The 56,850-nt window shown below is 65.6% G+C and carries 51 protein-coding genes and 1 tRNA gene (1 of these 52 running past the window's edge); 28 read left to right on the top strand and 24 right to left on the bottom strand.

Going from position 1 to position 56,850, the window contains the following annotated elements; all coding sequences use genetic code 11:
* Positions 1–239 precede the first annotated feature (239 nt).
* From pxpB to WI560_RS15240, 3 genes are read left to right on the top strand one after another with little or no spacing between them, the layout of a single operon-like run.
* Positions 240–971 (top strand): 5-oxoprolinase subunit PxpB, encoded by a 732-nt coding sequence (gene pxpB, locus WI560_RS15250; RefSeq protein WP_375308643.1) that lies wholly within the window; start codon positions 240–242, stop codon positions 969–971.
* On the top strand, positions 968–2,005 hold the full coding sequence (locus WI560_RS15245; protein ID WP_375308642.1) for a biotin-dependent carboxyltransferase family protein: 1,038 nt from the start codon (positions 968–970) through the stop codon (positions 2,003–2,005). The genes pxpB and WI560_RS15245 overlap by 4 nt, the downstream gene beginning before the upstream one ends.
* A 34-nt stretch (positions 2,006–2,039) precedes the next feature.
* Positions 2,040–2,807 carry a LamB/YcsF family protein gene (locus WI560_RS15240; protein WP_257194769.1) on the top strand — a complete coding sequence of 256 codons (768 nt, stop codon included), beginning with the start codon at positions 2,040–2,042 and terminating at the stop codon, positions 2,805–2,807.
* A 114-nt stretch (positions 2,808–2,921) separates the two neighbouring features.
* Here WI560_RS15240 and WI560_RS15235 read toward each other — a convergent pair whose 3' ends face one another.
* The 6 genes from WI560_RS15235 to WI560_RS15210 all read right to left on the bottom strand — a co-directional run bounded on the left by WI560_RS15235 (position 2,922) and on the right by WI560_RS15210 (position 9,625).
* The gene (locus WI560_RS15235) at positions 2,922–3,074 is read right to left on the bottom strand and encodes a hypothetical protein (protein ID WP_063831425.1); all 153 of its coding nucleotides are present in this window, start codon (positions 3,072–3,074) and stop codon (positions 2,922–2,924) included.
* Positions 3,075–3,276: 202 nt separating this feature from the next.
* The gene (locus WI560_RS15230; RefSeq protein ID WP_375308641.1) at positions 3,277–4,887 is read right to left on the bottom strand and encodes a sulfite reductase subunit alpha; all 1,611 of its coding nucleotides are present in this window, start codon (positions 4,885–4,887) and stop codon (positions 3,277–3,279) included.
* A complete protein-coding gene (locus WI560_RS15225; RefSeq protein ID WP_375308640.1) occupies positions 4,884–6,668 on the bottom strand; it encodes a NirA family protein in 1,785 nt (594 codons plus the stop codon). The genes WI560_RS15230 and WI560_RS15225 overlap by 4 nt, the downstream gene beginning before the upstream one ends.
* Positions 6,669–7,003: 335 nt before the next feature.
* On the bottom strand, positions 7,004–8,167 hold the full coding sequence (locus WI560_RS15220) for a CmpA/NrtA family ABC transporter substrate-binding protein (RefSeq protein ID WP_375308639.1): 1,164 nt from the start codon (positions 8,165–8,167) through the stop codon (positions 7,004–7,006).
* Positions 8,164–8,754: an ANTAR domain-containing response regulator gene (locus WI560_RS15215; protein WP_135167097.1), complete on the bottom strand. Its 591-nt coding sequence runs from the start codon at positions 8,752–8,754 to the stop codon at positions 8,164–8,166. Before WI560_RS15215 ends, WI560_RS15220 begins: the two co-directional genes overlap by 4 nt.
* Before the next feature lie 205 nt (positions 8,755–8,959).
* Complete coding sequence (locus WI560_RS15210; protein WP_375308638.1) at positions 8,960–9,625, bottom strand: DUF4304 domain-containing protein; 666 nt, start codon at positions 9,623–9,625, stop codon at positions 8,960–8,962.
* Positions 9,626–9,831: 206 nt separating this feature from the next.
* Between WI560_RS15210 and rimO the strand changes: the two genes are divergently transcribed.
* Both rimO and WI560_RS15200 read left to right on the top strand, forming a co-directional pair.
* Complete coding sequence (gene rimO, locus WI560_RS15205; RefSeq protein WP_375308637.1) at positions 9,832–11,151, top strand: 30S ribosomal protein S12 methylthiotransferase RimO; 1,320 nt, start codon at positions 9,832–9,834, stop codon at positions 11,149–11,151.
* Between the two features lie 73 nt (positions 11,152–11,224).
* Positions 11,225–11,380: a hypothetical protein gene (locus WI560_RS15200; RefSeq protein ID WP_375308636.1), complete on the top strand. Its 156-nt coding sequence runs from the start codon at positions 11,225–11,227 to the stop codon at positions 11,378–11,380.
* A gap of 51 nt (positions 11,381–11,431) precedes the next feature.
* Here WI560_RS15200 and WI560_RS15195 read toward each other — a convergent pair whose 3' ends face one another.
* Positions 11,432–12,373 (bottom strand): hypothetical protein, encoded by a 942-nt coding sequence (locus WI560_RS15195; protein WP_375308635.1) that lies wholly within the window; start codon positions 12,371–12,373, stop codon positions 11,432–11,434.
* Between the two features lie 337 nt (positions 12,374–12,710).
* On the opposite strand from WI560_RS15195, the gene WI560_RS15190 reads away from it, so the two are divergent.
* Both WI560_RS15190 and WI560_RS15185 read left to right on the top strand, forming a co-directional pair.
* A complete protein-coding gene (locus WI560_RS15190; RefSeq protein ID WP_375308634.1) occupies positions 12,711–13,349 on the top strand; it encodes a hypothetical protein in 639 nt (212 codons plus the stop codon).
* Positions 13,350–13,616: 267 nt separating this feature from the next.
* Positions 13,617–14,807 (top strand): acetylornithine transaminase, encoded by a 1,191-nt coding sequence (locus WI560_RS15185; RefSeq protein WP_375308633.1) that lies wholly within the window; start codon positions 13,617–13,619, stop codon positions 14,805–14,807.
* A 134-nt stretch (positions 14,808–14,941) separates the two neighbouring features.
* On the opposite strand, the gene WI560_RS15180 is transcribed toward WI560_RS15185, so the two are convergent.
* From WI560_RS15180 to pcsA, 3 genes are all read right to left on the bottom strand, one after another.
* Positions 14,942–15,916 (bottom strand): quinone oxidoreductase, encoded by a 975-nt coding sequence (locus WI560_RS15180; protein ID WP_375308632.1) that lies wholly within the window; start codon positions 15,914–15,916, stop codon positions 14,942–14,944.
* A 76-nt stretch (positions 15,917–15,992) separates the two neighbouring features.
* The gene (locus WI560_RS15175) at positions 15,993–16,727 is read right to left on the bottom strand and encodes a TerC family protein (protein WP_375308631.1); all 735 of its coding nucleotides are present in this window, start codon (positions 16,725–16,727) and stop codon (positions 15,993–15,995) included.
* Entirely contained in the window at positions 16,724–17,491 is a 768-nt protein-coding gene (gene pcsA / locus WI560_RS15170; protein WP_375308630.1) for a phosphatidylcholine synthase, read from the bottom strand. The genes WI560_RS15175 and pcsA overlap by 4 nt, the downstream gene beginning before the upstream one ends.
* An 86-nt stretch (positions 17,492–17,577) precedes the next feature.
* Here pcsA and WI560_RS15165 point away from each other — a divergent pair, with 86 nt between their 5' ends.
* Complete coding sequence (locus WI560_RS15165) at positions 17,578–18,762, top strand: UbiH/UbiF family hydroxylase (protein WP_375308629.1); 1,185 nt, start codon at positions 17,578–17,580, stop codon at positions 18,760–18,762.
* 22 nt (positions 18,763–18,784) lie between these two features.
* Here the strand turns inward: WI560_RS15165 and WI560_RS15160 are convergent, their stop codons facing one another.
* Positions 18,785–19,738, bottom strand: a complete 954-nt coding sequence (locus WI560_RS15160; protein ID WP_375308628.1) for an AEC family transporter — start codon at positions 19,736–19,738, stop codon at positions 18,785–18,787.
* Positions 19,739–19,844: 106 nt separating this feature from the next.
* Between WI560_RS15160 and hspQ the strand changes: the two genes are divergently transcribed.
* Positions 19,845–20,177 carry a heat shock protein HspQ gene (gene hspQ / locus WI560_RS15155; protein WP_028136346.1) on the top strand — a complete coding sequence of 111 codons (333 nt, stop codon included), beginning with the start codon at positions 19,845–19,847 and terminating at the stop codon, positions 20,175–20,177.
* 75 nt (positions 20,178–20,252) lie between these two features.
* Here the strand turns inward: hspQ and WI560_RS15150 are convergent, their stop codons facing one another.
* Positions 20,253–21,059: an invasion associated locus B family protein gene (locus tag WI560_RS15150; protein ID WP_028136345.1), complete on the bottom strand. Its 807-nt coding sequence runs from the start codon at positions 21,057–21,059 to the stop codon at positions 20,253–20,255.
* A gap of 260 nt (positions 21,060–21,319) precedes the next feature.
* Here WI560_RS15150 and WI560_RS15145 point away from each other — a divergent pair, with 260 nt between their 5' ends.
* The 3 genes from WI560_RS15145 (at position 21,320) to WI560_RS15135 (ending at position 25,999) form a co-directional block, all read left to right on the top strand.
* Positions 21,320–23,182, top strand: coding sequence for an extracellular solute-binding protein (locus tag WI560_RS15145; protein ID WP_375308627.1), 1,863 nt, complete (start codon positions 21,320–21,322; stop codon positions 23,180–23,182).
* Positions 23,183–23,186: 4 nt separating this feature from the next.
* Positions 23,187–24,689, top strand: a complete 1,503-nt coding sequence (locus WI560_RS15140) for an AMP-binding protein (RefSeq protein WP_375308626.1) — start codon at positions 23,187–23,189, stop codon at positions 24,687–24,689.
* Between the two features lie 86 nt (positions 24,690–24,775).
* Complete coding sequence (locus tag WI560_RS15135; RefSeq protein ID WP_375308625.1) at positions 24,776–25,999, top strand: GGDEF domain-containing protein; 1,224 nt, start codon at positions 24,776–24,778, stop codon at positions 25,997–25,999.
* Positions 26,000–26,121: 122 nt separating this feature from the next.
* On the opposite strand, the gene mfd is transcribed toward WI560_RS15135, so the two are convergent.
* Positions 26,122–29,640: a transcription-repair coupling factor gene (mfd, locus tag WI560_RS15130; protein WP_375308624.1), complete on the bottom strand. Its 3,519-nt coding sequence runs from the start codon at positions 29,638–29,640 to the stop codon at positions 26,122–26,124.
* On the bottom strand, positions 29,637–29,927 hold the full coding sequence (locus WI560_RS15125; RefSeq protein ID WP_375308623.1) for a succinate dehydrogenase assembly factor 2: 291 nt from the start codon (positions 29,925–29,927) through the stop codon (positions 29,637–29,639). Before WI560_RS15125 ends, mfd begins: the two co-directional genes overlap by 4 nt.
* Before the next feature lie 184 nt (positions 29,928–30,111).
* On the opposite strand from WI560_RS15125, the gene recG reads away from it, so the two are divergent.
* Positions 30,112–32,220 (top strand): ATP-dependent DNA helicase RecG, encoded by a 2,109-nt coding sequence (gene recG / locus WI560_RS15120; protein ID WP_375308622.1) that lies wholly within the window; start codon positions 30,112–30,114, stop codon positions 32,218–32,220.
* Here the strand turns inward: recG and panE are convergent.
* The 4 genes from panE to glmS all read right to left on the bottom strand — a co-directional run bounded on the left by panE (position 32,217) and on the right by glmS (position 36,950).
* Positions 32,217–33,146: a 2-dehydropantoate 2-reductase gene (panE, locus tag WI560_RS15115; RefSeq protein WP_375308621.1), complete on the bottom strand. Its 930-nt coding sequence runs from the start codon at positions 33,144–33,146 to the stop codon at positions 32,217–32,219. The genes recG and panE overlap by 4 nt on opposite strands.
* A 159-nt stretch (positions 33,147–33,305) precedes the next feature.
* Positions 33,306–34,163: a DUF1932 domain-containing protein gene (locus WI560_RS15110; RefSeq protein WP_375308620.1), complete on the bottom strand. Its 858-nt coding sequence runs from the start codon at positions 34,161–34,163 to the stop codon at positions 33,306–33,308.
* 105 nt (positions 34,164–34,268) lie between these two features.
* On the bottom strand, positions 34,269–35,039 hold the full coding sequence (locus WI560_RS15105) for a DUF502 domain-containing protein (RefSeq protein WP_375308619.1): 771 nt from the start codon (positions 35,037–35,039) through the stop codon (positions 34,269–34,271).
* A gap of 84 nt (positions 35,040–35,123) precedes the next feature.
* On the bottom strand, positions 35,124–36,950 hold the full coding sequence (gene glmS / locus WI560_RS15100; protein ID WP_375308618.1) for a glutamine--fructose-6-phosphate transaminase (isomerizing): 1,827 nt from the start codon (positions 36,948–36,950) through the stop codon (positions 35,124–35,126).
* A gap of 222 nt (positions 36,951–37,172) precedes the next feature.
* Between glmS and WI560_RS15095 the strand changes: the two genes are divergently transcribed.
* Positions 37,173–37,391, top strand: a complete 219-nt coding sequence (locus WI560_RS15095; RefSeq protein WP_375308617.1) for a hypothetical protein — start codon at positions 37,173–37,175, stop codon at positions 37,389–37,391.
* Between the two features lie 8 nt (positions 37,392–37,399).
* On the opposite strand, the gene glmU is transcribed toward WI560_RS15095, so the two are convergent.
* Positions 37,400–38,755, bottom strand: coding sequence for a bifunctional UDP-N-acetylglucosamine diphosphorylase/glucosamine-1-phosphate N-acetyltransferase GlmU (gene glmU / locus WI560_RS15090; RefSeq protein ID WP_375308616.1), 1,356 nt, complete (start codon positions 38,753–38,755; stop codon positions 37,400–37,402).
* A 168-nt stretch (positions 38,756–38,923) separates the two neighbouring features.
* Here glmU and WI560_RS15085 point away from each other — a divergent pair, with 168 nt between their 5' ends.
* The 3 genes from WI560_RS15085 (at position 38,924) to WI560_RS15075 (ending at position 41,612) form a co-directional block, all read left to right on the top strand.
* A complete protein-coding gene (locus WI560_RS15085; RefSeq protein ID WP_375308615.1) occupies positions 38,924–40,330 on the top strand; it encodes a hypothetical protein in 1,407 nt (468 codons plus the stop codon).
* Between the two features lie 127 nt (positions 40,331–40,457).
* Positions 40,458–40,898 (top strand): MgtC/SapB family protein, encoded by a 441-nt coding sequence (locus tag WI560_RS15080; protein ID WP_375308614.1) that lies wholly within the window; start codon positions 40,458–40,460, stop codon positions 40,896–40,898.
* 333 nt (positions 40,899–41,231) lie between these two features.
* The gene (locus WI560_RS15075; protein WP_375308613.1) at positions 41,232–41,612 is read left to right on the top strand and encodes a hypothetical protein; all 381 of its coding nucleotides are present in this window, start codon (positions 41,232–41,234) and stop codon (positions 41,610–41,612) included.
* On the opposite strand, the gene WI560_RS15070 is transcribed toward WI560_RS15075, so the two are convergent.
* Positions 41,572–43,131 carry a beta-(1-6) glucans synthase gene (locus tag WI560_RS15070; protein WP_375308612.1) on the bottom strand — a complete coding sequence of 520 codons (1,560 nt, stop codon included), beginning with the start codon at positions 43,129–43,131 and terminating at the stop codon, positions 41,572–41,574. The genes WI560_RS15075 and WI560_RS15070 overlap by 41 nt on opposite strands.
* A gap of 341 nt (positions 43,132–43,472) precedes the next feature.
* Here WI560_RS15070 and WI560_RS15065 point away from each other — a divergent pair, with 341 nt between their 5' ends.
* From WI560_RS15065 to WI560_RS15030, 8 genes are all read left to right on the top strand, one after another.
* Positions 43,473–44,060, top strand: coding sequence for a beta-1-3, beta-1-6-glucan biosynthesis protein (locus tag WI560_RS15065; protein ID WP_375308611.1), 588 nt, complete (start codon positions 43,473–43,475; stop codon positions 44,058–44,060).
* A gap of 212 nt (positions 44,061–44,272) precedes the next feature.
* Positions 44,273–46,933, top strand: coding sequence for a glycosyltransferase (locus WI560_RS15060; protein ID WP_375308610.1), 2,661 nt, complete (start codon positions 44,273–44,275; stop codon positions 46,931–46,933).
* A 371-nt stretch (positions 46,934–47,304) separates the two neighbouring features.
* Positions 47,305–47,380, top strand: a tRNA-Lys gene (locus WI560_RS15055).
* 92 nt (positions 47,381–47,472) lie between these two features.
* Positions 47,473–48,078, top strand: coding sequence for a restriction endonuclease (locus WI560_RS15050; RefSeq protein ID WP_375308609.1), 606 nt, complete (start codon positions 47,473–47,475; stop codon positions 48,076–48,078).
* Positions 48,079–48,657: 579 nt separating this feature from the next.
* A complete protein-coding gene (locus WI560_RS15045; RefSeq protein ID WP_375308608.1) occupies positions 48,658–49,035 on the top strand; it encodes a response regulator in 378 nt (125 codons plus the stop codon).
* A 155-nt stretch (positions 49,036–49,190) separates the two neighbouring features.
* On the top strand, positions 49,191–49,553 hold the full coding sequence (locus tag WI560_RS15040) for a hypothetical protein (RefSeq protein WP_375308607.1): 363 nt from the start codon (positions 49,191–49,193) through the stop codon (positions 49,551–49,553).
* Positions 49,554–49,706: 153 nt separating this feature from the next.
* Positions 49,707–49,877: a hypothetical protein gene (locus WI560_RS15035; protein WP_375308606.1), complete on the top strand. Its 171-nt coding sequence runs from the start codon at positions 49,707–49,709 to the stop codon at positions 49,875–49,877.
* A 222-nt stretch (positions 49,878–50,099) separates the two neighbouring features.
* A complete protein-coding gene (locus WI560_RS15030; protein WP_375308605.1) occupies positions 50,100–50,342 on the top strand; it encodes a hypothetical protein in 243 nt (80 codons plus the stop codon).
* A 64-nt stretch (positions 50,343–50,406) separates the two neighbouring features.
* Here the strand turns inward: WI560_RS15030 and WI560_RS15025 are convergent, their stop codons facing one another.
* Together WI560_RS15025 and WI560_RS15020 are read right to left on the bottom strand one after the other, a co-directional pair.
* A complete protein-coding gene (locus WI560_RS15025) occupies positions 50,407–51,087 on the bottom strand; it encodes a hypothetical protein (protein ID WP_375308604.1) in 681 nt (226 codons plus the stop codon).
* A gap of 465 nt (positions 51,088–51,552) precedes the next feature.
* The gene (locus tag WI560_RS15020) at positions 51,553–54,657 is read right to left on the bottom strand and encodes a DEAD/DEAH box helicase (RefSeq protein ID WP_375308845.1); all 3,105 of its coding nucleotides are present in this window, start codon (positions 54,655–54,657) and stop codon (positions 51,553–51,555) included.
* Here WI560_RS15020 and WI560_RS15015 point away from each other — a divergent pair.
* The 3 genes from WI560_RS15015 (at position 54,554) to WI560_RS15005 (ending at position 56,112) form a co-directional block, all read left to right on the top strand.
* Positions 54,554–54,817: a hypothetical protein gene (locus tag WI560_RS15015; RefSeq protein ID WP_375308981.1), complete on the top strand. Its 264-nt coding sequence runs from the start codon at positions 54,554–54,556 to the stop codon at positions 54,815–54,817. The genes WI560_RS15020 and WI560_RS15015 overlap by 104 nt on opposite strands.
* Positions 54,818–55,473: 656 nt before the next feature.
* Complete coding sequence (locus tag WI560_RS15010; RefSeq protein ID WP_375308603.1) at positions 55,474–55,713, top strand: hypothetical protein; 240 nt, start codon at positions 55,474–55,476, stop codon at positions 55,711–55,713.
* A gap of 153 nt (positions 55,714–55,866) precedes the next feature.
* Positions 55,867–56,112, top strand: a complete 246-nt coding sequence (locus WI560_RS15005) for a hypothetical protein (RefSeq protein WP_375308602.1) — start codon at positions 55,867–55,869, stop codon at positions 56,110–56,112.
* A 1-nt stretch (position 56,113) separates the two neighbouring features.
* Here the strand turns inward: WI560_RS15005 and WI560_RS15000 are convergent, their stop codons facing one another.
* Positions 56,114–56,506, bottom strand: coding sequence for an NUDIX hydrolase (locus WI560_RS15000; protein WP_028136301.1), 393 nt, complete (start codon positions 56,504–56,506; stop codon positions 56,114–56,116).
* Positions 56,507–56,637: 131 nt separating this feature from the next.
* A protein-coding gene (locus tag WI560_RS14995) for an AI-2E family transporter (RefSeq protein WP_375308601.1) crosses the window boundary here: on the bottom strand, positions 56,638–56,850 show its 3' portion. It continues 873 nt past the right edge of the window; only the last 213 of its 1,086 coding nucleotides appear in the window; its start codon lies beyond the right edge, outside the window; the stop codon is at positions 56,638–56,640.

The following is a 56,850-nucleotide window of genomic DNA, read 5'->3' as shown; positions in this document are numbered from 1 at the left end:
GGGTGCGGGAAACAACGCGCGCATCTTGCGAGCCGCAGCCCTTGCGTCAAGGGCCAAGAGGCGCGCAATAACGCAGGGCCGGTGGGCCTTTATGCGACGCGATAACAAGGCTTTATCGCCTCCCCCTGCATTAATTTATTGGACTTGCGGGCGCATATACGCGAAGCAGGGGTGACGCGGAACTCAAGCTCGAGCCCGCGCTTTGCAAAGCCCGATTCCGACAGCTCTTCGACAGCTCAATGGCCGCGACGCTTCCCCCGCCCCGCCTCCTGCCCAGTGGCGACAGCGCCGTCACGGTCGAGTTCAGCCGCACCATCGACGAGGAGGCCAACCAGCGCGTGCTGGCGCTCGACAAGGCGCTCGCGGCAAGCCCCATCGAGGGCGTCACCGAGACCGTGCCGACCTATCGCTCGCTGCTGGTGCACTACGACCCCTGCAAGATCGGTTTCGACGCGCTCGGCGACAAGCTGCTTCCGCTCGCGATCCAGCCGCCGCCGCCCGTGACCAAGGCGCGCCGCTGGCGCGTTCCCGTCGCCTATGGCGGCGAGCACGGCATCGACCTCGAGGATGTCGCCAAGGCCCTCAACACCACGCCGGACGACATCGTCGCCCGGCATGCGGGCGGCGACTACAAGGTCGCCATGATCGGCTTCACGCCGGGCTGGTCCTATCTCAGCGGCCTCGACAAATCGCTGCACATGTCGCGGCGGCAGAATCCGCGGCTGCTGACGCCGGCCGGCACGATCTCGATCGGCGGCGTCCAGGCCGGGATCCAGTGCCTGGCGGCGCCGAGCGGCTGGCACCTGCTCGGCCGCACGCCGGTGCGAACCTATCAGCTCCACCGCGATCCAACCTTCCTCACCGAACCCGGCGATCGCGTGACGTTTTTCGCCATCGACCACAAGACCTTCGACGAGCTGGACCGCGCGGCCGAAGCCGGCGAGATCGTCGCCGAGCAGGTGGACGCATGAGCCGGCTTGTTGTCGCCAGCATCGGCCCGGCAAGCTCCGTCCAGGATGGCGGCCGCTTCGGCGCGCAGCGCTACGGCCTGACGGTGAGCGGTGCGATGGATCGGCTGTCGCTGGCTGCGGCGAACACGCTGGTCGGCAACGCGCCGTTCGCCGCCGCCGTCGAGATCGGTCCGTTCGGTGCCGCCTTCACCGCCCGTGACGGCGCCGTGCGCTTAGCAATCTCGGGGGCGCCGCGCAACGCGGACGTCGCCGGAAACCCGGTCGCCATGGACACGTCAGTGACGCTGAAGGACGGCGAGACGCTGACGCTGGGCTTTGCCCGCGGCGGCGCCTTCACCTATCTCGCGATCGAAGGCGCCATCACCGGCGAACGCGTGTTCGGCAGCCTCGCGGTCAATGCCCGTGCCGGCCTCGGCAGCCCCTACCCGCGCCCGCTCCAGGCCGGCGACGAATTCAGCGTCGATGCCGCGAGCGGCGCAAGCGAGTTGCGCATCGAATTGCCGAAGCCCGCGAGCGGGCCGATCCGGGTTCTGCTGGGACCGCAGGACGACGAGTTCGACGACGCCAACAAGGCGTTGTTCCTGGGCAGCGAATGGAAGATCTCGGCGACCTCCGACCGGATGGGCTACCGGCTCGAAGGCCCCGCGATCAAGCATCTGCACGGCCACAACATCGTCTCCGACGGCACCGTCAACGGCAGCATCCAGGTGCCTGGCAACGGTGCGCCGATCGCGCTGATGATGGACCGCGGCACCTCCGGCGGCTATCCGAAGATCGCAACCGTGATCACCGCCGACATCGGCCGCCTCGCGCAGACCTCGGCGGGAACGGCGTTCCGCTTCAAGGCCGTCAGCATCGCCGAGGCACAGGACGAGGCGCGAAAATTCGCGCAAACGATCCGGAGCCTGCCCGATCGCCTGCGCGCGGCCGACAGCGTTGCGCTCAACATCGAGGCCCTCAGCGATGCCAACGTGGCAGGCCATGCGGTGAACGCGGTCGATGCCGGCACCTGGCAGGTCACCGCGGAGCCCTAGACGCAACAACAAGACCCGAAGGCGGAGAGCACCCATGAAGACGATCGATCTCAATTGCGACCTCGGCGAAGGTTTCGGCGCGTGGGAGATGGGCAACGACGCCGCCATGATCGAGCTCGCAAGCTCGGTCAACGTCGCCTGCGGCTTCCATGCCGGCGACCCCGACATCATGCGCCGGACGGTGGAGCTGGCGAAGGCGCGCGGCGTCTCGGTCGGCGCCCACCCTGGGTATCGGGACCTGCACGGGTTCGGCCGCCATCCGATCGCGGGCCTCAAGGCTTCCGAGATCGAGAACCTCGTCGCCTATCAGATCGGCGCATTGCAGGCGATCGCGACCGCGGCCGGCCACAAGGTCACGCACGTGAAGGCGCATGGCGCGCTCTCCAATGTCGCCTGCGAGGACGACATGACGGCCAAGGCGATCGCCGCCGGCATCAAGGCGGTCGACCCCAGCCTGATCTTCGTCGTGCTCGCCAATTCGAAGCTGGTGAAGGCCGGCGAAGACGCCAACCTGCCGATGGTGCACGAAGTGTTCGCCGACCGTGCCTATGAGGACGACGGCAATCTCGTCTCGCGCAAGAAACCCGGCGCGGTGCTGCACGATGCCAAGGCCATTGCCGAGCGCGTGGTGCGCATGGTGCAGGACGGCGCGGTGGTCTCGGTGACCGGCAAGGTGATCAAGATGCGCACGGACACGGTGTGCATCCATGGCGACACCCACGGTGCCGTCGAGATCGCGCGGACCTTGCGAGCGGCGTTGAAGGATGCCGGGATCGAGGTCGCGCCGTTCAAGCGCGGGTGAGGCACGACAGGTGCCGTAGGGTGGGCAAAGCGAAGCGTGCCCACCAAACCGAAGCCGTATATTGAGAGATGGTGGGCACGGCGCGAGTGCGCCTTTGCCCACCCTACGAGAGCTCTAAAACGGATGCACCGAGAGCGTGCCGAACACGATCGCGGCGATGACCGCAAACGCGCTGTAAAGCGCCAGATGATGGGCGCTCGCCCGGGTCTGCCGCGAGAGCGAGCGCGCGTAGAAGTGCAGTCTGGCTTCCGCCGATAGTTCGCGCATGGTCGATCTCCAACGCCCCATTTGCCGGAGTATGAAGGATCAACCAGGGCGGGAGGCAAGACGGCGGCGCAAATAGCGATGCGCCTGCTCCGAGGCGGCCGTCTCGCAGACGTAAATTCTCCGGAGCTCTGGGTTCCGAGAATCTTATTCGTTCAAATCCGAGCCAGTTGGAACCGGCTCGGAGATCGGTGAGCGGCAGCCGTCAGTACACATCCGCCTGGAAGCGCCCGGTCTTCTTCAGCTCGGCGACGAAACTGACGGCTTCGTCGGTCGAACGCGCGCCGAACTGGGCGACGATGTCGACCAGCGCGCGCTCGACGTCCTTGGCCATGCGCTTGGCATCGCCGCAGATGTAGAAATGCGCGCCTTCGGCCAGCCACGTCCACAGCTCGCGGCCGACCTCGCGCATGCGGTCCTGCACGTAGAACTTCTTCTCGCCGTCGCGCGACCAGGCCAGCGACATCCGCGTGAGCAAACCCGAGGTCTTCATCGCATTGAGCTCCTCCTGGTAGAAGAAGTCGCAATCGCTGCGCTGATGGCCGAAGAACAGCCAGTTCTTGCCGGGCGCGCCGGTCGCCTTGCGGTCGAGCAGGAAGGCGCGGAACGGCGCGATGCCGGTGCCGGGACCGACCATGATGATCGGCGTCTTCGGATCCTTCGGCAGGCCGAAGCCGTGCGCCTTCTGCACATAGACCTTGAGCTTGTCGCCCTCGTTGATGCGCTCGCCGAGGAAGGTCGAGGCGACGCCGAGGCGCTTGCGCTTGCCGATGACGTAGCGCACGGAATCGACGGTCAGCGACAGCTTTCCGGGCGTCGCATTGTGCGACGACGAGATCGAGTAGAGCCGCGGCTGCAGCGGCTCCAGCGCCTCGACGAAGGCCTCGGGGTGCGGCCGCGTGCCGGAAAACTTCTGCAGCCCCGCCATGACGTCGAGGGTTGCGGCATCGCCATCGGGGTCCTCGCCCTGCGCCAGCGCCCTCGCCTTTTCCCGCGCCGCGCCGCCGGTGATGAAGGAGATCAGCTCGAACAGGGTGTCGGGCGCCGGCGACAGCGAGACGTCGTCGATCAGCACCTCGCGCAGCGTCTTGCCGTTGACCTTCGTGGTGTGGGAGGCGCCGAGCAGCGCGATGATCTGGTCGACGAGGCCGACATCGTTGCGTGCGAACACGCCGAAGCTGTCGCCAACGACGTAGTCGAGCTTGCTCTCGGAGAGATCGAACTCGACGTGATAGGTTTCCTTCTCCGACTTGCCCTTGTTGAGCAGGCGGCGCGACAGGAAGGTCGCAGGCACGGGGTTGTCGCGTGAGCGGCCCGGCTCTGCGATCGTCACCGTCACGGCCGGGGCCGGAGCGTCCGGCTTGTCCGACGCTTTGGCCGCCGGGGCCTTGTCCAGCTCCTCGTAGAGCGACTTCAGCATCCGCGCGGTTTCCTTGCCGCCGGGAACGCAGAGGTTGAGACGCGCTTCGCTGCGGCTGGCAATCGCCTCCGAATAATCGTGGCAATTGTAGCCGCACTGGCCGCAATCCTGCTGCGCCATCGCCGCCATCATCTTGCGGCGCACCGGGCGTCCCTCGGCGAGCTTCATGCGATCGGCAATCGGCATGGTCTGGTCGTGCCATGGCGCTTCGCCGTCGTCACCGTCGCCGGCCGCGCCTTGCATGACGGCGGCGCCCTGCTCCGCCGACAGCGGCGCGGCGACATCAGGCGACAGCAGCCCGGCGAAGAAACCGTTCAGCCAGGAGCGCTGCGCATCGGAGAACGGTGCGCTGGCGGGAATGATGTCGAGCCTGGGCGGAGGGGTGATCTGGTTCATGCGGACACCTGTGCATCGGCAAGCTTGCGCAGCGTTTCGCCATCATGGCGGCGCGCGAAGGAGAGAAAGGTTTCGTCGGGCGACGAGCGGTGGGCGATATAGGCCTTGAGCAGCGCCTCGACCGTCTTCGGCGCGTCCTCGGCCTTGAGGTCGTGGTAGACCTCCTGCCCGACATCCGCGTCCGGGCCGAACCCGCCGCCGGTGAAGAGGTGATAACCCTCGACCGTGTCGTCCTCGCCAACGGGCACGCGCGCGCCGATCAGGCCGATGTCGCTGATGTAATGCTGCGCGCAGGAATGATGGCAGCCGGTGACGTGGATGTTGACCGGCTTGTCCATCGCCACCCGCGGCTCGCACCAGTCTCCGATCTCGGCGGCGTGGCGTTTGGTGTTCGCCGCGGCGAAGCGGCAGCCGGCATTGCCGGTGCAGGCGATCAGGCCGGCGCGGATGTGCGAGGCCTCGACCGCAAGCCCGATCTGCTTGATCGCCGCAATGGCAAGCTCGACGTTCTCGTCGCGGACGCCCGATATCAGCAGATTCTGCCAGACCGTCAGCCGGATCTCACCGTCGCCGAGGTCGTGCGAAACCTTGGCGAGCCCCCGCATCTGGTCGCTCGTCAGCTTGCCGAGCGTCAGCGACACGCCGATCCAGTTGAGTCCGTCCTGCTTCTGCTTGTGCACGCCGACATGCGCCATGCGGTCGGCGGCCGGCCGCGGCGCGAACGCCTCCTCCGGCACGCGCGCGAACGGCGTCTTCAGCCGCTCCTCGACCAGCCCAAGGAAACCGTCATGGCCCATGGCGTCGAGCACGTATTTCAGCCGCGCCTTGTTGCGGTTGGTGCGGTCGCCATGCTCGATGAAGACGCGCACGATGGCGTCGGCAACGGCTGTCGCCTGCTCCGGCTTGACGATGATGCCGGAATATTTCGCAAAGTCCTTGTGGCCGGTGATGCCCCCGAGGCCAAGGCGGAACCAGACTCCGGGCTCGACGCCGAAACCGTCCTTCACCTCATAGGCCGTGAACGCGATGTCGTTGGTCTCCTCCAGCACGGCGATCCTGCCGGCACCGTCGAAGGCGACGTTGAACTTGCGCGGCAGGCCGTAGAGCGAGCGATCGTTGAGGATGTGGTAGTGCCATTCGCGCGCATAGGGGCGCGTGTCGATGATCTCCTGCGGATCGATGCCGGCCGTCGGCGTCCCCGTCACGTTGCGGATGTTGTCGGCGCCGGAGCCGCGCGAGCACAGGCCAAGCTCCTGGATGCCCTCGAGCAGCCTGATCGCGTGCTTCGGCGGGATCTCGCGGAGCTGGAGATTGGCGCGCGTCGTGACGTGGCTGTAGGGCCCGCAGAGCTCGTCGGCGAGATCGGCGAGGCCCGACAGCTGCCAGTGCTTCATGATGCCGTTCGGGATCCGCAGGCGGCTCATGTAGGAGTCCTGCGTCGGCGCGACGTAGAAGATGCCGTAATAGCGCCAGCGGAAATTGTCGGCCGGGCTCGGCGGCGCATTGTCGAGCGCCTGCTGGCGCAGCCGTGGATAGGCATCGAAGGGATGCTCGTCGCGCTTGAACTTCTCCTGGTCGGCGAGCTTCTTGCCCGCCGCGATCACCTTGTCCTGCGCCTTGAGGTGCACGGCGTCGGGACCGACAGGCTCAGCGTTCGCCTTGCCGGCACTGCCGCCGCCCAGACCGCGCCCGACCCGGCTGATCTGCAGACCGGTGGTGAAGCCTTCGAGATAGCGTTTCTGCTCGTCGGTAAAGTCGACTGCGAGCGTATCGATTTTCATGGTCGGTAACGAAGCTCCTGCGGCCACCTGGGTGGCATCGACGGACATTGCGCGACCCGCGAGGACCGAGGCTGGCTCCAAGAGCCGGCTTCGCTACCCCAGCGGTCCGATCAGCTTCGTTGCTGCGGGACTCGGCTCAGCAGGCACCTGTGACAAGCTGGCCGCACTGCAACATTCAAGTTGCGTGCCAGCTTGGAAGAAATGGAAAGTTTTATGTTTACAATCGGTTATGTGAAGACCCGGAAGATCCCGGGCCGTGCGCTTTCACGAAATTCGTGCACTCCGATCAACATTTGGGCAGCGAATCTCCGCGCCCAAAAATGATGCAGACCGAATCAGGTCTGCCACCGGCCCACCGCGAAGGCCTCGAGGTGCCCCCGGATGTTGGCGGGATCGAAGACCGGGCCGGCGAAGGCGCCGAACGCCGCGGCAGGCTGCTCGGGCGGCTGCCTGCCGAGGGCCGCATCGTACAGATCGGGCCTGAACACGGCCATCGCCGTCTTGACGCCCTCCGGCGCGAGCGCCGTCTGCCCCCAACGCACCATCTGCGCATAGAGCCAGGCGGCCTGCACCGGATCCGGGCGCCCTGCCCCCTCCCGCCCCACCAGGAGATAGCGGCCGCTTTCGCGGAACGTGCCGTCAGGAGAAATCTTCAGGCGCCCGGTCAGGGTGCGCTGGATGACTTCGGCATCGACGCCGATCCGCTCGGGCTGCGCCAGGATCTGCGCCGCCTCGGTCTGGTTCGCAGGGTTCTCGATGAACTCGGCCGCCTTCACCGCCGCGCGCACCAGGCTGGCGACCACGTCCGGATTCTTGTCGGCCCAGACCTGGCGAACCGCCAGCACCTTCTCGGCGGCGCGGTCGAGGATGTCGGAGACGAAATGCAGGATGTGACCGATGCCGAGATCGACCGCGATCGAATTCCAGGGCGCACCGACGCAGAACGCGTCGACATGGCCATTGGCGAGGCTGTCGACCATATAGGGCGGCGGCAGCACCACGAGGCGCACGTCCTCGTCGGGATCGACGCCGGCCGCGGCCATCCAGAACCGCAGTTGATAATTGTGGGTCGAGAACGGGAAGGTCATGCCGAAGGTCAGCGCCTCCGCCCCCTCTTTGCGCCTGATCGCAACGACCTTCGCCAGCGCCTTCGCCGTCACCATCGGATCGAAACGGTCGCCGTCGATCTGCTCCATCAGGGCGGCATGGAGCGCCGGCGACACCGTGATGGCATTGCCGTTGATGCCGAGATTGAAGGGCGCGGCGATCGGCACTTTGACATGGCCGAGCCCGAGCGAGGACGCGATCGCCACGGGCGCCAGCAGATGCGCGGCGTCGAACAGGCCGATATTGAGCTTGTCGCGGACATTGGACCAGGAGACCTCGCGCACCAGCTCGACGTCAAGGCCTTCGGCGGCGGCAAATCCCTTGTCGACGGCGACGATCAGCGCGGCGGCATCGACCAGCGGAATGAACCCGATGCGAAGGGGGGCGGTCATTTCAGCATCTCCGAGGCGGTGATGATCGACTGCGCGATCTCACCGATTTTCTTCTTCTCGCGCATCGCGGTGGAGCGCAGCAGCACATAGGCCTCGTCCTCGGTCAGGCCCTTCACCTTCATCAGGATGCCCTTGGCACGTTCGATGATCTTGCGGTCCTCGAGCTGCGACTTGGTGCGCTCGAGCTCCTCCTGGAGCTTGGCGAAGGCGTTGAAGCGGGACACGCAGAGGTCGAGGATCGGCTTGATGCGCTCCTTCTTCAGCCCGTCGACGATGTAGGCGGACACCCCCGCCTCGACCGAGGCCTGGATCGAGGCGGAATCGCTCTGGTCGACGAACATCGCGATCGGCCGTTTCACGGCGCGGCTGACCTGGAACATCGCCTCCAGCACGTCGCGGCTGGGGTTCTCCAGATCGATCAGGATGATGTCGGGATCGACCGCATAAATACGGGCCAGCAGGCTCTGCATCTCGCTGATATGGACGACCTGCGTGAATCCGGCCTCCCGCAATCCCTCCTGCAGGATCGCGGCCCTGACAGGGCTTTCGTCGACGATCACGATTTTGGGCGACTGTTCGGCGCTCATGGCTCACTCGCGGCAGGCAATTCATCCATAGCACGCCGGAACGCCCTGCAAAGGGTTGTATTTGTGGGCAATTGGGACTAGCTCAGGCCGGTCAATCAGGCAGATTTGGATATGGATCAGGCGGCTGCGCCCAAGGTCAGCTTCGTGTTGCTCGGGTGCTTCTGAGACAACGAATGTAGACTTTCGCTCTCAGAAGGTTCGTAGCTCAGGGGCCGAGATCACCTACACCAAGCTTCTCGGCAAGGCGTCTAACGTAGGCAGGATGCCCTGGGTTCAAGGTCTCTTTTGCCTGGGCAGCCAAGAGAGCGCGCGCATCTTCGTTTCGACCGCGTTGCGCTAGGATAATAGCGCAAACGATCCGGGGAGGCGCGAAAGCATATGGCGCTTTTGACGTCCCCAGCCATTCGCTCAGAATAGCATCGCGCGTTTCAAACTTTTTGAGAAAGGGAATCGCATCTCGTCCAAAGCGCCGCAAGAGGTCCTCAGCAAGAGGCTCGTCGGCCCGGATGTCCCACCAAACGTCTCTGCGTTCCGGGCCAAGAAGCCCGAGCCGAGCACGAACGCAACAATGATATTCTTGAATGAACGATTTTGGTGGCGCTCCTCCAACTTGCTTCGCAACCTCCGGAACGAAAACGCCTAGGTTCACCGTGAACTTGCCGTAGAGGTTTTCGCGTAACCCCGGAACGTAGGTAGTGCCGGGAGGATCGAAGCTACCCATCTGGATCTTTACGACTTCCGTCAATCCATCCGAGGTCGTCCGATTGATTGTTCGGCCAGACGCACGGAAGCCCCAATCCTTTAAGACCGGACGCAGTTTCGCCTGGACCCAGTCTAAACTCTTCGCAAGGTCAGATTTTCCGCTAGTCATATCAGGTGCCCGCGCCGTCGGTGCAGAAGGTCGAGAGTCCCGTTGGCGCCCCCGAAAGACCACTCCACCTCAATCCGACAGGTTTCGCCATACACGATGTCGCATTGGGGGTAAAATCTGCGTCGCAAGTCATTGAATTTTACCATCTGATCAATTACTTGGATCGCAAACTCCGCACAATTCAGATGCAGACTCCAGGCGATTACATGGATAGAGCGCCGCGTATTTCTTTTACTAGCCTCGGGTGTCCCAAGGCATTGGTGGATTCCGAGCGCATCATCACGCGCCTGCGCGCGGAGGGCTACGAGCTCGCCCGCAAGCATGACGGGGCCGACATCGTCATCGTCAACACCTGCGGCTTTCTCGACAGCGCCAAGCAGGAATCGCTCTCGGCGATCGGCGAGGCCATGGCCGAGAACGGCAAGGTGATCGTGACCGGCTGCATGGGCGCGGAACCGGAAGCGATCGAGCAGGCCTATCCCGGCGTGCTCTCCATCACCGGCCCGCAGCAATATGAGAGCGTGCTCGATGCCGTGCACCGCGCGCTGCCGCCGGCGCACAATCCGCATCTCGACCTGGTGCCGCCGCAGGGCATCAAGCTGACCCCGCGACACTACGCGTACCTGAAGATCTCCGAAGGCTGCAACAATCGCTGCACCTTCTGCATCATCCCGAAGCTGCGCGGCGACCTGGTCTCGCGCCCCGCCAATGACGTGCTGCGCGAGGCCGAGCGCCTGGTCGGCGCCGGCGTCAAGGAACTGCTGGTGATCTCGCAGGATACCTCCGCCTACGGCGTCGACCTGAAATACGCCGAGAGCCCGTGGAAGGATCGCCAGGTCCGCGCCAAATTCCTCGACCTCGCGCGCGAGCTCGGCGAGTTGGGCGCATGGGTGCGGCTGCAATATGTTTACCCCTACCCGCATGTCGACGAGGTCATCGCGCTGATGAACGAGGGCAAGGTGCTGCCCTATCTCGACATCCCGTTCCAGCATGCGAGCCCCGAGGTCTTGAAGGCGATGAAGCGTCCGGCGGCGCAGGACAAGACGCTCGCTCGGATCAAGCGCTGGCGCGAGGAATGTCCTGATCTTGCCCTGCGCTCGACCTTCATCGTCGGCTTTCCCGGCGAGACCGATGCCGACTTTGCCTATCTGCTCGACTGGCTTGACGAGGCCGAGATCGACCGCCTCGGCTGCTTCAAATACGAGCCCGTGGCCGGCGCCACCTCGAACGCGATCGAGAATCCCGTGCCCGAAGAGGTCAAGCAGGAGCGCTACAACGCGCTGATGGCCCGCCAGCAGAAGATCTCTGCACGCAGGCTCAAGCGCAAGGTCGGCACGCGCCAGCAGATCATCATCGACGAGGTCGGCCCGACCGTCGCCAAGGGTCGCTCCAAGGCCGACGCGCCGGAGATCGACGGCGCGGTCTACCTGACGAGCCGCCGCCCCTTGCGCGTCGGCGAGGTCGTCACCGCCAGGATCGAGCGCGCGGATCAATATGACCTGCACGGCAGCGTCGCGGGGTTCTAGCCGCTCACCCGACTCCGGATTGCGAAGAAATCGCGCTAGGGTAAGCCTTCAGCTTTCCGGCAGGAGATATTTCATGCGCAAGCTTGCTTTGGCTATTGTCCTTGGTGCGGCGGTCAGCAGCCCATCGTTCGCTCAAAAGACGTCGCAGCCAAAGGCCAAGGGCAAGACATGCACCTACGACCAATGTGTCTCTGTCAACAAGGCGCGAGGGTGGATAGTGCTGCGGTGAGTCGCTGGTGCAGCGCCAACCCTGGCAAGTGCGACAACTAGCAACGACGCGTCAGGCCAGCCATTTCGGCACCCAGCGCTCCGGGCGCGGGGCACGGGCGAGATCGGCCCTGGCTTCGGACAGCAGCGCCGGCTCGCCGTCGATGGTCGGGCGGACATCATATGCGAAGTTCGGCATGACGCGGCCGTCCGCATGGAGGCCGAAATTCATCGCGTACCACAGCCCGAGCTCGGGCTGCGCGCGGCGCATCTCCTCGCGCAGATCGCGCAACAGGGATTCGATTGAAGCCGCTTCCTCGAACGGCTGCGGTCCGCGCGCGAGCACGCGCGCCTCGTACTGCTTGCCGACGATCGCGACCGCGAAGCGGGTCTGGTCCCAGGGCTTCCTGCCCTTGGGCAGATGCGCCGCCAGCCGCCAGCCGAGCTCGGCCATCAGCCGGTGATTGGCCCAATAATCCTCGCGCTCCCGGCTCCACTTCTCCATGAAGCCGCGGAAGTCGGGCAGCTCCGCCGAAGTCTCCTCCACCGCCGTCGGCTCGCCATGCGGCCGTCCGGCGAGCCATTGCGCGAGCTCGACCGTCTGAGCCTCGACCTCGTCATGCGGCTTCAGATCGCTCCAGGTGTCGTCGAATTGCTGCGACGTCAGTTTGGCGAGCAGCCCGTCGAGGCTCGGCGCCAGCAATTCGTAGGCGCCCTCAGATCCCAGCCCAACGATCGGCGGATTGTCGCGGTCGAGACCGGCGCCGTACCAGCCGCCGACGGCCGAACCATCCGGCAGCCGCATGAACAGCGAGAACCTGTCCCGCAAGGGACTGCCGTCGACGATCGGCGCGTGATCTGCGAACTGGCCCTGCAGCGCAAAGCAGCCGACGCTGCCCCAAGGCCGCCCCTCCAGCCAGCCGGCAAAGTCGACCAGCAGCGGAGGCGCTTCGATACCCGGCGGAAATGCGCCGCGAATGCTGTCGAGGTCGATCGGATAAGACGTGTCGGACAAGGCTGAAACTGTCTCGTTGGTCCCGCCCCTCTTGGTCTGAGCCGAGTTGCGTCCGGTTCGAACCAATTCGCGTATCTCGATCACAAACGCGCCAGCGAGGCGATGGTTTCTGGGAGCCAGACAATGAAATGGCGGGAATCCAGCGGAATCCGGGAGCGGACGATGCACGCCCCGATGACCGCATCGGCCTTGCTCGCACGCTTCTTCCTCTCGATTGCCGCGGCGCGACGCGCGCGGCTACCAGCGGAGCGTATTGTGACACTATAGTGCATTCACGCAGAGGTCACCGACTCGGCCTAACTCTGCCCGCGCTTCTCAACGCGAGCGAGGAACGAGGATGAGCCTTTCGGGCATGCTGCGCACGCAGCGCTTCGACGATTACCGCTTCTACCACCAGAGCACCGTCAACCAGACGCTGCATCTCTTCAGCGCCGTGATCTTCCTGTTCTGCTACGGGCTGCTGTTCGTAGACCCTGCGCTCGCCGGCATCGTCGGCTGGCTTGCGATGCTGACACGGCAGACCGGGCATTTCTTCTTCGAGCCGAACGGCTACGACGCCGTCAACGACGTCAGCAATGAGTACAAGGAAGCGATCAAGGTCGGCTACAACCCGACCCGCAAGATCATCCTGCTGCTGGTATGGGGCAGCGCGCCAATCGCGTTGTATGTCGATCCGACGCTGTTCGGACTTTTCGATCCGCCCGCCGGCCGTCTCGACTTCATCCGGCACGTCGGCACGCTCTGGCTTGCGATCGGCATCGGCGGCGGCCTTGCCCGCATGCTGCAGCTCTTCGCCACCCGCGACGTCACGACCGGTCTGGTCTGGGCGTTCAAGGTGCTGACCGACCCATTCCACAACATCGCGCTGTACTGGAAATCGCCACTCAAGCTGATGCGCGGCGAGCTGATCGACACCGCGATCGCCGACGCCGATTGGGGCGACGAGGACGCCGAGGAAGCCGCCCACCTGACCTGACCGATGCACGCCGGGCGGGTGTCAGCAAAACGCCCGCTTGACAAGCCCCGGCATTGGCATGTATTGCCGCGCCCCATGATCAACCGGACCAACCAGCGCACCGACATGCTCCGCCGTCGCTCCCGCGACGACGAGAGGGTGCGCCATGTCCGACGACGCCGCTGAACCACTAGAATTCAGCCGAAGTTTTCGAGAAGGCCGCACCCGCAAGGTGCGGCCTTTCTGCTTTTTGCGCCCGTTTTCCACCCGCCTCCAGAGGAGTTCGACATGACGACGCATCCGTACGACGCGCTGATGGACATCACCGCACGGCCGAAAGCCGTGTTCGTCCGCGGTGCCGGCTCCTATCTCTGGGACGACGGCCGCAAGCGCTATCTCGACTTCGTGCAGGGTTGGGCCGTCAACTGCCTCGGTCATTCCCCGCCGGCGGTCGCCGATGCGCTGGCTTCGCAGGCGAAACGGCTGTTGACGCCGAGCCCGGCCTTCTACAACGAACCGAGCCTGAAGCTGGCCGAGGCGCTGGTCGGGGCCAGCGCGTTCGACCAGGTGTTCTTCGCCAATTCCGGCGCGGAGGCCAATGAAGGCGCGATCAAGCTCGCGCGCAAATATGGCAGTCTGCACAAGAGCGGCGCGTTCGAGATCATCAGCTTCGAAGGCGGCTTCCACGGCAGGACGCTCGCGACGATGTCGGCCTCGGGCAAGAAAGCGTTCGAGCCGCTGTTCGAACCGAAGGTCGCGGGCTTCAAGAAGGCCAAGCTCAACGACATCGCCTCGGTCGAAAGGCTGATCAACGCCAACACTGTCGCCGTGATGCTGGAGCCGATCCAGGGTGAATCGGGCGTCTGGCCGGCAACCGATGCGTTCCTGCAGCAGCTGCGCGCGCTCACCGAGGCGCACGGCCTGCTGCTCATCTTCGACGAGATCCAGACCGGCATGGGCCGGACCGGGAAACTCTTCCACTACGAGCACACCGGCATCGCGCCCGACATCATGACGCTCGGCAAGGGCATCGGCGGCGGCGTGCCGCTCGCAGCCCTGCTCGCGACCGAACGCGCCTCCTGCTTCGAGCACGGCGACCAGGGCGGCACGTTCAACGGCAACCCGATCATGTGCGCGGCGGGCCTCGCGGTGCTCGAGGAGGTCAAGAAGCCCGACTTCCTCAAACAGGTCGCCGAGACCGGCCTCTTGCTGGAAAGCGAGCTGCAAAAGGTCTCGGCCCGGCACGGCCTCGGCGGCGTGCGCGGACGCGGCCTGTTGCTTGCACTCGACCTCAAGCTGCCGATCGCGCCGGGCATCGTCGCGCAGGCGTTCGAGGCCGGCGTGCTGCTCAACGCGCCGCAGCTCGACACCCTGCGCTTCATGCCGGCGCTGAACGTGACGCGGAGCGAGATTGCCGAGATGATCGATTGTCTCGACGGGATCCTGACCAAGGCCGGCGCGGCACGGCGGGTGGCGTGAGCCCGTCTCCGCGGACGCAGTGGCGTAGGGTGGGCAAAGCGCAGCGTGCCCACGATTTCTTACCGCAATGAAGAAGGGTGGGCACGGCGCTCCGCGCCTTTGCCCACCCTACAAAACCATCGATGCCGGAAGAGCTACGGCTTCAGGATCGAGGCGCCCGTGGTCTTGCGGCTTTCGAGATCGATATGCGCTTTCGCGGCATCCTTGAGCGCGTAGGCGTGGTTGATCGGCACGTGCAGCTTGCCGTTGATGACGGCGGCAAACAGCGTGTCGGCGCCTTCCAGCAATTCCTTGCGCGTGCCGACGTAATCGTTGAGCTTCGGCCGTGTCGCGAACAGCGAGCCGTGATTGTTGAGCTCGGCGATCGCGAACGGCGGCACCGGACCCGAGGCGTTGCCGAACGAGACGAACATGCCGCGCGGCTTCAAGCAGGACAGCGAGCCCGGGAAGGTCGCCTTGCCGACGCCGTCATAGACGACGTCGCAGCCCTCGTTGCGGCTGATCTGCTTGACGCGCGCGACGAAATCCTCCTCGTTGTAGAGGATGACGTGGTCGCAGCCGTTGGCCTCGGCGAGCTCGGCCTTCTCGCGCGAGCCGACCGTGCCGATGACGTGGGCGCCGAGCGCCCTCGCCCACTGGCAGGCGAGCAAGCCGATGCCGCCGGCGGCGGCGTGGACCAGCACGCGGTGATGCGGCTCGACCTTGAAGGTCTTGTGCAGGAGATACCAGACGGTCAGCCCCTTCAGCATCAGCACCGCACCCTGCTCGTAGGTGATGTGGTCGGGCAGCTTGACCAGCTTCTCCCAGGGGATGTTGCGCTCGCCGGTATAAGCGCCGAGATTGTGATAATAGGCGACGCGGTCACCGGGATGAAAGTTCGTGACGCCTGGCCCGACCGCGACCACCTCGCCCGAGGCCTCGTTGCCGGCGATGAAGGGTAGCCCGGGCGCCTTGTAGAGACCGGTGCGGTAGTAAACGTCGATGAAGTTCAGGCCAACCGCGTGCTGGCGGATCCGCACCTCGCCGGGCCCGGGCGCCGGCACATCGACGCTCTCATAAACCAGAGCCTCGGGCCCCCCGACCTTGTGCACACGGACCGCTTTGGTCATCGCCTGACCTCCTCTTCTCCAAGGCGCAAGCGAAAGACATCGCGCCCGCCTTGTCAACTCGATGCAGCTGAAACGCCTAAACCGACGGCGTGCCAGACTTCTTGCGATTGCGCCTGGCCAGCACGTTGAAGAATTCGACCGCCGCCGAGAACGCGATGGCGAAGTAGATATAGCCGCGGGGAATGTGGAACTGGAATCCGTCCGCGACCAGCGCGACGCCGATCAGCACCAGGAAGGCGAGCGCGAGCATCTTCGTGGTCGGATGCTCCGCGACGAAGCGCGCCACCGGACCCGCCGAAACGTACATGACCGCGCAGGCAATCACGACCGCCGCGACCATGATCCGGATGTCCTCCGCCATGCCGATCGCGGTGATGATCGAATCCAGGGAGAACACGAGATCGACGACGATGATCTGGACAATCACCCAGAAGAAGGCGCTGCCTGTGGACTTGTTCTCGCTCCGGCCGTGATCGGACTCGACCTCACCGTGAATCTCATGCGTCGCCTTGGCGATCAAGAACAGGCCGCCGCCGATCAGGATCAGGTCGCGCCAGGAGAAAGCCTGCCCCGCAACCGAGAACACCGGCGCGGTCAGACCGATCAGCCAGACCAGGAGACTGAGCAGGATGAGGCGGAAGACCAGCGCCAGCGCGAGGCCGATCTGGCGTGCGCGGTGCGCCTGCTGCTCGGGAAGGCGCGAGACGAGCACCGAGATGAAGATGACGTTGTCGATGCCGAGCACGATCTCGAGCGCCGTCAAGGTGAACAGCGCGGCCCAGGCTTCGGGGCTGGTGATGAGGTCGGTCATGCGAAGGATCGCACCAATCGTATCAAGGCATCGCTGAAGCTGATCCAGAGTGCGATGGCGCAGAGCGCGAGGGTAACGCCGGTGCCGACGCGAAAGTCCATCTCCAGCACGTAGAGGGCGAGCACCGCCCAGATCGCGATCAGCGACATCGTCAACCAACGCAGTCGCACGACGCGGACCGGATGCAGCACGTGGAACGGCACGAAGGTCAGCACGACCAGCGCGGTCACCAGCAGCGTCGACCACAGCGGCGGCCAGTGCAGCAGGAACAGGTAGAACGCCGCCGCATTCCACAGCGCCGGGAAGCCACGGAAATGATTGTCGTCCGCCTTCATGCGCAAATCGGCGAAATATAAGGCGCTGGTGACGATGATGGCGACGCCGAGCAAGGGAGCCGCAACGGGCAGCAACAGGCCGCTGGCCACGATCGCATAGGCCGGCACGAACACATAGGTGACGAAGTCGACCACGAGATCGAGCACGTCGCCCGACCAGTTCGGCTGCACGTTCTTGACGTCGAGCCGGCGCGCGATCGGACCGTCGATCGCGTCGATGATCAGGGCGACGCCCAGCCATTGAAACATCGCCGCCCAGTGCTCGCGCACGGCCTCCAGCATCGCCAGCAGCGCGATCGCCGCGCCGAACGCGGTGAAGATGTGCACCGACAGGGCGGCGGCGCGGATCGCGGGCGTGGGCTTCAGGGAATCCTCTTGGCTATCCATGGCTTCTGCTATCAGAATGAGGTCGATTTGCACATCCGCCATTGCGGCGCGCCGTCGCACAATTGGCCACGACATGGGACACCATCAGCGGGCTTGAATTTGCCGCGGGGCGTGTCATGTGTCGTTTCATGACAGACGCCTCGACACTTTATGACACCGCCGTGATCGGCGGCGGGCCGGCGGGACTTTCCGCGGCGATCGCGCTGGCACAGGCGGGGGCCCGGACCGCATTGGTGGCGCGCCGCACTCCCTACGCCGACAATCGCACTACCGCATTGCTCGGTGCCTCCGTCGACCTCCTGGAGACGCTCGACGTCTGGTCGCGCTGCAGGGACAAGGCAGCCGCGCTCGAGGTCATGCGCCTCGTCGACGACACCGGCCGGCTGTTCCGCGCGCCGGAGGTCCGGTTCTCCTGTCACGAAATCGCGCTGGATGCCTTCGGCTACAACATCGACAACCGCTCGCTGATGCTGGCGCTGGAAGAGCGTGCGGCGGAGCTGCCCAATCTCGTCCGTTTCGACGACGAGGCCGAAAGCATCGTCGTCGAGGCCGACGACGTCGCCATTCGGACGGCCTCCGCCCAGTTTCTCGCGGCCCGCCTCGTGGTCGGCGCCGACGGCCGGCATTCGCTGTGCCGGGAGGCTGCCCGCATCGACGTGACGCGGCGCGAGCTCAACCAGACCGCGCTGACCTTCAACGTCGGCCACACCAGGCCGCATCGCAACGTCTCGACCGAGTTCCATACGCCGCACGGTCCGTGCGTGTTCGTGCCCCTGCCCGGCGACCGCTCCAGCGTCGTCTGGGTCTCGGCTCCGGCCGAGGCCGAGCGGCTGCGGAGCCTCGATGACGCCGGGCTGTCCGCAGCGGTCGAGAAGCAGTCACATTCGATCCTGGGGCGCATGAGCGTGGAGCCCGGACGCAACCTGTTCCCGCTGGCGATCGAACGTCCAAAATCCTTCGGCCGCGACCGTATCGCGCTGGTCGGCGAAGCCGCCCACGTGGTTCCCCCGATCGGCGCCCAGGGCCTCAATCTCGGCCTGCGCGATGCCGCCGACATCGCGCGGCTTGCCGGGGAAGCGGTCACTGCGGGCCAGGATCCCGGCGCGGACGAGGTGCTCACGCGCTACGACCGGGCGCGGCGTCCGGACATCCTGAGCCGCACGTTTGCGATCGACATTGCCAACCGCTCCCTGCTGAACGATTTCCTGCCGCTGCAGCCGGTCCGCGCCGTCGGCATGCACCTGCTCGGCGCCATCGGCCCGCTTCGGCGCTTTGCGATGCGCGAAGGTCTGACGCCGACCTGGCGAAGGTAGTTTTGGCGGACGGTAAGGCCCCTCACGGAAACGCCAGCCGCCCCGTCTGGATCGCCCACATCACGCTGGTCAGCGTGACCACGGACGCGAAGGTCCCGAGCAGCACGGCGACGGAGGCGGATTCGATCCAGGCATCGTTCTGCCGGGCGATCACGAACACGTTCAGCGCCGGCGGCAGCGAGGCCATCAGCACGGCGGTGGCGGCCCAGGGCTGCGCGAACGGCCCGAACGCCAACATCAGGCCAAACGCCGCGAGCGGATGGAATAGCAGCTTGATCGCGACCACACCCGGCACTTCCCATGGGACGCGGTCGAACGGACGCAGCGCCACGGTCACACCGAGCACGAACAGCGCGGTCGGCGCCGCCGCGTTCTGCAGGAAGGTGATGGTGCGATCGAGCGCGACGGGAATCTCGATATGAAGGGCTGCGACGGCCGCGCCGAAGCAGGCCGACATGATCAGCGGGTTGAGCACGATCTGCTTCAGCACCACGCCGAAGGCGTGCACGATCGAGGGATGATCGCGGTCGGACAGCTCGATCAGGAGCGGCACGATGGTGAACAGGAAGATGCTGTCGCAGCAGAAGATCAGCGCCGTCGGCGCCGCAGCCTTGCTGCCGAGCACGGCGAGCGCCAGGCCCGGCCCCATATAGCCGATATTGCCGTAGCCGCCGGACAGACCGGCGAGCGTCGCCTCGCGCAGCGTTAGCCGGCCGAAAACCTTGCCCACGACCAGTGCCAGGGTGAACGCGGCGACGGTGGACAGCGTGGTCGCGATCAGGAACGGCGGATTGTTCAATTCCGAGAACGGCGCCTTGGACATGATCGCGAACAGCAGCGCCGGCAGCGACACATAGAGCAGGAAGAAGTTCATCCAGGCGAGGCCTGATTCCGGCAGGGATTTGACCTTGCCGCATGCGAAGCCGACGAAGATCAGCCCGAAATAAGGTAGCGCCAGATTGAGGATATCGACCATTGATGAAGTGTTTTCTGAAGACTTGGGGGTTATCTCCCCCTCAAGTGAACGCCAATTCCAGATCAGGCCACTAGCATCGGCCACAATCCTGGTCTATCGACGGGGAATGATTAAAGCGCGGACCGCCAAATTCCAGATCGGACAGGTCGTGCGCCACCGGATCTTCTCGTTCCGGGGCGTCATCTTCGACATCGATCCGGAATTCAACAACACCGAGGAGTGGTGGCTGTCGATCCCCGAGGAGGTGCGGCCCCACAAGGACCAGCCGTTCTATCACCTGCTCGCGGAGAACGCTGAGTCGGAATACGTCGCCTATGTCTCCGAGCAGAACCTGCTGCCGGACGAGTCCGGCGAGCCGGTCCGGCATTCCCAGGTCGCCGAGATCTTCATCAAGAACAAGGATGGCGGCTACCGCCCGCGCAATCCTTCGCTGAATTGAGTCGCTCCGACCGGCGACCGACAAAAAAAGGCGCTCGAGACGAGCGCCTTTTTCATGTCCGGGATTTGGTCCCGACTACTTCTGGCCAGCCGGTGGCGTGCCCTGCTGCTCGAGCTTCTTGCGCTGCTCCTCGGCCTTCTTCTGAAGCTCTTCCTGGAGCTTCTTCTGGGTTTCCTCGAACACCTTCGGATCGGTCGGCGGACCGTCATAGGCCTTCTGGAATTCGCCGGCGAGCGGCAGCGGCAGGGTCAGCGGCGCGCCATTGGCGTTGATCGCCTGCACAACGAGATTCTGGCCCTTCTTCATGTTGTTGATGAGCTCGGGCGTGGCCTCGTAGTCCGACATGCAGCCGTTCTGGAAGCAGATCACATAGGGCTGCTGCAGCGGCGCGTTGTTGTCCACGATGATCCGGGTGCCGTGGACGAGCTGCATGCCGAGCGGCAGCGTCACGCGCAGGATCTTCTTGGGCTCGCCTTCCGGCTCGATGATCACGGCGGCGATGACCGGCTGGCCCGATTCGATGCGGCCGTCCTTGCCGGTAAAGCAGACCTGCTTGGCGTTGGCGTCCTGGCCCTTGAGACAGAACTTGGTCCAGGGGGCATAGATCAGCTGGATCTGCTGATCGGCCGGCTGCGCCGCACCCTGCTGGCCGCCTTGGGCCGGCGGCTGCTGAGCCTGCGGGGATGCCGGGGCCGGAGCCTTCGGGGCGGCCTTCGGAGGGGCAGCTTTCGGGGCCGGAGTCGCCTTGGGCGCGGGCGCGCCGGGAGCCGGAGCGGGAGTCTGGGCCTCAGCGGTAAACGGGACGACCAACGCCGTCGCCGTCAACAAGGCGAGAATTCGCCCGCGCGGCCGGACGGACGCGGCCAAGTAACGGAAATTCATTGCGGAAAACCCTTTCTGAACGGGAAGTGCCCGAACCGCTCCGAAGCGCCGAACCTGGCCGCCTTGGGCGCGGCTCTCTCCCCGTCAATTGAGGCGGATAAGTGACGGGCTCGACGCTCTTGCGCGATCGGGTGCCTTCTTAACGTGGCCGACGAAAAGATCAATGCCGACAAGCGCCTTTGGCCACATCCGCGGCTGCGTCCGGGGAAACTCCCTGTGATAGGATTCGGGGTACGCCGTCCTCGAATCAACCTGTGCCGATGTTCATGTTCCAACGCCTTTTCGAGGGCCTCGGTGTCCGCCTTGGCGTCCTGGTCCAGGCCTCTGCCCTTGCCTTGGGCTTGAGTGACGCAGCGTCGATGGGCGCGGCACGGGCCGAGGACGCCCATGCCATCGCCATGCACGGCAAGCCGGCGATGCCGGCCGACTTCGCCCATATGCCCTACGTCAACCCGGAGGCGCCCAAGGGCGGGCGCTTGACCTGGGGCATGCTCGGGACCTTCGACAGCCTCAATCCCTTCATCGTCAAGGGGCTGGCCGTGCAGCAGATGCGCAGCTACGTGGTCGAGAGCCTGCTGGCGCGCGGCCATGACGAGCCGTTCACGCTCTATGGTTTGCTCGCCAGGAGCGTCGAAACCAATGACGAGCGAAGCTTCGTCACGTTCCGTCTCGATCCGCGCGCCCGTTTCTCCGACGGCAAGCCGGTCGCGGCCGAGGACGTGCTGTTCTCCTGGCAGCTGCTGCGCGACCATGGCCGGCCGAACCACCGGCAATATTACACCAAGGTGGTCAAGGCCGAGGCGCTCGATCCCCTCACCGTCCGCTTCGACCTCGCCGGCGCCAACGATCGCGAGTTGCCGCTGATCCTCGGCCTGATGCCGATCCTGCCGAAGCACGCGGTCGACGTCGCAAGCTTCGAGGAGACGACGCTGACGAGCCCGATCGGCTCCGGCCCCTACCGCGTCACGGCGATGAAGGCAGGCGCCAGCGTGACGCTGACCCGCAATCCCGATTATTGGGGCCGCGACCTGCCCATCAACCGCGGGCTCTACAATTTCGACGAGATCCGGCTCGACTATTTTCGCGAGGCCAACGGCCAGTTCGAAGCTTTCAAGCGCGGCCTCTACGATTTCCGCATCGAGCACGAACCGCTGCGCTGGCATGACGGCTACGACTTTCCGGCCGCTAGAAGCGGCGAAGTGATCCGCGACACCGCCAAGCCGGGCCTGCCGCAGCCCTCCGAATTCCTGGTGTTCAACACCCGCCGCCCGATCTTTGCCGACATCCGGGTGCGCCAGGCCCTGACGCTGCTGTTCGATTTCGAGCTGGTCAACCGCAATTACTTCTTCGGGCTCTATTCGCGCGCTGCCGGCTATTTCGCCGGCTCAGAGCTCTCGGCCTATGGCCGCCCGGCGGATGCGCGCGAACGCGAGCTGCTCAAGCCGTTCGCCGCACGGATTTCGCCCGATATCATGGATGGCAGCTATCGCCTGCCGGTCACCGACGGTTCTGGCCGCGACCGCACCACGCTGCGCGCCGCGCTGAAGCTGTTGTCGGAAGCCGGCTACGATCTCGACGGCACCGTGCTGCGCAATCGTGCGACCAAGGCGCCCTTCAGCTTCGAGATCATGGTGACGACCCGCGACCAGGAGCGCATCGCACTGGCGTTCCAGCGCGACCTCAAGCGCGCCGGCATCGAGCCGAGCGTGCGCTCGGTCGATCCCGTGCAGTTCGACCAGCGCCGGCTCGCTTACGAATTCGACATGATCCAGAACCGCTGGGACCAGTCGCTCTCGCCCGGCAACGAGCAATATTTCTACTGGGGCAGCGCGGCCGCGGACAATCCGGGCACCCGCAACTACATGGGCGCCAGGGATCCGGCGGTCGATGCCATGATCGCCGCCCTGCTCGAGGCCCGTGAACATACGGATTTCGTCTCCTCGGTGCGGGCGCTCGACCGCGCTTTGATCTCGGGCTTCTACACAATCCCCCTGTTTAACGTATCCGAGCAATGGATCGCGCGCTGGAATCGGATAGAACGGCCCAAGGCCACCTCGCTCTCGGGCTATTTGCCGGAGACCTGGTGGGCGAAGGGGCAGAAGCAAGCCACTGAAGCAAAGTGACGCCGTGAACCAGCCAGCCGTATCGCCGACGCTCGACACGCTGTTTCAGCGCACGCTGATCCGGCAGCCGCATGCGACCGCGCTGCTCGATCCCCTCAACAAGGCACGCATCACCGGGCACCAGCCGCGGCGGATGACCTATGCCGAGGCCGACACCGCCATCGAGGCGCTGTCGGCACATTTCGTCGAATCGGGCCTGCCGGCCAATTCCGTCATCGCGATCCAGCTGCCCAACACGGTCGAGTTCGTGCTGACGGTGCTCGCCGCCCATCGCGCCGGGCTCGTCGTCGCCGTGCTGCCGCTGCTCTGGCGGCATGCGGAACTGACCGCGGCGCTCAACCGCACCGCGGCCCGCGCCATCGTCACCATGAGCAAGGTCGACGGCACCAGCTATGCCGACCTCGCGATGCATGCGGCCGCCGAAGCCTTCTCGATCCGTCACGTCTGCGGCTTCGGCACCGACCTGCCCGAAGGCATGGCCTCGCTCGACGACGTGCTGGCCCGCCCGCCCGGCACCGCGCGCGCGGTGATCCAGGACGGCCGCAAGGCGGCGATGATCTCCTTCGACGTCACCGCGGAAGGCTTTCGTCCGGTGCCGCGGCCGCATTTCAGCCTGATCGCCGGCGGGCTCGCGGTGTCGCTGGAAGCCGACATCCGGCAAGGTGCGACATTGATGGCGGCGTTCGCGCCGATGTCGTTCGCCGGCCTCGCCTCCTCGCTCGCGGTTTGGCTGCTCTCCGGCGGCGCCCTGGCGCTGCATCATCCCTTCGAGGTCGAGGTGCTGGAGCAGCAGATCAACGAGCATGATTGCGAGGTGCTGATCGCGCCGGCGCAGCTGGCCTTGCGGCTCGGCGATTCGGGCCTGGCGGCGCGGATGCCGTCCTTGCGCAACGTCATCGGCCTATGGCGCGCGCCCGAGCAGGTGGCCGCGAGCGATGCCTGGATCGCCCCGCATGCGCCGCTGACCGACGTCTATCTGTTTGGCGAGGCCGGCCTGTTCGGCGCCCGCCGCGGCGAGGACGGCATGCCGGTCGCGGTGATGCCCGGGCCGCACGGCGCCCCGCGCGAGCAATCCGGCTCCTCCATCGCCGGCGAAATCCTGCTGACGCCGAAGGGCACGCTCGGCCTGCGCGGGGCGATGGTTCCGATCGCGGCCTACGCCCCGCCGCAGCCGGTCGGGGAGACCCTGACGGCGCAGCCGCCGCGCGACTATGTCGACACCGGCTATGCCGCGCGGATCGACCGCCCGAGCGGTGCAATCTGCATCACCGCGCCGCCCTCCGGCATCATGGCCGTCGGCGGGTACCGCTTCCTCTCCAACGATTTGCAGGAATGGGCGCGCCGGCTCGGCCAGGGCGCCCTCCTCACCGCGCTGCCCGACCGCCTCTCCGGCCACAGGCTCGCCGGACGCGCCCAGGACAACGCCCGCGCCCGCGAGGCGCTCAGCGAGCTCGGGCTTAACCCTCTGATGGTCGAAGCTTTTCGCGATCGCTCCGGGCCGGTCTAGGCGCAGTTTCGCCGGATACGTTGACGCCGCATTAAGGCGGCCAAACTAGATTGCGCGGCATCTGTTGCGTCATCAGAGTTTGTCGAATGTCCCAGGCGGGCCCGATCCTCTTTGTGTCCAATGCCGATCGGCCGCCCTTCGTTGGGGCGCTGGACGAGGCCCGGCTGTTTCCCGTGGTCGACACCGACTGGGCCGGCGCGGCACGCGCGGTCGAAGAGGTGCAGCCGGCGGCCATTCTCGCTGCGATGCATGGCGGACATGAGCCGCATATGGCCGCGCTCTCCAGGAAGATCGCCGACCAATCGCCCTACCTTCCGTTCGTCGTCGTGGATGCGGCGGGCACGCTACCTCACAACGCCCTGCCCTTCTCCTCGAGGGGCGGCAACCCCGACCGCCTGATCGCACGGCTTCGCGCCGCGCTGCGCGTGCGCACGCTCCATGCCACCGTGCTGCGCCGGCTGCCCGAGGTGAAAGTCGCACTGCCGCAAGGTGACCCCGCCCGCGATGCCACCGTGCTCCTGATCGGCCGCGGCGCCGCCTACCCCGCGTTGTCCGTCGCGCTCGGCGAACGCGTCGGCGTCGTCGGCGCGCTCTCGATCGAGGCCGCCGCGAAGCACCTCAACACCCGGGACCTCGACGGCGTGGTCCTTGCCGAGGGTTTTACCGCGCGCGTCACCGACGCCTTTCTCACGGTGCTCGCCGAGGACACCCGCTTCCGCAGCCTGCCGGTAATCGTCACCGTGCACCAGCTGACGCAGACCTACGATCTGCCCAATCTGGAGTTGATCCCGGGCGAGCCGGCCAAGGTAGCGGCCAATGCGTTGCCCCTGATCCGCCAGCACGCGATGGAAGCGCAGTTGAGCCGCACCTTGCGTTCGATCGATGCCGGCGGCTGGCTCGATCCGCGCAGCGGCCTGCTCACGGCGGAAGCCTTCGCCCGTGATTTTGCCAAGGCAGTCGAGCAGGCGCTGGCCCGCGGCGGCGGTCTGTCCGTCGCGCGTTTCGCCTTCGACCCCGGCAATTCCCGCGCCCAGCTCGATGCCGCGCGCATCCTCAGCCGCCTGATGCGGCAGATGGATTTCGGCGTGGCGCAGAGGGACGGCTCGGTCATCGTCGTGTTCGCGGAGACCGACTTCCGCACGGCCCATATGATCGCGCGGCGTCTGTCGGCGGTGATGCGGCATACCTCCAACGGCAAGCACGAGATGCGCAGCGACCCCGTCGTCAGCGTGGACTCGCTGTCGCCGTCGGATACGGCAAGGTCGCTGCTGGCGCGGTTGTCGGCGGATGCATCGAGGGCGGCGTCGTGATCACGACCTCGCTGCCGTAGGGTGGGCAAAGGCGCACTTGCGCCGTGCCCACCAGCTTTCCGTGACGACAGAATTCGTGGGCACGCTTCGCTTTGCCCACCCTACGACATCTCGCCCCGCCCTCACGCCGCCTTCTTGCTCTCCGCGAGCTGCGCCAACTGACGCATGATCTCCGTCGTGCCCGCAAGCCGCTCTTCCGGCGTCTCCCAATCCTGCAGGAACACCACCTTCATGTCGGGCCGCACCTTGGCGGCCTGGCCGTAGCTGCGGATGAAGCTGACGAGGCGATCGGGATGGGCGAAGGAATTGTCGCGGAAGACGATGACGGCGCCCTTCGGGCCGGCGTCGATCTTCTCGACATTGGCCCTGCGGCAGAACGCCTTGATCGCGGCGACCTTGAACAGATAGCGCACCTCGTCCGGCAGCACGCCGAAACGGTCGCGCATCTCCGCGCCGAAGTTCTCGATTTCCTCCTCGGTGTCGAGATCGGCGAGGCGCCGGTACAACGACAGCCGCACGGAGAGATCGCCGACATAGTCCTCCGGGATCAGCACGGGCATGCCAATGGTGATCTGCGGCGACCAGCGGTCGGCGGCGGGCTCGGAGACGCCGGCCTTGAGGTTGACGATCGCCTCCTCCAGCATCGACTGATAGAGCTCGAAGCCGACCTCCTTGATGTGGCCGGACTGCTCCTCGCCGAGCAGGTTGCCGGCGCCGCGGATGTCGAGATCGTGGGAAGCGAGCTGGAAGCCGGCGCCCAGCGTCTCCAGCGATTGCAGCACGGTGAGCCGGCGCTCGGCCTGCGCCGTGATCTTCTGCTGCGCCGGCAGCGTGAACAGCGCATAGGCTCGCAGCTTGGAGCGGCCGACGCGGCCGCGCAGCTGATAGAGCTGGGCAAGGCCGAACATGTCGGCGCGGTGCACGATCAGCGTGTTGGCGTTGGGAATGTCGAGGCCGGACTCGACGATGGTGGTCGACAGCAGGATGTCGAACTTGCCGTCGTAGAACGCGGTCATGATGTCCTCGATCACCGCGGGCGGCATCTGGCCGTGCGCGACCGCGACCTTCATCTCCGGCACGTTCTTGTCGAGGAAGTCCTTGACCTCGGCGAGGTCGTCGATGCGCGGCACGACGTAGAACGCCTGGCCGCCGCGATAGCGCTCGCGCAGCAAGGCCTCGCGGATCATCAGCGGATCGTGCGGAGCGACGAAGGTGCGCACCGCGAGCCGGTCCACCGGGGGCGAGGCGATGATCGAGAGCTCGCGCACGCCGGTAAGCGCCAGTTGCAGCGTGCGCGGGATCGGCGTTGCCGACAGCGTCAGCACGTGCACCTCGGAGCGAAGCGCCTTGAGCCGCTCCTTGTGGGTGACGCCAAAATGCTGCTCCTCGTCGACGATCACGAGGCCGAGGTCGCGGAACTTGATCGCCTTGCCGAGCAGCGCGTGGGTGCCGACGACGATATCGACCGAGCCGTCGGCGATGCCCTTCTTGACCTGGTTCAGCTCCTTGGTCGGGATCAGGCGCGAAGCCTGCGCCACGTTGACCGGAAAACCCTTGAAGCGCTCGGTGAAGGTCTTGGCGTGCTGGCGCGCCAGCAGCGTGGTCGGCACCACGACCGCGACCTGCTTGCCTTCGAGCGCGACGGCAAACGCGGCGCGCAAGGCCACCTCGGTCTTGCCGAAGCCGACGTCACCGCAGATCAGCCGGTCCATGGGGCGGCCGAGTTCGAGGTCCTTCAGCGTGGCTTCGATGGCCCCGAGCTGGTCCTCGGTCTCGTCATAGGGGAAGCGCGCGCAGAACTCGTCGTAGAGGCCGGGCTGCACCGGGAGCTTGGGCGCCTCGTGCAGATGGCGCGCGGCCGCGATCTTGATCAATTCGCCGGCGATCTCGCGGATGCGGTTCTTGAGCTTGGCCTTGCGGGTCTGCCAGCCGCCGCCGCCCAGCCGGTCCAGCTCGACACTGGTCTGGTCGGAGCCGTAGCGCGACAGCAGCTCGATATTCTCGACCGGCAGGAACAGCTTCGTCTCGGCGGCATAATGCAGTTCGAGGCAGTCGTGCGGCGCGCCGGCGACATCGAGCGTTTGCAGGCCGATGAAGCGGCCGATGCCATGGTCGACATGGACGACGATGTCGCCAGCGGCCAGGCTCGTCACCTCCGAGATGAAATTGTCGAGCTTGCGGCTCGCCTTGCGCGGCCGCACCAGGCGGTCGCCCAGGATGTCCTGCTCGCTGATGACGGCGATCTCGTCGGTCTCGAAGCCGCTCTCCAGGCCGAGCACCGCGAGCATGGTCTCGTTGCGCGGTGTCGCCTGCACGGTGCGCCAGGAATTGACGCTGGTGGTGTGGGCCAGCTTGTGGTCGCGCAGCATCGAGGTCATGCGGTCGCGCGAGCCTTCGCTCCACAGCGCGATCACCACCTTCTTGCGCTGGGCCTGCAGCGCCATGACGTGGCCGACCACGGATTCGAACACGTTGACGTTGGCATCGTTGCGCTCCGGCGCGAAGTCACGGCCCTTGCGCGCGCCGGCGTCGACGACACCCGTCCCGTCGGCCGGAACCGAGAACTGCGTCAACCGCACCAGCGGCATCTCACTCTCGCGCTTGGTCCATTCCTCGCCGGTGAGATAGAGCCGGTCGGGCGGCAGCGGCTTGTAGATCGCGCCGCCTGCGGGATGCTCCATCGCGTCGCGCCGGGCCTCGTAATAGTCCTGGATCTGCTTGAAACGCTCGCGGACGGCGTCCTCGGCCTGCGGCTCGATCGCGATCGGCGCGCCTTGCAGATAGTCGAACAGCGTGTCCATGCGGTCCTGGAACAGCGGCAGCCAGTGCTCCATGCCGGGATGGCGGCGGCCTTCGCTGACCGCCTCATACAGCGCATCGTCGCGCTCGGGCGCGCCGAACTCGGCAACGTAGCCCATGCGGAAGCGGCGGATGGTGTCGGTGACCAGCTGGAATTCCGAGACCGGGACGAGGTCGAGCGAGCGCATGTCGAGCAGCGTGCGCTGGGTCTCGGCGTCGAAGGAGCGGATGGATTCCAGGCTGTCGCCGAAGAAATCGAAGCGGACCGGCTGCTCGAGGCCGGCCGGAAACAGATCGAGGATGCCGCCGCGCACGGCATATTCGCCGGGCTCGCGCACGGTCGAGGAGCGGTTGTAGCCGTTGTGCTCGAGCCAGGCGACGATGCTGTCCATCGGCACGACATTGCCGGGAGCCACCGACAACGCCTGCGCCGCGACCAGTTCGCGCGCGGGCACGCGCTGCACGGCGGCATTCACCGTGGTCAGCACGATCAGCGGCTTGTCGCTGCCAGTGAGCGAGGCAAGCCGGGCCAAAGTCGTCAGGCGTTGCGCCAGAATGCCGCCGTGCGGCGAGACGCGGTCATAGGGCTGGCAGTCCCAGGCCGGGAAGGTCAGAACAGGCAGATCGGGGGCGAAGAACTGCAGCGCGCGTTCGAGCTGCTGCATGCGCGGACCGTCGCGGCAGACCACGGCAAGGCTGACGGCCGGCTTCTTCGGCCGCGCCGCAATGGCGCGGGCCAGATCGGAGACCACGAGGCCTTCGGCGCCTTCCGCGACATTGGCAAGCGTCAGCGCCCGGCCCGGCGCAAGCAGCTCGGCCGGCGATTTCATCCCCTGCTTCATGCGTCGCGTTCCGGGATCGGGAAGGCCTTGATGCGGGCAAACAGAGCGCCGGTGACGCCGGCCGGCAGCACCTTGTCGGCGGTGATGGCGGCATAGAGATCAGGATCGTTGACATCGAGCAGCGTCTCGAGCTCGCCGAGCTCGGCGTCCGACAGATTGCCGATCTCGGCATCCGCGAAACGGCCGAGGATCAGGTCCATCTCGCGCGTGCCGCGGTGCCAGCAACGGAACAAAAGCCGCTTGCGGCGAGCGTCCAGCCCCTCGCTCGATCGTGTCGTTCCCGTCATGTCTCAAATCCAGTCAAACGCAGAAAGCCCGGACGTGCCGGGCCGGGGTGATATAGCCACTCGGGGTGGCCGTGTCAGCCCTCGATTTGGCATGGCCCGACAGCCGGCGCAGGGTACGAAAAAAGACGTGGATGCCCGGCACAAAGCCGGGCATCACGGGCCGAAACGATCCTAGATTCACCTCATGCGCCCCAGCCTGCTCAATCCGCTGTTTGCTGCCGTGACCAGCCTGCCCGGCGTCGGTCCGAAGCAGGACAAGCTGCTGCAATACCTGCTCAGCCGCAGCGAGACGCCGCGGCTGGTCGATCTATTGCTGCATCTGCCGAGCCAGGTGATCGACCGCCGGGCGCGGCCAAAGATCCGCGACGCGGTGCAGGGAACCATGGTGACGCTGGAGGTCGTTGTCGACCGTCACCGCCCGCCTCCGCCGCGCAATTCACGCGCGCCGTATCTGGTCTATGCCAGCGACGACACCGGCGACGTCGTGCTGACTTTCTTCCGCGCCAAGCCGGGCTATGTCGAGAAGCTGCTGCCGGTCGGCGAGAAGCGCTATGTCTCCGGCACGCTGCAGATGTACGACGGCATCCCGCAGATCGTGCATCCCGACCGCGTGCTGGACGAGGAGGCGATCTCGAAACTCTCCGGGATAGACCCGGTCTATCCGCTCACCGAAGGCCTCGCACTCGGCTCGCTCCGCCGCGCCATCGCGCAGGCGCTGCAGAAGCTGCCGGTCCTGCCCGAATGGATCAGCCCGGAGGCGATGCGGCGGTGTAACTTTCCGCCGATCACGGAAGCGCTCAATCGCGTGCACCAGCCGGTCGAGCTGACGGACATCCTGCCCGACCAGCCGTTCTGGTCGCGCCTCGCCTTTGACGAGCTGCTGGCCGGCCAGCTCGCGCTCGCCCTGATCCGCGCGCAACTGCGTCGCCCCGCCGGCGTCCGCAATGCCGGCGACGGCCATCTGCGCAACAAGATCATCGACGCCCTTCCCTACGCACTCACGCCCTCCCAACGCAGCGCCGCGGCGGCCATCGCCGAGGACCTGAAGCAGCCGGTGCGCATGCTGCGCCTGCTCCAGGGCGACGTCGGCTCGGGCAAGACAGTCGTGGCGCTGCTCGCGGCCGCTGCGGTCGCGGAGGTCGGCAAGCAGGCCGCGCTGATGGCGCCGACCGAAATCCTGGCGCGCCAGCACATCAAGACCATCGCCCCGCTCGCCGAGCGTGCCGGCATGCGGGTGGCGATCCTCACCGGCCGCGAGAAAGGCAAGGAGCGGCGCGAGATCATCACGCAGCTCGCCGCAGGCGAGATCGACCTGCTGGTCGGCACCCATGCGCTGATCCAGGACGATGTGACTTTCCACGACCTCGCGCTCGCCATCGTCGACGAGCAGCACCGCTTCGGCGTGCGCGAGCGGCTCGCGCTCACCTCCAAGGGTGAAGCCGTCGACGTGCTGGTGCTCAGCGCCACGCCTATACCGCGCACGCTGGTGCTGACCTATTTCGGCGACATGGACATCTCCGAGCTGCGCGAGAAGCCCGCCGGCCGGCAGCCGATCGACACCCGCGCGGTCGCCATGAGCCGGCTCGGCGAGGTCATGGACGGCGTCGGCCGTGCCTTGCAGGCGGGAAAACTGGTCTACTGGATCTGTCCGCTGGTGGAGGAGTCCGAGGCCGAGGGCACTGAACACCTCACCAACGCGACCAAGCGTTTCGAGAGCCTGCAAAAGCGTTTCGGCGATCGTGTCGGCCTCGTCCACGGACAGATGAAGGGCACGGAAAAAGACCGCGTGATGGGCCAGTTCGCCGCCCACGAGATCGGGCTCCTGGTCGCGACCACCGTGGTCGAGGTCGGCGTCGACGTGCCCGCCGCCACCATCATGGTGATCGAGAACGCCGAGCGCTTTGGCCTTGCCCAGTTGCACCAGCTGCGCGGCCGCATCGGGCGCGGCTCGGAGGCCTCGACCTGCATCCTGCTCTATTCTGAGCCGCTCGGCGAGATGTCGAAGGCGCGGCTGAAAGTGATCCGCGAAACCACTGACGGTTTCCGCATCGCCGAGGAGGACTTGAAGCTGCGCGGCGAAGGCGACGTCCTGGGTGTGCGCCAGAGTGGCCTGCCCGGCTACCGCATCGCGCGCCCGGAGGTGCACGGGCAGCTGATCGCCCAGGCCAGAGACGAGGCGCTGCGCATCCTGAAGGACGATCCGAAGCTGAAGGGCGAGCGCGGCGAGGCGCTGCGATGCCTGCTGTACCTCTATGAACGAGACGAAGCGATTCCGCTGATCGGGGCAGGCTAGCTCGCGGCCCGTCGTCGCCCAACCTCGTAGGCCGCAACATGCGCGCGGGCGAGATCCAGTAGCGGCGTCTCAATGCCCAGGGTCCGGGCTCGGTTCGCCATGTCGCCGAGGATGTGCTCGCACTCGGTCATCGAGCCGCGTTCGATATCGCGCAACATCGAGGCCTTCAGCGGCGAGTCGAGGGTGGTGAACAGTTTGTGGTCGAACTCGATGAACGGCGCACGCGGCTCATACCCCGATGCCGTCGCAACGGCGCAGCATTCGGCGAACAGGCGGAAGATGGACTGCTCACCGTTGGGCACGGCCAGGATGTCGCCGATGCTTGCGCGCATCAGGCAGGTGATCCCCGCGATCGTCGAAAGCTGAACGAATTTCTCCCACATGTCCTGCGTGATCGCCTCGCTGGCGCGCACGTCGATGCCGGGAACATCGAACAATGTCTCCAGCGCGAGCGCGCGTTCACTCAGAGCGCCCTCGATCTCGCCGAAGACGATGGTCTGGTTGGCCATGAAGTGGACGACCCGGCCATCCGGATCCAGCCCGGCACTCACATTGGCGAGACCGCCAAGGACGCGAGCAGCGCCGAACCTTGCGATGAGAGCGTCGAGATGTCTCAGCCCGTTCAGGATCGGAAGGATCGTCGTGCCCGCACCGACGGCGGGCGCAAACTGGCTCATCGCCTCATCGAGCGAGTAGGCTTTCACGCCGACGAGCACGACGTCGAATGCTTCCTCGAGATCATGCGCCAGGATGATCTTCGGCTGCACAGTGAAATCGCCGTGCGGGCTCACGACCTTTAGTCCGTCCCGGCGCAATTGCTCCGCCCGCGTCCCGCGCACCAGGAAGGTCACGTCGCGGCCAGCTCGAACCAGGCAAGCTCCATAATAGCCGCCGAGCGCGCCAGCGCCGATCACCAGCACTCTCATTCGAACTCCCGTCTCAGAACAACCGTAAACACAATAGCAGATGAGCTCCGCAGCGTCTCCTCCCCGTCATTGCCAGCGCAGCGCGCTGCGCTGGCAATGACGTGGGATAGAGACCCGCACGCCGCAACCGCAAACCTTGCGGGAGCGAACGTGGGTACGTCAGGTCTTCTTGCCCGCGTTCCCCGGGGCAAACGCTTTCATCAACTCCGCATCCACCGCCTCGCCCTTCGCGTCATCCGCCAGATGCTCGAACCAGCGCGCAAAGCCCTCGTAGATCTGGCTGGCCGGATGATCGGGGCCGAGGAAACCGGAGATCTCCCGCATTTCCGCGACCCAGCGATAGGCTTTCGGAATCATGTCCGGCAGCGCGACTTCGAGCCGCGCCAGGATCGCGGGCTGGCTCAATGCCAGTTCGTCGCGCAGCGCATCGGCGGCGCCTGCTCTCGTTGCCGCGATCACCATGGCCGAGCCGATGCCGGCGAGGCCCTTGACGATGCCGGCATAGGACATCTTCAGCGCCGAGGCGGCGCCGACCGGGCCCTCCACGATGCGCACGTCGAGCCCGAACTCCTTCAGCACCGCGACGTCCCTGGCGTGCTCGCCGGACAGGTAGAACGCAGGACTTTTGCCGCCCGGCTGCGGCGGAAAGCCGATGATGCCGGCATCGACGAACGGCGCCTGCGCCGAGCCGATGATCTCTTCGATCCGACGCACGGTGTCGACGTTGACGGCGTTGCAATCCACCACGATCGGCTTGTGCTCGCGCCTGACGATCACCGCCGCCAGCCGCTCAGCCAGCGCGACGGCTTCGCCCGGCGGCACGATCGAAAGAATGATGTCGGCGGCGGCGATCGCATCGTCATCGGCACCGATCATGCCGGCATCTGCTGCGCGTCTGCGCGTCGCCTCGCTCCGCCCGGTCAGGGACGTCAACACGCGCGCGCCATGCTCGCTGAGACGGCGGGCGACGGCACTGCCCATGGCGCCGGGCGCGAGGATCGCAATGGTCTTGGACATCATGCACTCCGGATCGAACGCCGAGCGAGGACGCTCGGCTCGACGGGAGACTAGCAGAGGACGCCAACGCGCGCGTGACCGACGCCATCCCGCAACGGAATGGCTCTACTCCACCTTCGCAGGCTCGGGCTGGATCGCCGACGCATTGGCAATGCGCGCGGCATGCGCCATGCCCGCAAGTGCGGCCGCCTTCTTGGAATCGGGGGCCGAGCCCGGCTGAACCACGCCGGCCGACATGATCAGGGTCGCGGCATCCTCGGCGGTGAGGTCGACCTCGATGATCTTGCTCTTCGGGACATAGAAGAAGAAGCCGGTGGTCGGGTTCGGCGAGCACGGCAGGAACACCGAGACGTGTTCCTCCTGCCCCGGCAGGCTGCGCGAAATGTCCTCGTTCGGCGATTGCGAGATCAGCACAATCGACCACATGCCCGGCGAGGGAAACTCGACCAGGCCGACTTTGCGGAAGCTCGAGCCCTTGCCCGAGAACAGCGTCTCGAACACCTGCTTCAGGCCACGGTAGATGGCGCGCACGGCCGGAATTCGGCCGAGGAAGGTCTCGCCGACATCGACCAGGGTGCGGCCGATGAGATTGGCCGCGAGGAAGCCGACCAGCGTCAGCGTGAAGAATGCGACGACCAGCCCCCAGCCGGGAATGACATAGGGCAGATAGGTTTCCGGCCGGTAGGCGAGCGGCACGAACGGCCGCACCACGCCGTCGACCCAGGTGACGAACCACCAGACCAGGTACAGCGTGATCGCGATCGGCCCTGTGACCACGAGGCCGGTGAGAAAATAATTGCGGAAGCGGCCCATCAGGCCGGTATGCGGTTCCGGGAGGGGATCAAGAGGCGCAGGCGCGTCGTCGCGGGGGGTCATTCGGGTTCCAGGTCGGTCGCAGCACACAAGCTAGGGTCTTCTAGCAGATTTTGGAAGACCACGACCGGCCGATATCCCGCCTGCCTATTCCACGGTCACCGACTTCGCGAGGTTGCGCGGCTGGTCGACGTCGGTGCCCATCACGACAGCCGTGTGATAGGCGAGCAGCTGCACCGGGACGGCATAGACCATCGGCGTGAACGCCGCCGCCATGTCAGGCATGACGATGGTGACGAGGGACTCGACGGTCGCTTCTTCCGCACCCTTGGCGTCCGTCATCAGGATGATGTTGCCGCCGCGGGCGGCGACCTCCTGCATGTTGGAGACGGTCTTTTCGAACACGCGGTCGTAGGGCGCGATGACGACGACAGGCATGGTCTCGTCAATCAGCGCGATCGGTCCGTGCTTGAGCTCGCCGGCGGCATAGCCCTCGGCGTGGATGTAGGAGATCTCCTTCAGCTTCAGCGCGCCTTCGAGCGCGAGCGGGAAGCTGGTGCCGCGGCCGAGATAGAGCACATCGCGCGACTTGGCGATCCGGTGCGCGAGCTTTTCGATCTGGGGCTCGGTGGTGAGCGCTGCCGCCATCAGCCGCGGAATCTCGACCAGGCCGTGGACCAGCTTGGTCTCGTCCTCGCCGGACAATTCGCCGCGCGCCTTGCCGGCCGCGATCGCAAGATTGGCCAGCACCATGAGCTGACAGGTGAAGGCCTTGGTCGAGGCGACGCCGATCTCGGGCCCGGCCAGCGTTTGCAGCACGGTCTCGCTCTCGCGCGCGATCGTCGAGGTCGGCACGTTGACGACGGCGATCGTGTGTACGCCCTCGGCCTTGGCATAGCGCAGCGCCGCCAGCGTGTCGGCGGTCTCGCCGGATTGCGAGATGAAGATGGCGAGATCGCCCTTGCGCAGCGGCGCCTCGCGGTAGCGGAATTCGGAGGCGACATCGACCTCGACCGGCAGCCTCGCAAAGCGCTCGAACCAGTACTTTGCGACGATGCCGGCATAGCTCGCGGTGCCGCAGGCCGTGATGTTGATGCGCTGGACGTTCTTGAAATCGAACGGCAACTCGACCGGCAGCGCGACGCGCTCGCTCGCCATGTCGACGTAGCGCGCCAGCGTGTGACCGACCACTTCCGGCTGCTCGTGGATCTCCTTGGCCATGAAGTGGCGGTAATTGGCCTTGTCGACCAGCGAGGTCGAGGCGGCGTGCTTGATCTTGTCGCGCTGGACGGCGTTGCCGTCCTTGTCGAAGATATCAGCGCTGTTGCGGGTCAGCACGACCCAGTCGCCGTCTTCGAGATAGCTGATCGTGTCGGTGAACGGGCCGAGCGCGATGGCGTCGGAGCCGAGATACATCTCGCCGTCGCCATAGCCGATCGCAAGCGGCGGACCATTGCGGGCGCCGATCATCAGATCGTCGTCGCCGGCGAAGATGAAGCCGAGCGCGAAGGCGCCGCGCAGCCGCCCCAGCGCCAGCTTCACTGCTTCCACCGGCTTGTGGCCGCGCGTCAAGAGATCGTCGACCAGATTCAGCACGATCTCGGTGTCGGTCTCGGTGTTGAACACCGCGCCCTTCTTCTCGAGCTCCTCGCGCAGCTCGCGGAAATTCTCGATGATGCCGTTGTGGACCACGGCGACGCGCTCGGTCGCGTGCGGATGGGCGTTGTTGACGGTCGGCTTGCCGTGGGTGGCCCAGCGGGTGTGGCCGATGCCGGTGGTGCCCTTCAGCGGCTCGGCTGCCAGCCGCTTCTCCAGGTTCTTCAGCTTGCCTTCGGCGCGGCGGCGCTCGAGGTGCCTGCCTTCGAGCGTGGCGACGCCCGCAGAATCGTAACCGCGATATTCAAGACGTTTGAGCGAATCCACCAGCTGCTCTGCAACCGGCTCGCGCCCGAGAATGCCGACAATCCCGCACATGCGGATCACTATCCCCCAAATCGTCGAAAAATCGCCTAAACGACGCGTCCGGTTTTTAGCGAAGTTCGCAAGGAACCAGATACTCAATAATTATTGCGGATTGAGACAGCACGGACCGCATCCTTCGCCTTCGCCTGCGTCGAATTGGCCGGCCTTAAAACGCGCACGTTAACTTGTTGTCAACATATTTGGCCAACGATTCCATCTCAGGAGAATAAGGCCATGAAAGGCTCATCCGACCGCAAAGGTTTGTCACCGATGTACTTGCGCGCCAGCGAGACCACGGGCACGCATCTCGCACATTGGCCGCCGCCCCAGCGCGGCAAGGAAAGCAAGCCCGTCTTCATGAAGCATCCGGAAGGCGAGCCGGTCAAGCGCGCCACGCCACGCGGCTGGCGCCTGACCCGCGCGATCTTCTCCGAATTCGCCGACGAAGAATAGCGGAAGGCTCACTTCTCCGGCTTCTTGCCGCCCGTCTTCATCTCGCGATAGCGCGCCGCGCCGCCTTCCCGGATGGTCTGCTGGTTGCGCTCCAGCGCCATGGCGTCATCGGGCACGTCGCGCGTGATCACCGAGCCCGAGCCGATATAGGCGCCGTTACCGATTCTGACCGGCGCGACCAGCGATGAATTGGTGCCGACGAAGGCGCCCTGCCCGATCTCAGTCCTGTGCTTCTTGAAGCCGTCGTAGTTGCAGGTGATGGTGCCGGCGCCGATGTTGGAATTGGCGCCGACCGTGGCATCGCCGATATAGGAGAGATGGTTGACCTTGACGCCGGCCTCCAGCGTCGCCGCCTTGGTCTCCACGAAATTGCCGATCCGCGCGCCGTCGCCGAGCGAGGTGCCGGGCCGAAGCCGAGCATAGGGGCCGATCGAGACGTTCTTGCCGAGCGTCGTCTGCACGATGTGCGAAAAGGAATGGATCACGGTGCCGTCGGCGATCGAGACGCCGGGGCCGATCACCACGAACGGCTCGATGGTCACGTCCTTGCCGAACACGGTGTCGGCGGCGAGATAGACCGTCTCCGGCGCGATCAGCGTGACGCCGGCCTCCATCGCCGCCTTGCGCAGCCGCGCCTGCATCACCGCTTCGGCCTCGGCGAGCTGCGCCTTGGTGTTGATGCCGCGCACCTCGTCCTCGCTGGTTTCGATCACCACGGACTCCCATCCCTGCTTGCGGACGATCTCGACCGCATCGGTCAGATAATATTCGCCCTTGGAATTGGCATTGCCGATTTGCTCAAGGATTTGAAGCGCCCGCCGGCCGTCGATCGCCATCACGCCGGCGTTGCACAGATCGATCTTGCGCTCGTCGGCGCTCGCATCGGCCTGCTCGCGGATCGCGACCAGGCGCTCGCCCTCGACGATGAAGCGGCCGTAGCCTGTGGGATCGGCGGCGCGGAAGCCGAGCGCAGCGATCACGGCGCCCTTGGCGAGCGGCGCGCGCAGCCGGGCAAAGGTCTCGGCCGAGATCAGCGGCGTATCGCCGAAGGCAATCAGCAGATCGTCGGCGCCGCGCGCAATGGCCTCGCGCGCCGCCAGCACCGCATGCGCGGTGCCGAGCCGCTCGGCCTGCACGAAGATGAGCGCGTCGGGCCGGATGCGCCTCGCCTCGTCCGCGACCGCCTGATGGTCCGGACCGATCACGACCGCGAGCGCGCTGCCGGTTCCCTTCGGCGCCGCGGCGAGCACGTGGGCCAGCAGCGTCTGGTGAGCGACCGGATGCAGCACTTTGGGCAGGCTCGAGCGCATGCGCGTGCCTTCGCCGGCGGCGAGCACGATCGTGAGGCTGGAACGGGCGGTCATCGAAATCCTGTCGGTTCGGCCGAATCAAATGGCGTGGCAGGCGGGCCGCCCGCGAATGCTGCAGCCTTGCTACCCCCGCAAACGCCCGGAATTCAAGTGCGGCCCGCTTTTCCTGTTAATGTTCCCTGATTGATTCGGGGAAGCTTCGGGGCTGGGCACTCAACGTTCATGGCAAAGGATTCCGACCCACTGGCGGATGCCTTCGGCGCCAAGGAGACCGGCGGACTGTTCTCCGGACTCTTGGCCGAGGAAAGCGCGTTCGATCGCCGCCTGATGTGGCGCCTGGGCTCGTGGGGCGTGGGGGCGGTGGGCGCCGTCACGATCGCGGTGCTGGCCAATCAGGCTCAGCTCGGCTGGCGCCGCGACCAGGTCGCTTCCGCCGATCTCGCGCGCCAGGCGGACCGGCTCCAGATGCTCACCAGGGAGAGCCAGAACGAGGCCCGCCGGCTCACGGCCGCCATCGAGACGCTGAACACGGATCGCGACCGGCTGTATTCGCGCGTCACCGTGCTGGAGCAAGGGCTCGATTCCGTCACCGGCGCCATCGCCAGGCAGACCACGGCGCCGCCGCAGGCCGGCAAGGCGCAGGATGCTGCGCCCGCAGCCCCCAGCGTCGCGCCGGTTGCCTCGACGCCTGCTTCCGCCCCTGACAAGCCTCGCACCGAGGCCGCCAAGGACACGTCCAAGGACACCCTCAAGGACACGGTCAAGGACACGGTCAAGGACACCGCGAAGGAAGCGGCAAAGGAGCCGCCGCCGCAGACCGCCGCGGCCGCCTCGCTCGTGCAGCAATCACCTTCCATGAATTCGGCGTTGCCGACCATTCCGCTGGTCCCGTCCAAGTCGATCATGGCGCCGCCCGATCCGGCCGCATCGAAATTGATGCAGCCCGAGACGAACGAGAAGGCTGCCGAGAAGAAGGCCGAACCGGCACCCGCCCCGACCGAGCTCGTCGCGGCTGCCGTCAAGCCATCGGAGGCAACCGAGAGCGAATCCCCCGCGATCGCGGTTCAGCAGACGCGTTTCGCGATCGATCTCGGCGGCGCCAATTCGGTCGATGGCCTGCGCGCGCTCTGGCGCGGCGTGACCAAATCCAATCCGGAAATCGCAGCGCTGCGGCCGATCATCATGATCAAGGAAGGCACGACCGGGCTCGGCATGCAGCTCCGCCTCGGCGCCGGCCCGCTCGTCAACGCCGCCGTCGCCGCGAAATTCTGCGCGAGCCTTGCCGAGAGCAATCGTCACTGCGAGACCACCGTGTTCGACGGCCAGCGCCTGTCGATGCGCGGCTCGGACAAGGCGCAAGAGAATCCTCAGGAGAAGCCGCAGGACAAGGCCCCGGAGAAATCTCAAGACAGGGTTCAGGACAAGAACGCGGAGAAGAACCAGGACGCGGCCCCGCAAGCCGAAACCGCGCCCAGCGCCAAGCCCGAGAAGCCGCAGCGCCGCCGCAGCTACACCTCGAAACGCAGCAAGCGCGAGGAGCCCGCGCCCGCTCCTGCGGCGCCGCCGGCGCCGGCAAAGCCGGAGGCTGCATCGGCGACATCGACGCTGTCGTCGTTCTTCAGGCGATAGGAAGCTCCCTTCCTCGACGGAAGAAGCTTGCATGCGGCGATCGGACGCTGGGACTTGAACAGCCCGTTGGCGTTCATTGACGGCGCCTTGTTGGCGTCACCTCACCTTCCAAACCTCGCGGACTCCGATGAACGAACTTGATGACGTGTTGAGGCTGCTCGTTGCCGCAGCTACCGGCCTCGTGATCGGCATCGATCGCGACATGAACGACAAGCCGGTGGGCATGCGGACCCTCGCTCTGGTCGCGCTCGGCTCAGCATTGATCTCGATCTCCGTGATCGAGTTCCAGAACATGCGCGACAACCCGGATGCGATCTCCAGGGTCATTCAGGGCGTCGTGACCGGCGTGCTGAGCGGCGTGGGCTTCATCGGTGCAGGAGTCATCCTGCACGACAGCAAGTCCAAGACGGTGCACGGCCTTACGACGGCGGCAACCGTCTGGATCGCGGCGGGCCTCGGAATTGCCTGTGCGCTGGGGGCCTGGCTGCTGGTCGGCGCCGCGATCGCAGTGACCTTGCTGGTGCTGTTCGTTCTCGGCTGGGTCGAGCGCAGGCTGGGACTGAAATAGCGAGCCCGCGAGAGAGCGTACCAAATGATACGGAAGAGGTCGGCGTAAGACGGCATGATCCGCTCCCTGATTTGATTCGGAGCGGAGATGACGGACGCGAACTTCTTGCGAGAGCAACTCGCGTTGATCCGCGACCTGGCAGATCGGGCAGATCCCCATATCAGGAAACGACTGCTCGACTTGGCCGAACGATATGAGCGCCGGCTCGCCGAACAGAACCGGAAAATACCTGGTCGGCCTTGACGGCCTCTCGCGCGGCTTTGAGCGGCCGGATCGACAGAAACCTCGCCTGCCCTGTTGCCTGCCCGCGCCATCCCGACCATATTGCCGGCCATGACAAAAAAGCCCTTCCGCCTCACGCCCTACCAGGTCCAGTTCCTGATCGTCGTCGGCTTTTCGTCCGTCGGCTATGCGCTTTACCTGCGCTACCTCGCGATCGAGCTGTCGCAGGTCGCTCTCGCCTGCGACGCCGGGCTTCAGACGCTGCTCTGCAAGGCGCGCTCGGTCTCGACCGTGCTGTTCAAGAATTCGGTGTTCGGCATCGTCGCGCTGGTGGTTGCGACGCTGAACCTGATGCGGCCGTCGATCGTGTTGCTCACGGTCGGCATCATCGCGGCCGGCCTCGGCATCGTGCTCTACAATGTCGTGTTGTCGGGCCTTGCGATTGGCCTGTTCATTCTTGGATTTGCTCGGCCCGCGCCCGCCACAGCGTGAACGCGAACAGCAGATACATCGTGCAGGTCCACAGCGACTGCCAATTGTCGCGGCCTTCGTTGAAGAGCACGAAGACGGCCGACAGCGCCAGCACGCCCGCGAACACCGATTCCGCGATCGGGCGCTGCCCGATCTGCGGCCGGTTCAGCATCAGCAGCGCAAACGGCACCACCGCCATCGTCAGCGCGGCGTAGGGAAAATCCTTGTAGCGCGGGTCGAACACGAAGCCGAGCGCGGTCGCGGCCGCGATCACCGCGGTCACGGCCAGCGTCAGGCCGAGAACGGCGGTGAGCTTCGACCATTTGCGCCCCTCGCGCGGACCGAGCAGGTCGAGGAAGGTCGGAAGGCTGCGGCCGATCACCATGGCCTGGGCGCAGAAGATCGGCGACAGGATGCCGGCCAGCAGCAACGCGCCCCAGAGCAGCCAGCCGCCGATGCCGTAGCTCTCGTAATACATCTTGTCGGCGCCGATCCCGAGCAGGCTCCCCGCCGTCGTCGCCGAAATGCCGACGCCGAGCCAGGCCGAGAAGCGCGGCGTCCACGGCCGCCGGCGCAGCGTGATGATGGCGACCGCGAACACCAGCACGGAAAGGCCCATGCCCGCGCCCATGTACCATTTCCAGTACGGGAAATTGCTGATCGGCGCTCCGGGCGGATATTTCAGGGTCCGGCGCGCCGAATCGTAAAGGCCCCAATAGCCGCCGACGGTGCCTTCCAGCTTGCGCTTCCAGGGCTGGTCGTAGGACTCGATCAGATTGACGCGGAACTTGTTCGCCTTGGCAAGGCCGAGGATTTCCGAGACCACGCGCGCCTGATTGGTCCGTGACGGCAGCGCGACGTCGCGCATGCGCCCCTCGCTCGGCCAGCCGGTCTCGCCGATCAGGATCTCCTTGCCGGGGAACGCCACCACCATGCGCTCGCGGATCTGTTCGACATGGGCGGCAGCGAACTTCGCCTTGACCGGGAAATCCTCCCAATAAGGCAGGATGTGGATCGTGACGAAGTCGACGGCGTCGGCGACCTCGCGGTTCTTCAGCCAGTACTCCCAGACGTCGGCATAGGTGACGGGCACGCTGACCTGCGTCTTCACCAGGCGAATGATGGAGACGAGATCCGCCGTCGTCATCTCGCCGCGCAGCAGCACCTCGTTGCCGACGATGAGCGTGCTGATGATGTCGGGGAATTGCTTGGCAAGGCGGATGGCGAGCCCGGCCTGCTCGTAGTTCTTGGTGCGGTTGCTGGAGAGCCAGATGCCCTGCAGCACTTTCAGCCCGCCAACCCTGGCGGCGATCGCCGGCACCTGGTCGAGCCCGTTCTCCATTGAATAGGTGCGGACGCAGTCGGTGATCTCTTTGAGCTGGCGCAGATCCTGCTCGATCTGCTCGGCCTCGATATGGGTCCACGTCTCCAGCGGCGTCTGCTCGCCGCGGAACGGCGCGTAGGAGACGCATTGGACCTTGTCGGCCGGGTCGATCGGGGCGCGCGCGAGCGTGATCGGCGTCGCCAACCACCACCACACGGCAGCAATCGCACCCAGTGAAACGAGCAGAAGCGCCAGTGGCGTACGAAGAGAAATCGGTTCCGTCCTCCGCGAAGGGTCCGTCGATTACCTGCTTGCACGCCGTCTGCCAAGGGGGTGCCCAGATGCCAGTCCACTCAAGTGTTCCGCTCCTCCTCCAAGGAATTGGGCTGCGGCCGTTCGACCGGGACCTAGCATCGTGACTTTGCTGGACAAAATTCCAAATACAGGTCATGGACTCCGAAAGACTTTTCCGCCGCAATGGAGACCCATTTGGACGCCATCACCGACGCGTCCGCGGGATCCTGACGCGGACGGCCAGCGGATACATTGGGGAATTCATGCGGCAACGGGTGTTCGAGTCACGAAATGCGGTCCTGCGGCAGTTCGCCGCCACCTTGGCCGTCTCCTGCCTTCTCGTTCTCGCCGGCCTCGCTGGCGCCTCCGCCCAGAGCGGTACGCCGACCCCGGATCAGGGCAAGGCCGCCGCCCAGCCTGCCGACGCCGCCAAGGATGCCGCCCAGAACCAGCGCCGCACCGACGAGTTCGCCGAAGCCGCCCAGGTCATCAACGGCCCGGCCGGCAATCCCGAATGCGTCTGGCTCGGCCGGCGCGTGGTGCGGCTGATGTGGCGGGACGACCTCGATACCGCCTTCCGCCACCTCGACCTCTACGATCGTTTCGGCTGCCCCGGCGGCCACATCCAGGCCGCGTTCCGCTGCCTGACCCGGTTCGGCGGCCAGATCGACCCCAAGGTTGCCGAGACGCTGGACAGCCGTGTGCACGCCTGCTGGATCAACCCGGCCGCCCAGCCGCAGCAGGCGGCCGCCTCGGCGTCGCCCGCGCCGGCCTCGGGCAATTCGCCGGCGGCGCAGCCGGCCGCCAGCCCCTCGCCTGCGGCAAGCCCGACGCCCGCGCCCCAGAAATAGCTGAGGCCGTTTCAGCTGGCGTTCAGGAACGATCCTCCATAGAGACGGCTGGCACTGCCGCGCATCCCGAAAGGCATGCCCTCATAAGGACATGAGGCCATGACAGTTGTGAAACCGCGCGGCGGAGATATGCTTCCTTTGCCGCGGACTTGGTCGGATCTCGGGGTCGGATCCGCTTCCCTGCCACCTCAGCCCCTTTTGGTTTAGCCGCGATGCGCGTTGTCGCCGCCGTTCTGTTGCTCGTGTCCGCGCTCCACGCTGGGCTATGGGGAGTCCTGCGCGACAGGGAACCTGCGCCGGACTTCAAAGGCCTGGTGCCGAGCCTGTCCTATACGCCGTTCGAACCGGGCCATGTCGTCGACCTCAACGTCGACCCCGACAAGATTCGCGCGGACATGAAGAAGCTCTCGACCCTCACGCGAGCGATCCGTTCCTACTCCGCGACGGAGGGCAACGAGCTGGTGCCGCCGATCGCGGCCGAGTTCGGCCTCAAGGTTACGGTCGGCGCCTGGATCGACAAGGACGAGGACCGCAACGAACGCGAGATCAAGGCTGCGATCGAGCTCGCCCGCAAGAACAGCAACGTCGTCGGCGTCGTGGTCGGCAACGAGGTGATCTACCGCGGCGAGCAGAAGGTCGAAGACCTCATCCGGATGATCAAGAAGGTCAAGGGCGCGGTCCGCGTTCCCGTTACGACGGGCGAGATCTGGAACATCTGGCGCGATTTTCCGGACCTCGGCTCCAGCGTCGATTTCATCGCCGCGCACGTGCTGCCCTATTGGGAAAACTTCCGTTCGGATCAGGCCGTCGACCAGGCCGTGGACCGCTACAACCTGCTGCGCAATCAGTTCCCGGGCAAGCGCATCGTGATCGCCGAGTTCGGTTGGCCGAGCGCAGGCTATAATCTGCGCAACGCAGACCCAGGTCCGTTCCAGCAGGCGCTGACCTTGCGCAACTTCGTGACCCGCGCCGAAGCGCTCGGCATGGACTACAACATCGTCGAAGCCATCGATCAGCCCTGGAAATACTTCGAAGGTGGCGTCGGTCCGTATTGGGGCATCCTCAATGCCAACCGCGAGCCGAAATTCGCCTGGACCGGCCCGGTGGAGAATCCCGATTACTGGAAGCTGATGGGCATCGCGCTGCTGGTCGGCGTTCTGCTGTCACTGCCGATCCTGCGGATCGAAAAGGCGACCGCCAAGCAGGCCTTCCTGCTGTCGGCGACCGCCAACGGCGTCGGCGCCTGGGCCGCGACCGTGTTCGCGTTCTGGAACAGCCACTACTTCCTGTTCGGCTCGGCCTTCGCGCTGACGCTCGGCATGATCCTCCTTGTTCCTCTTGTTCTCATTGCGATGGCGCGCATCGACGAGATCGCCGCGGTCGCCTTCGGCCGGCCGCCGCAGCGGCTGATCGCCAAGGACAAGCCGATCGAGAACGTGCCCGAAGGTTACTGCCCGAAGGTCTCGATCCACATCCCCGCTTATTTCGAGCCGGTCGACATGCTCAAGCAGACGCTGGATGCGTTGTCGCGGCTGAACTATCCGAACTACGAATGCGTCGTCATCATCAACAACACGCCGGACCCTGCGTTCTGGCAGCCGATCCAGGACCATTGCCGCGCGCTCGGTGAACGCTTCAAGTTCATCAACGCCGAGAAGGTGCAGGGCTTCAAGGCCGGAGCGCTGCGCATCGCAATGGACCGCACCGCGGCCGACGCCGAGATCATCGGCATTCTCGATGCCGACTATGTCGTCGAGCCGGACTGGCTGAAGGATCTCGTGCCCGCCTTCGCCGATCCGCGCGTCGGCCTCGTGCAGGCGCCGCAGGAGCACCGCGACGGCGATCTGTCGATCATGCACTACATCATGAACGGCGAATATGCCGGCTTCTTCGACATCGGCATGGTCCAGCGCAACGAGGCCAACGCCATCATCGTGCACGGCACGATGTGCCTGATCCGCCGTTCTGCGATGGACATGGCCGGCGGCTGGTCGTCCGACACGATCTGTGAGGATTCCGATCTCGGTCTGGCGATCCAGGAGCTCGGCTGGACCACCCACTACACCAACACCCGCTACGGCGCGGGCCTCTTGCCGGACACCTACGAGGCCTTCAAGAAGCAGCGGCACCGCTGGGCCTATGGCGGCCTGCAGATCGTCAAGAAGCACTGGCGCCGCTTCCTGCCCGGCGCGAGCCGGCTGACCGCGGACCAGAAGCGCGAATACGGCCTCGGCTGGCTCAACTGGCTGGGTGCCGAGAGCCTCGGCGTGGTCGTGGCGCTGCTCAACCTCGTCTGGGTGCCGATCGTCGCCTTCGCCGACATCGCCATCCCCGACAAGATCCTGACGCTGCCGATCATCGGCGCCTTCATCGTCTCGCTGGTGCACTTCCTGTCGATGTACCGCGCCCGCGTCGCCATCAAGCCCGGCCAGATGCTGGGCGCCATGATCGCGGCGATGAGCGTGCAATGGACGGTGTCGCGCGCGGTGGCGCAGGGTCTGATCACCGAGCACATCGCCTTCGCCCGCACCTCCAAGGGCGGCCTCAGCCGGATGTCGATCGAGTTCCAGGCGTTCTGGGAGGCCGTGATCGGCACCCTGCTGCTGGTCGGCGCCGGCGTGCTGGTCGCCTCCAACAGCTACAAGCAGATCACCGAGATCTACATCTTCGCGGGCGTCCTCGTCCTGCAGAGCCTGCCGTTCCTGGCCGCCGTCGCCATCGCCGTCCTCGAGCTCAGCCGCATCAACTCGTTCCAGTTCTGGCGCGACAGCGCGATCCGCACCGCCGAGCTGATCGGGCTGCGCCCGGTGTCGCTGCCTCCCGTGGCCGCGCCCCAGGCGGTGCCGACCGAGATGCGGCGGGAGACGAACTGACAGACCCTCATGGCGAGGCGCCCGCCCAAGCGGGCGTCCGGACGATGCTCCGCATCGCCGGGCGAACCATGAAAGGCCGAGGTGGTCCAGCACGCTCCCGCAGTTCGGCGTGGATGACGCCCGCCAATCAGGTTGAAATTCCCGCCTTAAGTCGAAGATTCCACGAGCAAATCTCCGCCTCTGCTACGACTTTCGGCAGCCACGCTTGCTATTGACCTCCGCGCCCCATCCCCCTACACAGCGCGGGCCGAAAGCATGATCCGGAAACAGCCGGTTTTTCCCCGCGACGCAAATCGCGCGTAGCGGCAAGACATGCTTCTCGAATGTCCGAACACGATGGCGATCCTCGTCAAAGCCATCAGCGGCCATGGGAGCGCGTAGCTCAGCCGGTAGAGCACGTGACTTTTAATCACGGGGTCCTGGGTTCGAGCCCCAGCGCGCTCACCAAAGACATCGATGGCTTGTTCCGCAAATCCAATGAGCGCTAAATGCTCGCTAGGTACGCGAACGGCATACGAGCTCAAATAGGATAGCTGGCCATGATCGGCGGATTTGGGCGCATGGGAGCGGGCTTCGGTCGTCTCGGAGCAGGCAGTCCTCGAAAGCGCGCAGCCGAACTGCTCAGCAACGCTACGAACATTGCCTCGATAACCGTTGGCGGCCTGATCGTGCCGGAAAGGCAAACATCGGAAGGGCTTTTGATTAAGTCCTATGCCGGTGTGTGGGTCGAGATTGCCCAGCGGTTAGGAGAGGATTGGAATCTCGCATTTCAGCTCAACGACCGACAGTGGGAAGAAATGCTGGCGGGCGCGATGAGTGCGGACGGCTATGAGGTTACACTAACGCCAAGGTCAGGCGATCATGGTCGAGATGTAATCGCAGTCAAACATGGAGTGGGTTGTATTCGCATACTAGGCTCTATGAAGGCGTACGCCCCAAATCGACTTGTTGATCGCGCGCACGTGCACGAGATGCTCGGTGTGCTCGCAACTGAGGCGAACGTGAGCAAAGGGATCATTGCGACCACGTCAGATTTTGCACCGCGTATCGAAGAAGCTCCCGGGATGAAGAATGTGCTGCCCTATCGTCTTGAGCTTATCAATGGAACGCATCTACAGCGCTGGTTAGCCGATCTTTCTACTTGAGACGTTTTCTTGCGCCGTGTTCTGATTGTGAGGAGCCGCCAAACCACTGGTCCATACAGGATCGACAGGGTTGTTTCTGGCTCTTCAACTGGTCCTACCTCGCAAACAAACCCGCCAGATTCCGATAGACTCCAGTAGTCCCCCCGAGATGAACTCCCCGCAGCATCCGCCTATCGTGCCCTACCCCTCCAGGCACTTTGGCGATGATCTGCGCAGCGAAAGACAGTCCGCCCGTTCTGATCTGCTCCAAGTGCAGACGGCCGATGACGTTCTTGGCGACACTGCCGGCCATCTTCACGCTTCCCGCGGTGCATGCCTACCAGTGCCGTCCCTGCCTGCGGGTGGATACCATCCCGCTCACCTAGACGCCGCGTAGCAGCGTGGGCGTCCGCAGCCACGACAGGCTAACTCGGCGCCGTTCCGGCCTACCCGGTACGATCCGATCGCCCGGACGGTTCAGCAGGTGGGCAGGAACAAAGGCCCCTATCCTGGCTTAAATCTCGCTGGCTCGCCGGCCGAGCTGGCGGAAACGGCCCAAACTCGCCGGGGCCGCGTATTCTGCTCATGGGTCCTCACGTCGTGGACGAAGAGCGCGACTGGAGGATGATTTTGCGGGTTCTTGTAGCCGAAGACGAAGATCTGATCCGGGACGTGGTAGTCGACATCCTGGAGACGCATGGGCACGAAGTCATGGAAGCTGATAGCGGCGAGCGCGCGCTTCAGCTCTGCGCCGAAGCCGCACCTGATCTGTTGTTCACTGACATCAAGCTAGCAGGTTCGCTGACGGGCTGGGACGTTGCCATCCGGTGCAGACAATCCAATCCGCGCATGCCGGTCATCTACGCCACCGGTTACACGCACGACGCTCCAAGACCGGTGTCGGGCAGCATCATGCTGCAGAAGCCGTTCAGACTTGAACGTCTTTTGGATGCAATGACGTCGCTCACGGGCAAGTAGGCACGGCCCCAGCCGACCGCCGTCAATGCGCGCCGATCGACAATTGTTTGCCGTCAATTGCGCCAAGCCGGCCTCGAAAAAGGCCCGCGCCTGCAATCGATCGCGGAACGATAACCTGCCGCAGCAATTTCCTTCCTCGGGAGTAGGAGTTGCGTATGCGTCATTCGCCGTCGATCGTGCCGCTGGATCGCCTGGATCGCGAGATCTACCTCGTTCTGGAGGACTTCGGCGCGCGTGCCGGTTGTGCCTGGCGAGAGACGGACGAGCAGGATACCGACCGCGAAACGGTGCTGCGGGACTTGCTCTCCGGGCAATACGCCTACCCCCTCAAGATCGTCACCTTCAACGCCATCGAGGGCTGGTCGCGCGACGCCACCGAAGACATCGCCAACGCCCTGGCTGATCGCGCGGTCCAGGACGGCATCGACTTATCGCCTGCGCTTGAGGCTTTCATCAGCGCCAACTCGTCACGCCCATTCGGTTTTCAACTGGCGCTGCCTTTGCGCGGGGCTGCCTGACGCGTTTGCGGGAACGAAGGGCCTTCCGCAAACCTTTGCAGGAATGCAGGATATCTGACCAGGATGGTTCCGACCGGGGCGGCTCGCCCACCCCAAAAACCCGCTGACAACCCTCCGAAAACGTGTACCCTTCATCCAAACCGGAGGAGCGGCATGTTTGAAATCAACGGTTTCGACACGGCGGGTATCGTCAGCCTGAAGCGGCCTTCACTCGCCGCCGCCCTCAAGAAGGCCAGGGAGCTGGTCAAGGACGGCTGCTGGGACGTTCAGGTCGTCGACCCCGCCGGCCGGGTCTACACCTCGTTCGAAGAGCAGGCCGCCTAATCCCAGGCGATCTCCCGCCGTTATCCGCCTCGGCCGGCATTCGACGGCATTGTTCAGCCAGCGCTGCGTTGCTTCGCAGCTTAGCGGTTTAGCGGCCAGGTAAAGTGCGGGCTCTTCCCATGGTGCTGGCCGACCCTCGCCGGGTGCGCGATGCCATTGCCAGTCCACCGGTTTGGGCGCAGGCTCTCTCCAGGCGCTTCAGACGCCGCACGGGAGAGACGCATGAAGGAACCGGGCCTGGATGGCCGCCATCGCGACAAGGATGGCGGGATCAGCAAGAAGCACGGCAACACGCTGGTCGGCACGTTGCGCAAGATCTACGGCAGAAGCTTTGCGGCAGGATATCCCGATGCGACGCAGCTCAGCGAGGTCCTGGCGCAGCTCAACGAGACGTCGCTGAGCCAGCTACGCCGTGATCACGACACCGGGCATTTGGTGCACAAGATCGATCACGCCTTGAAGTGACGGCGCCGATCCGCCGCGTCGCACCAGCGCGGTCGTCGTTGTCGCCGATCAGCTCGACGTGGCTTCAGCTTTCCGGCGTCGCGGCCGGCACGCTCAGCGGCGCCCCGCCAACCGAGACCGGCCCCACGGGCCCCAGAGGCCCGACAGGTTTGGGCTCCCGAACCATCCGCTTGCGCATCGCGGCGGACAATCCATAGCGCGCATGCGCTTTTCGAACGGACGAGGTGACGTCCGACATCGCCGTGCTCTGCAGCGAGTCGATCTTGGCGATCAGCGTCGACAGCTGCGACGAGATCTTCTTCACGTCGACCCGCTCGTCCGTGATGCTCTGTCGCAGCGACAGCAGCAGCATCGAATCCTGCTGCAGCAGAACCGAGTTCTGATCCGCTGCCTGATTGTTCTGCTGCAGCAACGCAGTGTGCTGCTGCTGGGCCGCCTGAATCTCCTTCAGCGCAGCGACGACCGGATCCGGCTTTGCCGCGGCCGCGTCCTGGCGCGGCAGCAGCTCAGCCAGGCTGCCGAGATTCAGCGACGAAAAATCGGCCGGCGCCGTGTACATGGCCGCCGCGCCGTTGATGGCCAGGGCACACACTGAGAGCGCCAGGATCGATTTCCGACTCGACCGCTTGACCGGCTCCGAAGCCTCAAGCGTTTCGGGTTCGTGCCCTGCGGCGGCTTCTGCAAGGGCGGCGGCGTCGAGCTCTTCGGCAAAGCCTGCCGTTTCGAATGTCGTGGTCACGTGCATGGACCCCAATGAGCGAGCAACAGGAAGCCGCTCCTGGAAACGCCCTCACGAGGAGTCCCTTGTACGCAGCACCCTTACACAACTGCCTAAAATTGTGAGCATTTCGGATTAATTCCACGTTAGCGGCGGAGGCGGCGGGCGGGCTCGGCGCCTCCGTTCGAGTACGGGGCCTGGCGAAGACAGAGGTTTTACGCCGACGCTGCCGTAGGGTGGGCAAAACGGAGCGTGCCCACGCATCTGTGGCCGGATCGGAAAGATCGTGGGCACGGCGCTTCGCGCCTTTGCCCACCCTACGGCAGCCGTTGCTGGCTCAGCATTCCGAACGACGGATTCTCCAAAGCCGGCGATCATCCCTGTTTTGCCCGACGGGGCAAACGCAGCCCTTCCGCCGGATTCAAAATGCCTTGTGCCAGCAGCACTTAGCTACTGTGCATGGGGTTGTTTTCGCGTTTTTTGAAGGTCGCCTCACCCCTCGTCCAGCAGCTCGAACAGCTCCTCCACCCGCTCGAACGGCGCGCCCTGCATCTTGGCGTGATAGACGACGCGGTCGCCGTCGCGCTGCAGCGACTTGCCCCGCGACTTCCGCAGGCGCCCCGGCAGGAAGGTCGCGGCCGCAGCTTCCGGCCCGACGTCGAGGCGGATGATGCCTCTGCGCTTGCATTCAATCCTGAGCCTCGCCGCGGCGAAGAAATCGCGCGCGACCTCCGGCAAGGGTCCGAAGCGGCGGGCGGTTTCCTCCTCGAGGTCCTCGAGGTCGTCCTCATCCGTGCAACGTGCGGCGCGCGCATAGAGCTCGAGCCGGACCGGCTCGGACTGCACATAGCTCTCGGGCAGCATTTCACCGAGCGGCAGGTTCAGGTCCGGCACCCACACCGCCTGCCCCTCGTCGAGCTTCTCCGAAGCCATCTTGAGGAGATGACTGTAGAGCACCGGCCCGAACACCTTGACGTGGCCGGATTGCTGCTCGGAGAACAGGTCGCCCGCGCCGCGCAGGTCGAGGTCGCGCTCGCTGATGGCAAAGCCAGCGCCGGGCCGGCTGAACTCCTCGAGCACGGCCAGGCGCTTCTCGGATTGTCCGGATTGCGTCTCGGTCAGCAGATGCGCGAAGGCGCGGATGCCGCTGCGGCCGACGCGCCCGCGCAGCTGATGCAGCTGGGCAAGGCCGAACTTCTCCGGCCAGCAGACAACGATGGTGTTGGCACGGGGGATATCGAGCCCGCTCTCGACGATGTTGGTCGCGAGCAGCACGTCGGCCCTGCCCTCGACGAAGCTCATCATGCGGTCGTCGATCTCGTCCGCCGCCAATCGGCCGTGCAGGCAGACGATGCGCAGGTCGCCCGCCACCGCCTGCACCCGCGCCAGCATCGGATCGAGATCCTGGATGCGCGGGCAGATCAGGAAACTCTGGCCGTGGCGGCGCTGCTCACGCAGCAGCGCCGAGGCGATCGCAGCATCCGACAGCGGCGCGATCCGGGTCGCGACCGGCAGCCGGTGCACCGGGGGCGAGGCGATCACGCTGAGGTCGCGGAAGCCGGCAAGACCGGCGGCGAGCGTGCGCGGGATCGGCGTCGCGCTCATCATCAGCACATGGACGTTCTTGGCGAGGCCGGCGAGCTTGGCCTTCTCGGCGGCGCCGAAATGCTGCTCCTCGTCGATGATGACGAGGCCGAGATCGTCGAACCTGACGTCCTTGCCGGTGAGCGCCTGCGTGCCGATCACGACCTTGATCCGGCCGCTGCGCAGGCCCTCCCTGGTCTCGCGCAGCTCGGCGCCCGAGGTCGCCCGCGACAGGTTGCCGACCTCGATGCCGAACGGGGCAAAACGCTTCTGGAAGGTCGCGACGTGCTGGCGCGCCAGCACCGTCGTCGGCACCGCGACCGCCACCTGCTTGCCCGAGAGCACCACCGCCGCCGCCGCCCGCAGCGCCACCTCGGTCTTGCCGAAGCCGACGTCGCCGCAGACCACCCGGTCCATGGGATGACCGGAGGCGAGATCGTCCAGCACGTCGTGGATCGCCTTGGCCTGGTCGATCGTGGTGAAGTAGGGGAAACGCGCGACGAACTTCTCGTAGGCCGATCCCGGCGGCACCAGCTTCTCGCCGCGCCGCCGGCGGCGCTGGCTGATGTGCTTGGCGAGCGCCCTGCCGGCCGCCTGGATCTCGCGCTCCGCTTCGGTGCGCCGCGCCCACCATGTGCTGCCGTCCGCCTTGTCGAGCGAGAGCTTGCCGAGCTCGGCGGCGTAAGGCCACATCAAGGCGAGATCGGACGGCGGCACCAGCACCGCATTGTCGCCGGCGAACTTCAGGCGGATCATCTCCCGCAAGGCGCCGCCGCCGGTGTTGACGGTCTGCAGGCCGTCGAGCACACCGAGACCGCGCTGGAGATGGATCACCACGGTGCCCTGCTCGGGCACGTCGGCATGGTCGAAGGCCGTGCTCCAGGCCCGCGCCATCGGCTGCGGATGATGCGCCCGGCTGCCGAGCACGTCGGAGGCCGTCACGACGACGAGAGGCTTTCGGCCCGGCACCACAAACCCTGCGTCGAGATCGGCCAGCAGCGCCGCCTCGCCGCTCCGTGCGCTCGCCGCCTCGTCCCAGTCCTCGCAGCGCGGCGCCCTGAGGCCGCTCATGCGCTCCATCACGCGCAGGTCGTCCTCCTGCGCCGCGGCGAGGATCAGCCGCGAACCGGCCCGCCGCGTCTCCTCGACGAAAGCACGCAACGCCTTCCTGGCGGATGTCAGCTTCGAAAACTCCGGGATGGTCTGGAAGGACGCCGCGCGTGGCAGCACCTTCATGCCCCTGGAGAGCTGCTTCCAGTCGCGCCGCCCGAGATATTCGCGCTCGCGCTCGGCGCGCGGCGCGGCCTCCTCGATCGTATCGAACCAACCGTCGACGTGCGTCGGGACCCCTGCGTCGGCGATCCATTTGGCACGTCCGCAATAGTCGAACAGGCTCGCGCGCTTGCTTCCTTTGCCGGCAAGGCCGAGCCGCTCCGACATGGGATCGACGAGCAGCTCCCTGGTCTCGAAAATGATCCTGTGCTCGTTCGGATCGAACGCCACAATCCGCTTGATCGCCCGATCCGAATGCTCGATCCGGAACGGCCCCAGCGCGCCTGCCGGAAAGATCTCGAAGGTCTGGCCGTGGAACAGCGCCCCGCCCGGATAATCCGGCTCGTCGTCGAGATCGTATCCGAGGGCTTCGAGACGCGTCTCGAGCTCGCGCTCGGAGAACGGGCCGCCCACCTTCAAGCTCAAGCTGAGGCGTGCCAGGCTCGCCGGCGGCGGCAGGCGCTCCATCACTGCTTCCGCCGTCGAGACGAGAAAGAGCGGGTTCTTGGATTTCGCAAGGCGCCTCAGCACGGAAGCCCTGCGCCCCGCGAGCTCGTGCGACGGCTCGAGCTGATCGAACGGCAAGGTGTTCAAGCGCGGAAACACCAGGACTTCGCAAGCCGGGTCGAGCGCGTGAATGACGCTGCCCAGCCGCTCCGCCCTGTTCTCGTTCTCGGCGAGAAAAACGATGCCGCCCGGTCCGGACTGCTTCCATTGGGCAAGCAGGTGGAGAGCCAGCACCCCGAGCGGCGACGCCGACGAGATCGTGGCGCGCTGCACCGCCTTGCTCGTCCTTGGCGACGTCCTGTTCGGCAACGCCTTGCTTGTCGACGTCCTGCTCGGCAACGTCTTCTTCGGCGACCTCTTGGCCACCCGCGCCTTCTTGGTAAGCCTCACTTGAATCCGTTTCTGGTCGTAAACCGTCGTCAACTGAACGCCAGCCGCCCTCATTTGCGATTCGGCGACGTCGCGCCATGCATATGAGATTTGCCCCGCGAACGCACGCCTGGTGGCAACGTTCGGCGCGGCGCAACGATCCCGACACAAGGGCTGGCTTGTCGACCGCTGCAGCGGAACTGCGCGGCGCGGGATCTGCGTCTGTCGATGCGACGCTGAGCGCGATTGTAACCGTTCCGCGCACGGAGAGAAACGAAAAACCCCAGCGCTTGGAGCCACGCTGGGGCGTTTCGTTCAAATGAATTGGTCAAGCAATGACCTCTTCATAGCAGCGATTTCAGCGCGCGCTTGTGAACTGGTTCACATTCCTGCGGCAAAACAAACGACCTCAGCGCGGAGGCTCTGAGGTCGCCAACCCTTGTGGGAAAGGTTTTCTCGCGGCCCGGGGCTTTTGGGGGGCTGGGGCTGGGCCACGAGCCAGGATTCGACGCCGGCCACGCCAAGTCGTTCCATGCAAAGTCGTTCCATCACCGCCAGCGGGAAGCTTCGCCGCGACGGCCTGAACGCTCGACCGGTTCAATCAATTATGCCGCAGCCGGATACCGCATTGCCGTTTGAACGCGCCGCGCGCTAGGATGTCCGCTTTTTACGGAGGCTCATTTGAAACCATTGCTTTTCATCGCCGCCGTCGCGCTGCTTGCGTCGGCCCCCGCCCACTCGCAGACGCTGGTCGATCCGAGCAAGGTCGCTCCCGAATATCGCGAGGCAGCCGAGAAGCGCCGGGCCGAGCAGTTGCGCCAGCGCGAATGCGCGCTGAAGGCGGATCTCGAGAAAGTGCTGCCCAGGGATCGCACCGCTTTCCTCACCCATTGCCTGGAGACGATGGCGGCCGGGCAATAGCGGCCGGCCGAAGCCCGCGCGCGCTCCGGCATCCAGCCGCAATACCCTTCAAGCTTTCTTCAGACATTTGGGATCAGCTCAAGATCCGTTTTTCAAAGTCATTGTTGTCGGCGCATGAGCTCGGTCCAGATTCAGTGCACGCGGTGCAAGAGCGTGTTTCGCGATCGCGCCGGGCGGTTGCAGGACGGCTATTCCAGGCAATGCCCGAGTTGCGAAGTGGTGCTGTTCTTCGCCGAGGATTCCCAGCATCCCTTCATCAAGCGCGCGATGCGCAATGCGCGCAAGGTCCGCAAGGACATTAGGGAGGCCGAGGCCTTGAGGCTCGCCGCACCCGATCCGCGCGCGGCGCAATCGAGGAGATTCGCCGGACGGACGCGATCGGCCGAACGCGAGGACTAGCTCACCTCGGCTTCTGCTTGCGCGGAAACAGGCGGTCGCGGATGTAGCGCGAGGTCGCGGTCAGACGGATGCCGCGCGGCTTCTGCCAGGCGGCGCGGTCGATCTCCTTCTTGTCGCCGATCGCCAGCCGGCCTTTGGCGCTCTTGGCAATGAAGATCGCGTCGCTCATCTTGCGGCCGGAACGCTTGTTCCTGGCTTTCACTTCCTTCCAGAGACTGATCCTGCCGAGCTTCAGCTTGGGCAGCTCCTCCCGGATCTCCCGCCGCAGGCAATCCTTCGCGGACTCGCGCGCCCGCTTGCGGCCGCCCGGAAACATCCACAGGCCGTCCGACCGGCGTCTGACCAACAATACCTTGCCGCGCCTCGCGGCAACGAGCTTGGAAGACTTCGCCATTGCTTGCCGTCGCTGAAACAGAATCGTTCCGATCGTAACTTGTCTAGTGGAACAGACAAGTTCGCGGCATGCTTCGAGGCGCCGGATGCTGGCGCGGCACCGCGGGCAGATCGCCGCGGTCGGCGGCGGGATCAGTCCTTGCCCGCCCCTGCCCGGTCCTCCGTCCTGATCCAGGCCATCATCATCTCCCAGGCCACCGAGAGGATGATCGGTCCGATGAACAGGCCGACGATGCCGTGGGCGAGCGTGCCGCCGATCACGCCGACAAAGATCACGATGGTCGGCGTGGTCAGGCCGCGTCCCATGACGAGCGGCTTCAGCATGGTGTCGATGAAGCCGACGAG

Source organism: Bradyrhizobium sp. A11 (genome assembly GCF_042077125.1).
Taxonomy (GTDB): domain Bacteria; phylum Pseudomonadota; class Alphaproteobacteria; order Rhizobiales; family Xanthobacteraceae; genus Bradyrhizobium; species Bradyrhizobium japonicum_B.
This window is presented reverse-complemented; position numbering and strand designations above follow the sequence as displayed.

Coding starts and splice junctions, on each gene's coding strand:
- WI560_RS15210 (WP_375308638.1), bottom strand. CDS start 9,625: ATGACTAGCGGAAAATCTGACCTTGCGAAGAGTTTAGACTGGGTCCAG.
- WI560_RS15065 (WP_375308611.1), top strand. CDS start 43,473: ATGCGGCAACGGGTGTTCGAGTCACGAAATGCGGTCCTGCGGCAGTTC.
- recG (WP_375308622.1), top strand. CDS start 30,112: ATGCGCCCCAGCCTGCTCAATCCGCTGTTTGCTGCCGTGACCAGCCTG.
- glmS (WP_375308618.1), bottom strand. CDS start 36,950: ATGTGCGGGATTGTCGGCATTCTCGGGCGCGAGCCGGTTGCAGAGCAG.
- WI560_RS15105 (WP_375308619.1), bottom strand. CDS start 35,039: ATGACCCCCCGCGACGACGCGCCTGCGCCTCTTGATCCCCTCCCGGAA.
- WI560_RS15235 (WP_063831425.1), bottom strand. CDS start 3,074: ATGCGCGAACTATCGGCGGAAGCCAGACTGCACTTCTACGCGCGCTCG.
- WI560_RS15165 (WP_375308629.1), top strand. CDS start 17,578: ATGACAGACGCCTCGACACTTTATGACACCGCCGTGATCGGCGGCGGG.
- WI560_RS15185 (WP_375308633.1), top strand. CDS start 13,617: ATGACGACGCATCCGTACGACGCGCTGATGGACATCACCGCACGGCCG.
- WI560_RS15190 (WP_375308634.1), top strand. CDS start 12,711: ATGAGCCTTTCGGGCATGCTGCGCACGCAGCGCTTCGACGATTACCGC.
- WI560_RS15175 (WP_375308631.1), bottom strand. CDS start 16,727: ATGACCGACCTCATCACCAGCCCCGAAGCCTGGGCCGCGCTGTTCACC.
- WI560_RS15220 (WP_375308639.1), bottom strand. CDS start 8,167: ATGACCGCCCCCCTTCGCATCGGGTTCATTCCGCTGGTCGATGCCGCC.
- WI560_RS15080 (WP_375308614.1), top strand. CDS start 40,458: ATGAACGAACTTGATGACGTGTTGAGGCTGCTCGTTGCCGCAGCTACC.
- panE (WP_375308621.1), bottom strand. CDS start 33,146: ATGAGAGTGCTGGTGATCGGCGCTGGCGCGCTCGGCGGCTATTATGGA.
- WI560_RS15125 (WP_375308623.1), bottom strand. CDS start 29,927: ATGACGGGAACGACACGATCGAGCGAGGGGCTGGACGCTCGCCGCAAG.
- glmU (WP_375308616.1), bottom strand. CDS start 38,755: ATGACCGCCCGTTCCAGCCTCACGATCGTGCTCGCCGCCGGCGAAGGC.
- WI560_RS15240 (WP_257194769.1), top strand. CDS start 2,040: ATGAAGACGATCGATCTCAATTGCGACCTCGGCGAAGGTTTCGGCGCG.
- WI560_RS15200 (WP_375308636.1), top strand. CDS start 11,225: ATGCGCAAGCTTGCTTTGGCTATTGTCCTTGGTGCGGCGGTCAGCAGC.
- mfd (WP_375308624.1), bottom strand. CDS start 29,640: ATGAAGCAGGGGATGAAATCGCCGGCCGAGCTGCTTGCGCCGGGCCGG.
- WI560_RS15000 (WP_028136301.1), bottom strand. CDS start 56,506: ATGGCGAAGTCTTCCAAGCTCGTTGCCGCGAGGCGCGGCAAGGTATTG.
- hspQ (WP_028136346.1), top strand. CDS start 19,845: ATGATTAAAGCGCGGACCGCCAAATTCCAGATCGGACAGGTCGTGCGC.
- WI560_RS15230 (WP_375308641.1), bottom strand. CDS start 4,887: ATGAACCAGATCACCCCTCCGCCCAGGCTCGACATCATTCCCGCCAGC.
- WI560_RS15060 (WP_375308610.1), top strand. CDS start 44,273: ATGCGCGTTGTCGCCGCCGTTCTGTTGCTCGTGTCCGCGCTCCACGCT.
- WI560_RS15160 (WP_375308628.1), bottom strand. CDS start 19,738: ATGGTCGATATCCTCAATCTGGCGCTACCTTATTTCGGGCTGATCTTC.
- WI560_RS15145 (WP_375308627.1), top strand. CDS start 21,320: ATGTTCATGTTCCAACGCCTTTTCGAGGGCCTCGGTGTCCGCCTTGGC.
- WI560_RS15040 (WP_375308607.1), top strand. CDS start 49,191: ATGCGTCATTCGCCGTCGATCGTGCCGCTGGATCGCCTGGATCGCGAG.
- WI560_RS15095 (WP_375308617.1), top strand. CDS start 37,173: ATGAAAGGCTCATCCGACCGCAAAGGTTTGTCACCGATGTACTTGCGC.
- WI560_RS15180 (WP_375308632.1), bottom strand. CDS start 15,916: ATGACCAAAGCGGTCCGTGTGCACAAGGTCGGGGGGCCCGAGGCTCTG.
- WI560_RS15245 (WP_375308642.1), top strand. CDS start 968: ATGAGCCGGCTTGTTGTCGCCAGCATCGGCCCGGCAAGCTCCGTCCAG.
- WI560_RS15050 (WP_375308609.1), top strand. CDS start 47,473: ATGATCGGCGGATTTGGGCGCATGGGAGCGGGCTTCGGTCGTCTCGGA.
- WI560_RS15150 (WP_028136345.1), bottom strand. CDS start 21,059: ATGAATTTCCGTTACTTGGCCGCGTCCGTCCGGCCGCGCGGGCGAATT.
- WI560_RS15135 (WP_375308625.1), top strand. CDS start 24,776: ATGTCCCAGGCGGGCCCGATCCTCTTTGTGTCCAATGCCGATCGGCCG.
- WI560_RS15225 (WP_375308640.1), bottom strand. CDS start 6,668: ATGAAAATCGATACGCTCGCAGTCGACTTTACCGACGAGCAGAAACGC.
- WI560_RS15215 (WP_135167097.1), bottom strand. CDS start 8,754: ATGAGCGCCGAACAGTCGCCCAAAATCGTGATCGTCGACGAAAGCCCT.
- WI560_RS15030 (WP_375308605.1), top strand. CDS start 50,100: ATGAAGGAACCGGGCCTGGATGGCCGCCATCGCGACAAGGATGGCGGG.
- WI560_RS15075 (WP_375308613.1), top strand. CDS start 41,232: ATGACAAAAAAGCCCTTCCGCCTCACGCCCTACCAGGTCCAGTTCCTG.
- WI560_RS15015 (WP_375308981.1), top strand. CDS start 54,554: ATGACGCTGCCCAGCCGCTCCGCCCTGTTCTCGTTCTCGGCGAGAAAA.
- pxpB (WP_375308643.1), top strand. CDS start 240: ATGGCCGCGACGCTTCCCCCGCCCCGCCTCCTGCCCAGTGGCGACAGC.
- WI560_RS15025 (WP_375308604.1), bottom strand. CDS start 51,087: ATGCACGTGACCACGACATTCGAAACGGCAGGCTTTGCCGAAGAGCTC.
- WI560_RS15085 (WP_375308615.1), top strand. CDS start 38,924: ATGGCAAAGGATTCCGACCCACTGGCGGATGCCTTCGGCGCCAAGGAG.
- pcsA (WP_375308630.1), bottom strand. CDS start 17,491: ATGGCGGATGTGCAAATCGACCTCATTCTGATAGCAGAAGCCATGGAT.
- WI560_RS15110 (WP_375308620.1), bottom strand. CDS start 34,163: ATGTCCAAGACCATTGCGATCCTCGCGCCCGGCGCCATGGGCAGTGCC.
- rimO (WP_375308637.1), top strand. CDS start 9,832: ATGGATAGAGCGCCGCGTATTTCTTTTACTAGCCTCGGGTGTCCCAAG.
- WI560_RS15035 (WP_375308606.1), top strand. CDS start 49,707: ATGTTTGAAATCAACGGTTTCGACACGGCGGGTATCGTCAGCCTGAAG.